This is a genomic window from Psychrobacter urativorans, assembly GCF_904846695.1.
In the GTDB taxonomy this organism is placed as follows: domain Bacteria; phylum Pseudomonadota; class Gammaproteobacteria; order Pseudomonadales; family Moraxellaceae; genus Psychrobacter; species Psychrobacter urativorans.
This window is the reverse complement of record NZ_CAJHBR010000009.1, coordinates 1-57,671: the sequence shown is the minus strand read 5'-3', so window position 1 is coordinate 57,671 and position 57,671 is coordinate 1. Positions and strand designations below refer to the sequence as shown.

General features: G+C 42.5%; 58 protein-coding genes, 2 tRNA genes and 2 pseudogenes (1 of these 62 running past the window's edge). 10 read left to right on the top strand and 52 right to left on the bottom strand.

Going from position 1 to position 57,671, the window contains the following annotated elements:
• Positions 1–3,191 (bottom strand): annotated as a pseudogene (locus tag JMY09_RS14910) (ESPR-type extended signal peptide-containing protein) (its annotated part extends 1,258 nt beyond the left edge of the window); the annotation flags it as partial.
• A gap of 1,253 nt (positions 3,192–4,444) precedes the next feature.
• Between JMY09_RS14910 and JMY09_RS07755 the strand changes: the two are divergent.
• On the top strand, positions 4,445–5,065 hold the full coding sequence (locus JMY09_RS07755; RefSeq protein WP_201623025.1) for an L-threonylcarbamoyladenylate synthase: 621 nt from the start codon (positions 4,445–4,447) through the stop codon (positions 5,063–5,065).
• A gap of 143 nt (positions 5,066–5,208) precedes the next feature.
• Here the strand turns inward: JMY09_RS07755 and rplQ are convergent, their stop codons facing one another.
• From rplQ to JMY09_RS07590, 33 genes and pseudogenes are all read right to left on the bottom strand, one after another.
• The gene (rplQ, locus tag JMY09_RS07750; protein ID WP_201623024.1) at positions 5,209–5,568 is read right to left on the bottom strand and encodes a 50S ribosomal protein L17; all 360 of its coding nucleotides are present in this window, start codon (positions 5,566–5,568) and stop codon (positions 5,209–5,211) included.
• Between the two features lie 19 nt (positions 5,569–5,587).
• Positions 5,588–6,595 (bottom strand): DNA-directed RNA polymerase subunit alpha, encoded by a 1,008-nt coding sequence (locus JMY09_RS07745; protein ID WP_201623023.1) that lies wholly within the window; start codon positions 6,593–6,595, stop codon positions 5,588–5,590.
• Positions 6,596–6,683: 88 nt separating this feature from the next.
• Positions 6,684–7,325 (bottom strand): 30S ribosomal protein S4, encoded by a 642-nt coding sequence (rpsD, locus tag JMY09_RS07740; protein WP_201623022.1) that lies wholly within the window; start codon positions 7,323–7,325, stop codon positions 6,684–6,686.
• 48 nt (positions 7,326–7,373) lie between these two features.
• Positions 7,374–7,763: a 30S ribosomal protein S11 gene (rpsK, locus tag JMY09_RS07735; protein WP_201623021.1), complete on the bottom strand. Its 390-nt coding sequence runs from the start codon at positions 7,761–7,763 to the stop codon at positions 7,374–7,376.
• Between the two features lie 20 nt (positions 7,764–7,783).
• Positions 7,784–8,140, bottom strand: coding sequence for a 30S ribosomal protein S13 (gene rpsM, locus JMY09_RS07730; protein WP_201623020.1), 357 nt, complete (start codon positions 8,138–8,140; stop codon positions 7,784–7,786).
• A gap of 257 nt (positions 8,141–8,397) precedes the next feature.
• Complete coding sequence (gene rpmJ / locus JMY09_RS07725; protein WP_025644371.1) at positions 8,398–8,514, bottom strand: 50S ribosomal protein L36; 117 nt, start codon at positions 8,512–8,514, stop codon at positions 8,398–8,400.
• A gap of 71 nt (positions 8,515–8,585) precedes the next feature.
• Positions 8,586–9,848, bottom strand: coding sequence for a preprotein translocase subunit SecY (secY, locus tag JMY09_RS07720; protein WP_227677230.1), 1,263 nt, complete (start codon positions 9,846–9,848; stop codon positions 8,586–8,588).
• Between the two features lie 88 nt (positions 9,849–9,936).
• On the bottom strand, positions 9,937–10,377 hold the full coding sequence (gene rplO, locus JMY09_RS07715) for a 50S ribosomal protein L15 (RefSeq protein WP_201623018.1): 441 nt from the start codon (positions 10,375–10,377) through the stop codon (positions 9,937–9,939).
• The gene (rpmD, locus tag JMY09_RS07710; protein WP_201623017.1) at positions 10,377–10,556 is read right to left on the bottom strand and encodes a 50S ribosomal protein L30; all 180 of its coding nucleotides are present in this window, start codon (positions 10,554–10,556) and stop codon (positions 10,377–10,379) included. The genes rplO and rpmD overlap by 1 nt, the downstream gene beginning before the upstream one ends.
• Positions 10,557–10,576: 20 nt before the next feature.
• Entirely contained in the window at positions 10,577–11,092 is a 516-nt protein-coding gene (gene rpsE / locus JMY09_RS07705) for a 30S ribosomal protein S5 (protein ID WP_057758716.1), read from the bottom strand.
• Positions 11,093–11,094: 2 nt separating this feature from the next.
• On the bottom strand, positions 11,095–11,445 hold the full coding sequence (rplR, locus tag JMY09_RS07700; protein ID WP_201623016.1) for a 50S ribosomal protein L18: 351 nt from the start codon (positions 11,443–11,445) through the stop codon (positions 11,095–11,097).
• Positions 11,446–11,456: 11 nt separating this feature from the next.
• Entirely contained in the window at positions 11,457–11,990 is a 534-nt protein-coding gene (gene rplF / locus JMY09_RS07695) for a 50S ribosomal protein L6 (RefSeq protein ID WP_201623015.1), read from the bottom strand.
• A 259-nt stretch (positions 11,991–12,249) separates the two neighbouring features.
• Positions 12,250–12,648 (bottom strand): 30S ribosomal protein S8, encoded by a 399-nt coding sequence (rpsH, locus tag JMY09_RS07690; protein WP_201623014.1) that lies wholly within the window; start codon positions 12,646–12,648, stop codon positions 12,250–12,252.
• A gap of 11 nt (positions 12,649–12,659) precedes the next feature.
• Positions 12,660–12,965, bottom strand: coding sequence for a 30S ribosomal protein S14 (rpsN, locus tag JMY09_RS07685; RefSeq protein ID WP_201623013.1), 306 nt, complete (start codon positions 12,963–12,965; stop codon positions 12,660–12,662).
• A gap of 12 nt (positions 12,966–12,977) precedes the next feature.
• Positions 12,978–13,514 carry a 50S ribosomal protein L5 gene (gene rplE / locus JMY09_RS07680; RefSeq protein WP_201623012.1) on the bottom strand — a complete coding sequence of 179 codons (537 nt, stop codon included), beginning with the start codon at positions 13,512–13,514 and terminating at the stop codon, positions 12,978–12,980.
• 21 nt (positions 13,515–13,535) lie between these two features.
• Positions 13,536–13,853, bottom strand: coding sequence for a 50S ribosomal protein L24 (gene rplX / locus JMY09_RS07675; protein WP_201623011.1), 318 nt, complete (start codon positions 13,851–13,853; stop codon positions 13,536–13,538).
• A gap of 8 nt (positions 13,854–13,861) precedes the next feature.
• Positions 13,862–14,230, bottom strand: coding sequence for a 50S ribosomal protein L14 (gene rplN / locus JMY09_RS07670; RefSeq protein WP_201572055.1), 369 nt, complete (start codon positions 14,228–14,230; stop codon positions 13,862–13,864).
• 182 nt (positions 14,231–14,412) lie between these two features.
• Positions 14,413–14,688, bottom strand: coding sequence for a 30S ribosomal protein S17 (gene rpsQ / locus JMY09_RS07665; protein ID WP_201623010.1), 276 nt, complete (start codon positions 14,686–14,688; stop codon positions 14,413–14,415).
• The gene (gene rpmC, locus JMY09_RS07660) at positions 14,685–14,882 is read right to left on the bottom strand and encodes a 50S ribosomal protein L29 (protein ID WP_201623009.1); all 198 of its coding nucleotides are present in this window, start codon (positions 14,880–14,882) and stop codon (positions 14,685–14,687) included. The genes rpsQ and rpmC overlap by 4 nt, the downstream gene beginning before the upstream one ends.
• Complete coding sequence (gene rplP / locus JMY09_RS07655; protein WP_201623008.1) at positions 14,882–15,295, bottom strand: 50S ribosomal protein L16; 414 nt, start codon at positions 15,293–15,295, stop codon at positions 14,882–14,884. Before rplP ends, rpmC begins: the two co-directional genes overlap by 1 nt.
• A gap of 3 nt (positions 15,296–15,298) precedes the next feature.
• Positions 15,299–16,024: a 30S ribosomal protein S3 gene (gene rpsC / locus JMY09_RS07650; RefSeq protein WP_201623007.1), complete on the bottom strand. Its 726-nt coding sequence runs from the start codon at positions 16,022–16,024 to the stop codon at positions 15,299–15,301.
• Between the two features lie 3 nt (positions 16,025–16,027).
• On the bottom strand, positions 16,028–16,357 hold the full coding sequence (gene rplV / locus JMY09_RS07645; RefSeq protein WP_192523466.1) for a 50S ribosomal protein L22: 330 nt from the start codon (positions 16,355–16,357) through the stop codon (positions 16,028–16,030).
• Positions 16,358–16,367: 10 nt separating this feature from the next.
• A complete protein-coding gene (gene rpsS / locus JMY09_RS07640) occupies positions 16,368–16,643 on the bottom strand; it encodes a 30S ribosomal protein S19 (RefSeq protein WP_201623006.1) in 276 nt (91 codons plus the stop codon).
• A gap of 12 nt (positions 16,644–16,655) precedes the next feature.
• Positions 16,656–17,480: a 50S ribosomal protein L2 gene (gene rplB / locus JMY09_RS07635; RefSeq protein ID WP_201623005.1), complete on the bottom strand. Its 825-nt coding sequence runs from the start codon at positions 17,478–17,480 to the stop codon at positions 16,656–16,658.
• A gap of 11 nt (positions 17,481–17,491) precedes the next feature.
• Positions 17,492–17,842 (bottom strand): 50S ribosomal protein L23, encoded by a 351-nt coding sequence (gene rplW, locus JMY09_RS07630; protein ID WP_201623004.1) that lies wholly within the window; start codon positions 17,840–17,842, stop codon positions 17,492–17,494.
• On the bottom strand, positions 17,839–18,441 hold the full coding sequence (gene rplD / locus JMY09_RS07625; protein WP_201623003.1) for a 50S ribosomal protein L4: 603 nt from the start codon (positions 18,439–18,441) through the stop codon (positions 17,839–17,841). Before rplD ends, rplW begins: the two co-directional genes overlap by 4 nt.
• 14 nt (positions 18,442–18,455) lie before the next feature.
• Entirely contained in the window at positions 18,456–19,094 is a 639-nt protein-coding gene (gene rplC, locus JMY09_RS07620; protein ID WP_201623002.1) for a 50S ribosomal protein L3, read from the bottom strand.
• A gap of 49 nt (positions 19,095–19,143) precedes the next feature.
• Positions 19,144–19,455: a 30S ribosomal protein S10 gene (rpsJ, locus tag JMY09_RS07615; protein ID WP_025644420.1), complete on the bottom strand. Its 312-nt coding sequence runs from the start codon at positions 19,453–19,455 to the stop codon at positions 19,144–19,146.
• Between the two features lie 388 nt (positions 19,456–19,843).
• Positions 19,844–21,508 carry an Rne/Rng family ribonuclease gene (locus JMY09_RS07610; protein ID WP_201623001.1) on the bottom strand — a complete coding sequence of 555 codons (1,665 nt, stop codon included), beginning with the start codon at positions 21,506–21,508 and terminating at the stop codon, positions 19,844–19,846.
• 394 nt (positions 21,509–21,902) lie between these two features.
• Positions 21,903–22,589, bottom strand: a complete 687-nt coding sequence (locus tag JMY09_RS07605; RefSeq protein WP_201623000.1) for a Maf family protein — start codon at positions 22,587–22,589, stop codon at positions 21,903–21,905.
• A 419-nt stretch (positions 22,590–23,008) separates the two neighbouring features.
• Positions 23,009–23,494 (bottom strand): rod shape-determining protein MreD, encoded by a 486-nt coding sequence (gene mreD / locus JMY09_RS07600; RefSeq protein ID WP_201622999.1) that lies wholly within the window; start codon positions 23,492–23,494, stop codon positions 23,009–23,011.
• A 189-nt stretch (positions 23,495–23,683) separates the two neighbouring features.
• Positions 23,684–24,505, bottom strand: a pseudogene (gene mreC / locus JMY09_RS07595) (rod shape-determining protein MreC); the annotation flags it as partial.
• Between the two features lie 220 nt (positions 24,506–24,725).
• Positions 24,726–25,754, bottom strand: a complete 1,029-nt coding sequence (locus JMY09_RS07590; protein WP_201622997.1) for a rod shape-determining protein — start codon at positions 25,752–25,754, stop codon at positions 24,726–24,728.
• A gap of 868 nt (positions 25,755–26,622) precedes the next feature.
• Here JMY09_RS07590 and gatC point away from each other — a divergent pair.
• From gatC to JMY09_RS07565, 5 genes are all read left to right on the top strand, one after another.
• Positions 26,623–26,937, top strand: a complete 315-nt coding sequence (gatC, locus tag JMY09_RS07585; RefSeq protein ID WP_201622996.1) for an Asp-tRNA(Asn)/Glu-tRNA(Gln) amidotransferase subunit GatC — start codon at positions 26,623–26,625, stop codon at positions 26,935–26,937.
• A gap of 130 nt (positions 26,938–27,067) precedes the next feature.
• Complete coding sequence (gatA, locus tag JMY09_RS07580) at positions 27,068–28,564, top strand: Asp-tRNA(Asn)/Glu-tRNA(Gln) amidotransferase subunit GatA (RefSeq protein ID WP_201622995.1); 1,497 nt, start codon at positions 27,068–27,070, stop codon at positions 28,562–28,564.
• Positions 28,564–30,084: an Asp-tRNA(Asn)/Glu-tRNA(Gln) amidotransferase subunit GatB gene (gene gatB / locus JMY09_RS07575; protein ID WP_201622994.1), complete on the top strand. Its 1,521-nt coding sequence runs from the start codon at positions 28,564–28,566 to the stop codon at positions 30,082–30,084. The genes gatA and gatB overlap by 1 nt, the downstream gene beginning before the upstream one ends.
• 113 nt (positions 30,085–30,197) lie before the next feature.
• Positions 30,198–30,274, top strand: a tRNA-Pro gene (locus tag JMY09_RS07570).
• Positions 30,275–30,786: 512 nt separating this feature from the next.
• The gene (locus JMY09_RS07565; RefSeq protein WP_201622993.1) at positions 30,787–31,737 is read left to right on the top strand and encodes a DUF1853 family protein; all 951 of its coding nucleotides are present in this window, start codon (positions 30,787–30,789) and stop codon (positions 31,735–31,737) included.
• 79 nt (positions 31,738–31,816) lie between these two features.
• Here the strand turns inward: JMY09_RS07565 and JMY09_RS07560 are convergent, their stop codons facing one another.
• The 7 genes from JMY09_RS07560 to JMY09_RS07530 all read right to left on the bottom strand — a co-directional run bounded on the left by JMY09_RS07560 (position 31,817) and on the right by JMY09_RS07530 (position 40,160).
• Entirely contained in the window at positions 31,817–32,353 is a 537-nt protein-coding gene (locus JMY09_RS07560) for a DUF2726 domain-containing protein (protein ID WP_201622992.1), read from the bottom strand.
• Positions 32,354–32,623: 270 nt separating this feature from the next.
• Positions 32,624–33,961, bottom strand: coding sequence for a LysM peptidoglycan-binding domain-containing protein (locus JMY09_RS07555; protein ID WP_201622991.1), 1,338 nt, complete (start codon positions 33,959–33,961; stop codon positions 32,624–32,626).
• Between the two features lie 188 nt (positions 33,962–34,149).
• Positions 34,150–35,517 (bottom strand): bifunctional tetrahydrofolate synthase/dihydrofolate synthase, encoded by a 1,368-nt coding sequence (gene folC, locus JMY09_RS07550; protein ID WP_201622990.1) that lies wholly within the window; start codon positions 35,515–35,517, stop codon positions 34,150–34,152.
• Between the two features lie 272 nt (positions 35,518–35,789).
• Positions 35,790–36,734, bottom strand: coding sequence for an acetyl-CoA carboxylase, carboxyltransferase subunit beta (gene accD / locus JMY09_RS07545; protein WP_201623074.1), 945 nt, complete (start codon positions 36,732–36,734; stop codon positions 35,790–35,792).
• Between the two features lie 224 nt (positions 36,735–36,958).
• Positions 36,959–37,786: a tryptophan synthase subunit alpha gene (gene trpA / locus JMY09_RS07540; RefSeq protein ID WP_201622989.1), complete on the bottom strand. Its 828-nt coding sequence runs from the start codon at positions 37,784–37,786 to the stop codon at positions 36,959–36,961.
• A 96-nt stretch (positions 37,787–37,882) separates the two neighbouring features.
• Positions 37,883–39,169, bottom strand: a complete 1,287-nt coding sequence (gene trpB, locus JMY09_RS07535) for a tryptophan synthase subunit beta (protein WP_227677227.1) — start codon at positions 39,167–39,169, stop codon at positions 37,883–37,885.
• Between the two features lie 313 nt (positions 39,170–39,482).
• Entirely contained in the window at positions 39,483–40,160 is a 678-nt protein-coding gene (locus JMY09_RS07530; RefSeq protein WP_201622988.1) for a phosphoribosylanthranilate isomerase, read from the bottom strand.
• Positions 40,161–40,339: 179 nt separating this feature from the next.
• On the opposite strand from JMY09_RS07530, the gene JMY09_RS07525 reads away from it, so the two are divergent.
• Entirely contained in the window at positions 40,340–42,019 is a 1,680-nt protein-coding gene (locus tag JMY09_RS07525; RefSeq protein WP_201622987.1) for a cryptochrome/photolyase family protein, read from the top strand.
• Positions 42,020–42,195: 176 nt separating this feature from the next.
• Here JMY09_RS07525 and JMY09_RS07520 read toward each other — a convergent pair whose 3' ends face one another.
• On the bottom strand, positions 42,196–42,966 hold the full coding sequence (locus JMY09_RS07520) for a DUF4230 domain-containing protein (RefSeq protein WP_201622986.1): 771 nt from the start codon (positions 42,964–42,966) through the stop codon (positions 42,196–42,198).
• 516 nt (positions 42,967–43,482) lie between these two features.
• Here JMY09_RS07520 and JMY09_RS07515 point away from each other — a divergent pair.
• Entirely contained in the window at positions 43,483–45,201 is a 1,719-nt protein-coding gene (locus JMY09_RS07515; protein ID WP_201622985.1) for a proline--tRNA ligase, read from the top strand.
• Positions 45,202–45,389: 188 nt separating this feature from the next.
• Here the strand turns inward: JMY09_RS07515 and queF are convergent, their stop codons facing one another.
• The 4 genes from queF to JMY09_RS07495 all read right to left on the bottom strand — a co-directional run bounded on the left by queF (position 45,390) and on the right by JMY09_RS07495 (position 49,647).
• Positions 45,390–46,256, bottom strand: a complete 867-nt coding sequence (gene queF, locus JMY09_RS07510; RefSeq protein WP_201622984.1) for an NADPH-dependent 7-cyano-7-deazaguanine reductase QueF — start codon at positions 46,254–46,256, stop codon at positions 45,390–45,392.
• Positions 46,257–46,958: 702 nt separating this feature from the next.
• Positions 46,959–47,732: an ABC transporter permease gene (locus tag JMY09_RS07505; RefSeq protein ID WP_201623072.1), complete on the bottom strand. Its 774-nt coding sequence runs from the start codon at positions 47,730–47,732 to the stop codon at positions 46,959–46,961.
• 32 nt (positions 47,733–47,764) lie between these two features.
• The gene (locus JMY09_RS07500; protein WP_201622983.1) at positions 47,765–48,727 is read right to left on the bottom strand and encodes an ABC transporter ATP-binding protein; all 963 of its coding nucleotides are present in this window, start codon (positions 48,725–48,727) and stop codon (positions 47,765–47,767) included.
• 257 nt (positions 48,728–48,984) lie between these two features.
• Positions 48,985–49,647 (bottom strand): c-type cytochrome, encoded by a 663-nt coding sequence (locus JMY09_RS07495; protein WP_201622982.1) that lies wholly within the window; start codon positions 49,645–49,647, stop codon positions 48,985–48,987.
• Between the two features lie 263 nt (positions 49,648–49,910).
• Between JMY09_RS07495 and JMY09_RS07490 the strand changes: the two genes are divergently transcribed.
• Positions 49,911–49,987, top strand: a tRNA-Arg gene (locus JMY09_RS07490).
• A 46-nt stretch (positions 49,988–50,033) separates the two neighbouring features.
• Here the strand turns inward: JMY09_RS07490 and JMY09_RS07485 are convergent.
• Both JMY09_RS07485 and JMY09_RS07480 read right to left on the bottom strand, forming a co-directional pair.
• A complete protein-coding gene (locus JMY09_RS07485) occupies positions 50,034–51,065 on the bottom strand; it encodes an SEL1-like repeat protein (RefSeq protein ID WP_201622981.1) in 1,032 nt (343 codons plus the stop codon).
• A 1,110-nt stretch (positions 51,066–52,175) separates the two neighbouring features.
• Complete coding sequence (locus tag JMY09_RS07480; RefSeq protein WP_201622980.1) at positions 52,176–52,550, bottom strand: hypothetical protein; 375 nt, start codon at positions 52,548–52,550, stop codon at positions 52,176–52,178.
• Positions 52,551–52,583: 33 nt separating this feature from the next.
• Here JMY09_RS07480 and JMY09_RS07475 point away from each other — a divergent pair, with 33 nt between their 5' ends.
• The gene (locus JMY09_RS07475; protein WP_201622979.1) at positions 52,584–53,405 is read left to right on the top strand and encodes an SIR2 family NAD-dependent protein deacylase; all 822 of its coding nucleotides are present in this window, start codon (positions 52,584–52,586) and stop codon (positions 53,403–53,405) included.
• A 32-nt stretch (positions 53,406–53,437) separates the two neighbouring features.
• On the opposite strand, the gene JMY09_RS07470 is transcribed toward JMY09_RS07475, so the two are convergent.
• The 4 genes from JMY09_RS07470 to JMY09_RS07455 form a co-directional block, all read right to left on the bottom strand.
• Positions 53,438–54,433: an adenosine deaminase gene (locus JMY09_RS07470; RefSeq protein ID WP_201622978.1), complete on the bottom strand. Its 996-nt coding sequence runs from the start codon at positions 54,431–54,433 to the stop codon at positions 53,438–53,440.
• Between the two features lie 115 nt (positions 54,434–54,548).
• Positions 54,549–55,079 carry a TPM domain-containing protein gene (locus JMY09_RS07465; protein ID WP_201622977.1) on the bottom strand — a complete coding sequence of 177 codons (531 nt, stop codon included), beginning with the start codon at positions 55,077–55,079 and terminating at the stop codon, positions 54,549–54,551.
• 51 nt (positions 55,080–55,130) lie between these two features.
• Positions 55,131–56,345 (bottom strand): TPM domain-containing protein, encoded by a 1,215-nt coding sequence (locus JMY09_RS07460; protein ID WP_201622976.1) that lies wholly within the window; start codon positions 56,343–56,345, stop codon positions 55,131–55,133.
• 201 nt (positions 56,346–56,546) lie between these two features.
• On the bottom strand, positions 56,547–57,158 hold the full coding sequence (locus JMY09_RS07455) for a LemA family protein (RefSeq protein WP_201622975.1): 612 nt from the start codon (positions 57,156–57,158) through the stop codon (positions 56,547–56,549).
• Positions 57,159–57,671: the final 513 nt, after the last annotated feature.

Sequence of the window (57,671 nt, the reverse complement as noted above, 5' to 3'; positions counted from 1 at the left end):
CCGCCGCTGATGTTAAGCGTGCTGCCAAGCTTCTGTGCTGTCGTGCCACTATTACCCGTAAAGGTCAGTGGCGTATCAGCCAGATTCCCTAAGCTATTTGCCACATCTGATACTTGACCTTCTGTTGCCGCACGGTTACGTACTACTTGAGCTTCATCATAGCTGGTGTTGGTTAGACCAGTGATATTACCATTTTTACCACTTATAACGACTGGATTGGCGCCACCAACAGTTATATTATCAGCTGCAACATTAGTAGTATTAGTACCATCCGTAACACTAGAACCTGCTGCGCCATAACTACTAGTGTTAATGCCGTCAGTGACCGTTGTCCCTGTCGCTGTTAGAGCCGTTACGTTACCATTACGATCATTTGCGGTGACTGTCTTAACACTGATATCGTCAGCTAAATCGTAATTGATACCATTGTCAGAGACTGTCGCTACTAAGTTTTTGTCAGTATTACTGTATTTAACAGTGTCACCTAGCTGCACATTATCTGTAGTACCATTATCTGCACTAATATTAAAGCCTTTATTCGCTTGACCTTGAGCATTGGCGATAGCTTGATTAGTCTCAAACAACTGATTACCGTTAATAGCATCTGTGCTGTCTTTTGCGACAGTGCCTGCTGCGACATTTTTAATGACCGTGTTGCCAGCGTTGATACCTGCTCTGGTGATGCTTGGAGCATTGGTAATAATATCGCCATTAGTATCAACGAAGTTAAAGCCTTCAGAGCCATAGCGAGTGCCTGCCCCTGTCTGATCACTGACCGTGATGCCATTCGCCGCAGTGGTAGAGGTGTTCGTACCATCGGTAACGGTGCTGCCTGCTGCGCCATAGTTACTGGTGTTGGTGCCATCAGTGACGTTAGTGCCGGCAGCCGTCATTTGAGTCACGTTGCCCGCTTTGTCATCAATAGTCACACCCGCATTGTTAGTGACGGTGTTGCCCGTGGTGACGCTGCCCGTCTCGCCTAAATCTAAGTTCTTCTTCAGGCTGTACTTGATGGTGTTGTTGGTTTTAACCACTTCTAAGTTGTTCTCAGCATCCGCTGTACCGATATCTACGGTATCGCCCGCTTTGATAGCGGCGCCATTAGCACCATTGGTCTGTAGCGTGAAGCCTTGATCTAAGGCACTGATAGCGGCGCCAACATTGTTGCTGTCAGTACAATTGACACTGTAAGTCGGGGCACTAACAGTACCCGTTGTTGCATCATAAGTAGCACCGCCGCCAAGGTTAGTGGCTGTGCTGTTGCCTAAGGCATCGGTGTTGGCTTTGCCTGCCGTTGCTAAAGCATCTAATTGACCTCTGTTCACCGCATCTTTCGCCGCTGTGCCATCTTGGACATTAACAATCTTGTTGTTGTTAGCATCAAAGCCATTGGCTTTAACTTGGCCGGCGAACGTTGGGGCGTCAGCAAAGTCAAACGCGACATTATTGCCAGTCTTGACTGCAGTTAAGTTAGCGTCATTAGAGCTGACTGTCTGTATCGCTGTATCTGCTTTACCTAAACTGGTCTTAGTGGCAGCGCTTAAGTCCACCGCATAATCCGTCACGTTGCTGGCATTTTTAGTACCAGGTGCAACCGTAACTGCGGTCGATCCTGCTGAAACTGTCGATTTGTCAGCATTCACCGTGTAGATGCTTTCGCCATTACCACCCGTAGTTTCTGCTACGCTAGTGACATTAGTACCTGCTGCTACTTTAGTCTTCGCTGCTTTGACTTGGCCAAAGTTTGCCGCATCAGTATTATTCGTACCGGCTAAAACATTAATAATCTTAGCACCACTAGCATCAAAGCCATTGGCCTTAACTTGGCCGGCGAACGTTGGGGCATCTAACAATTGGACATCAACTTTGCCGTCAGTGACGACCGTCTTCACGTTGCTATTACTTGAGGCTGCTGTAGCACCGCCGCTAATGTTAAGCGTACTGCCAAGCTTCTGCGCACTTGTGCCTGAATTGCCTGCCACAGTAATGCTACGATTCACTGCCGTATCTAAAGTACTTAAAGCGCTACCGACATTATTACTAGTCGTAGTGCTCCCAGCCCCACCATTTGGATTATTGGTTAATGTATAAGAAGGTGCTGTGTAAACACCAGTAGCAGGATTAGTCACTGCACCGCCGCCTAAAGCATCTTGAGTAGCTTTTGCCGCTTCGTTTAAAGCAGTACTAGTGATAAACAGCTGACTGCCATTTACCGCATCAGTACTAGTTGCATTGATATTAGCAGCCGCTACATTGGTAATTCTGCGCTCATTGCCAGCCGATCCTACTGACACCACGGACTTTGGAGTAATAGCAGCTGCTGTATTTGCCCCTATAGTAGAGTTAACTCGGTAAGTGCCAGAATTATTAACGGCAGCGGTTGAAGAGCTCTGACCCAAGGCAACATCACCCGCTTGACCTTCAGCACTAGCAGAAGATCCTATTACAGTAGTATTGGCCAAACTGGCTTTAGTACCACTACCAATTACTACAGCTTGAGTTGCAGTTGATGATGCTGTTGCTGAGTTACCTACTACCGTGGAGAATGCGCCATTGGCTTTGACAAAAAAGCCTAACGCCACCGCTCTATTAGCGTCAGCTACGTTACCACGCCCTACCGCGACGGTTTGATCACCTGTAGCTTGTGAAGCCGAGCCTATGGCCGTGGCTTGATTACCAGTCGCCCTTGCACCATTACCAAAAGCAGTGGTCTGTTCATTCGATGCGGTGGCGCCTTGACCTACTGCCGTTGAATTGATTCCTGTTACTTGCGCGCCAAATCCTATAGCAGTGCCATTACTATTATTTGCAGTTGATCCTGCACCTATAGAAATATTACCTTCGTTACCTACTGCCTGAGAACCCTTACCAATAGCTATAGCATTAGTCCCTGTAGCAGTTGCTCCCTCGCCACACGCTACTTCGCTATCATTACCACCGGTATTTTGAGTCGCCGGACCAGTACAAGTAGCATCGACAGCAAAAACTGTAGAATTCAATCCTAATGATAAGAGTATGGCGGCTGAGAGTTTTGTCAGTCCACTTAACCCCATCGCATATCGGCTTACTGAACCCGCCTCTGAAGTAGCGCTTACCGCCCCTACTGTACCACTGCCTTTCTTACCATTTGCACGAGCAAACTCAGCTACTGCGACGAATGTGCCGGTAGCTTTGCAAAAGATCACTTTATAAATATGGTTCATACTTTTTCCTATAAGCAAGGATTTAAAAACAGTGTTGACTGAGTTTCCCCAAGCACCGTAAATAAAAGAAGCCATTTTCATGACTATACTTTTATGAACATCAATAAACTCAGCTTCTTAATCCATGATTTTGACTATGAGTCTGCTTGTACCAATTCAAATGCAACATAACTAGATTGTTTGCTATGTCATTAACACCATAAACGTTTCAGATTTTATGGTGAGCACCCTAAACGGTCAACTATTAACAGACAGAAGTCTATAAGATGGCGATAAAGTGATTTTTACCTCCTTTTTTCCTATGCATAACGGTAAAACCTTGATCAATAAATTTAATTACATTATTTCCTATATTTTATAGATAAAATATCACTGTTAAGTTAAAATAAATTCAATAATAAACATAGGCTTATAATAATAAGATAAATAATATTTGCGTATATTATTTTCAGAAAGGAAAAATAAATTTTTATTATTAATATGAATTAATAACTAGGTATCAGGTCATAATTTCGGCCAATTGGTATTTTGGCTTGTTTGAAGCAATTATAATTAGACGACTTTTGTTCTTTAAAAATTAATAATGTAAGGTTAATAATTTATTTATTATTTCTTTGAAATCTAAATTATTTATGGGCTACCATCAATTAATGATTCATTTATATAATTCAATTATTTTTTAAATAAATATTAAAGTAGTATTAAATAAAATCTTATCAATGCTAACAAGGCTTTACTTTGTATTCTTATTTTAGATAATAATTGAGAATTTACGTTATTATCTTGTAATGGTTATTTAGGATATAGGCATTGAGATTAGCCTAGGAAAAGCTGGTCTCTAAGTTCTACTGCAATAATTCTAGCCGTAGAACTATAAGAATAGTCTACAAATAGCAAGAGCAGCCCAATATAAGAGTGATAGCTACTTTAGTTATTAATGACTAATTTATCACCTTGATAAACCGTGGAATTTGCTACTTAATACTGAACTATTACTATCAAAACTATGAGGACTGTAAAGCTTTGCTAATTAAAATTAGTTATTCAATGCAAACCAATTAATACCTGAAGATAAAATCTATTTGATATAACTTACTTAACGCTTTGCTAGTATCATTAATCGAATATCTGTATATGATATAAGCGTTTATAGCTATACTTAACTTAGAATCAAGCACTTTATATTTACCAAGAATAAAATATCATTGAAATTATTGATAACCATAAAATAAGGTTTCATTATGCAAACATTCTATATTCACCCAGAAGACCCACAGCAACGCCTCATTGAACAAGTAGCCGAGATGCTGCGCAATGATAAGTTGATCATTTACCCTACTGATACTAGCTATGCTTTTGGTTGTCGTTTAGGCGCAAAAGATGCGCTAGAGAAGCTTAAGCAAATTCGTGAATTAGATGATAAGCATCAATTCACTTTGTTGTGTCGTGATTTAAGTGAAATTGCTAACTATGCAGCAGTAGATAACACCCAATTCAAGCAGCTAAAAGCACATACACCAGCTCCCATTACTTTTATTTTAAATGCCACTAAAGATGTTCCCAAAAAACTGGCCCATACTAAGAAAAAAACCATTGGTATTCGGGTACCAAGTAATGCTATTGCTCAGGCAATATTAGCGGCAATGGATGAGCCTATCTTAACTAGCTCACTAATATTACCTACTCACGATGGTGTACTCGATGATCCCTATGACATCGAAGAGTTGCTAGGCAATCAGATAGACGGGCTAATCAATGTGGGTATAAAAACCACTAAATTGACTACTATTGTAGATATGACTAGTGGTGAAGTGGCAATCATTAGGCAAGGTGCCGCTGACGTCAGCGCATTAATGCTCTAACTGTTTGCCAATTAAGGCATTGTGGTTAGCCTTAGAGAAAATTGCTAATAAAAACTATAAATTTTAGCCAAAAAAAAAGCTCCAATAAATTGGGGCTTTTTTTATAACAAAGATACTATTAATATTGCATTTAGCATATAGAATTAGTCACGATCAACTAGCTCTACATAAGCCATAGGTGCATTGTCACCATCACGGAAACCGCATTTTACAATACGTAAATATCCGCCTGGACGCGTTTGGTAACGAGGACCCAAGGTGCCAAATAGTTTGCCAACCATAGCTTTGCTACGCATACGGCTAAAAGCCAAACGACGGTTAGCAACGCTATCTTCTTTAGCCATAGTGATCAATGGCTCAGCAACACGGCGTAATTCTTTAGCTTTTGGCAATGTAGTTTTGATCAGTTCATGCTCAAATAATGAGTTTGTCATGTTCTGGAACATTGCTTTACGATGACTGCCGGTACGACCCAGCTTGACTCCACTCTTACGATGGCGCATAGTCAAAAATCCTTAAAGTTTAACGGCTACGATAAGAGAAGCGATCATCAACACGTAAGTCAGCGGGTGGCCAGTTATCTAGGCGCATACCGAGCTCTAAATCTTTAGACGCTAGTACGTCCTTGATTTCGGTTAATGATTTCTTACCAAGATTTGGGGTTTTTAGTAGTTCAGTCTCTGAACGCTGTACCAAATCACCGATATAGTAAATGTTTTCAGCTTTTAAGCAGTTGGCTGAGCGAACCGTTAGTTCAAGGTCATCCACAGGGCGTAATAGCACTGGGTCAACCTCTTCTTTTTCTTTCACAGGCTCAGGCGCTTCTTCAGCTTCTAGGTCAACAAAGATAGAAATCTGTTGTTGTAAAATAGTAGCAGCTTTACGAATTGCTTCTTCTGGATCGATAGTGCCGTTAGTTTCAAGTTCGACGATAAGACGATCAAGATCGGTACGCTGTTCTACACGTGCGTTCTCAACCTGATAAGCAACACGTAACACTGGGCTAAAGCTTGCATCAAGCTTCAAGCGGCCAATTGCTTTAGTGTCACCATCTTCACGGCGCTGATTTGCTGGCTCATATCCACGACCCATAACCACACGCAAACGCATCTTTAGATGACCGCGAGCGCTTAATGTTCCCAATACCAATTCTGGATTGATAATGTCGACATTATGCGGCAAAGCGATGTCTGCGGCAGTGATAATGCCTGGACCTTGTTTGTCTAAGGTCAAAAATACTTCATTTTGGTCATGAAGAGTAATTGCTAAGCCCTTTAAATTCAAAAGCAAATCAAGCACATCTTCTTGCAATCCTTCGAGCGTAGAGTATTCATGGTCAACACCATCAATCTCAGCTTCGATAACTGCAGCACCAGGTAATGAAGATAACAAGATGCGACGTAAGGCATTCCCTAAGGTATGCCCAAAGCCGCGTTCTAACGGTTCGAGCGTGACTTTCGCAATCGATTCATTAACCGTATCCACGTTAATGGCATTTGGTGTTAGAAACTCAGTTGCATTTAGCATCATGATGTCACCTCGATTTATTTAACTGGTTTAATTAACTTCATTAAATCGACGTTACCCACATAAGTGATAACGTCAATCATAATTTCAGTTACTTAGAGTATAGCTCAACGATCAAGCTTTCGTTGATTTCAGCTGGTAAATCAATGCGATCAGGTGCATGTTTGAATGTACCTTGAAGCTTGCTGTTATCAACATCTAGCCATTCTGGAATACCACGTTGTGAAGCTAATTCGATAGCATTCTGAATACGTAGTTGTTCGCGAGACTTCTCTTGGACAGCGATGACATCACCATCTTGCAGCTGAATTGATGGAATGTTCACACGAACAAACTCATCACGGCCGGCTTTTTTTACCATGATAGAACGATGGCTAACTAGCTGACGTGCTTCAGCGCGAGTTGAGCCAAAGCCCATGCGATAAACCACATTGTCTAAACGACTCTCAAGCATAGCTAATAGGTTCTCACCAGTAGCACCACGTTTGCGAGCAGCTTCTTTATAATAGTTAGCAAACTGACGTTCTAATACACCGTAGATACGCTTAACTTTTTGTTTTTCGCGTAACTGTAGTGCATATTCCGAGGTCTTATTACGGCTAACGCCATGTTGACCTGGTGGACGACCAGCTTTTTTCGTTTTTACGTCGTAGGGCTTTACGCCAGACTTAAGACCTAGATCCGTGCCTTCACGACGTGATAATTTCAGTTTTGGTCCAATATAGCGGGCCATCTTTATGTCTCCTATAAGCTTTTGTTATAAAAAGCTTCGTCTTAAATATTAGACGCGGCGCTTTTTCGGCGCACGGCAACCATTGTGTGGGATTGGGGTTACATCAGAGATGCTATTAATTTTATAACCCAATGCACCTAGTGCTCTTACCGCAGACTCACGACCCGGTCCTGGTCCTTTGACCAAAACATCGACATTCTTAACACCATATTCTTGAGCCGCTTTACCAGCGACCTCAGCTGCAACCTGTGCTGCAAATGGTGTAGATTTACGTGAACCACGGAAGCCTTGTCCACCTGAAGTGGCCCAAGCCAATGCATTACCTTGACGATCGGTAATCGTAACAATGGTGTTATTAAAAGACGCATGGATGTGGGCTATGCCCTCCGATACTGAACGACGAGTCACCTTTTTGCGACTGCGAGTGTCTTTTGCCATCTTTTAGCTTCCTAAGTTAATTATCTTTTGATTGCTCTACGTGGACCCTTACGAGTACGCGCATTCGTTTTCGTACGTTGACCATTAACAGGCAAGTTACGACGATGACGAATGCCACGATAACAGCCTAAATCAACCAAACGCTTAATGTTCATTGACACTTCACGACGAAGATCACCTTCGGTCATGTAGTTTGCAATCTGTGCACGGATAGCATCTAACTGCGTATCATCTAACTGACTGATTTTAGTAGTAGTATCAATACCGACTGCTTCTAAGATTTTCTGAGCAGTGGTACGACCTACACCAAAGATGTAAGTTAGTGAAATAACAGCATGCTTATTATCCGGAATGTTAACACCGGCAATACGAGCCATTGCTTTCTCTCCATTGAAGAAAAACAAAATTTATTCATAATAAATAGTGTATTGTTTTTCAGATTTATTGCTGTTAATACTCATGGCCGTATTATCTTAACTATTACAGTAACTCGCTAAGAGAAACTAATCATTGTTAATATAATAAAGTATGAGTAAGAACTACGGCAAGTGGCGGATGATATCGCATCCGCCATTGTTTTTCAAGTATTAATTCAATTAATAGCTTAGGTAAAATACCATATTCTATCTATTGACTAGCCTTGACGTTGCTTGTGGCGAGGTTCTGCTGTACATATAACGTGTACACGGCCTTTACGGCGTACAATCTTGCAGCTACCACAAATCTTTTTAACTGATGCTTGAACTTTCATTGCATGCTCCTTGAGATATCATCCTACTCATCCATTGTTAGATTATTAATAACAAAAGTTACTAACAACTATTAAGGCTGAGTTGGCGACTGAATTAACGTCTGATCATTATATTGATGGGTCATCAAATGCGCTTGAATTTGCGAGATGAAGTCCATTACCACAACCACCATAATTAGTAGCGACGTACCACCGAGTTGAAACGGCACACCAAATCCTGATTGAACTAGCATTGGCATTAAACAAATGGCCGTCATATACATCGCGCCAATAAAGGTCAACCGGTTTAATACATGATCAAGATAACGCTGAGTTTGTTGTCCGGGGCGAATACCAGGGATATACGCACCACTACGTTTAAGGTTCTCAGCAACTTCGCGTGGACTAAAGACTAATGCCGTATAGAAGTAGCAAAAGAAAATAATCATCGCACCGAACAGAACTAAATAGAGCGGTTGTCCTGGGGACAATACCAAAGCCATATTTTGCAATATCTTCTGTACAAAGGTAGGATCAGTTGATTGACCAACCCACTGCCCTAAACTAGCTGGAAACAATAACAAAGAACTGGCAAAAATAGCTGGAATAACCCCTGCCATATTAATTTTCAGCGGCAGATGGGACTGCTGTTGAGCATATATTTTGCGACCTTGCTGCTGTTTTTGCGCGTAATTTACAGGCACACGACGCTGGGCACGTTCAATATAGACGATACCCGCGGTAACCGCGACACCTAGTATCACAAAGATAAAGAGTACAATCAAGTTCATCTGACCTTGATTGACTTGTTCGATAGATTGCGAAATCATACCTGGCGTACCAGCCACAATGCTGGCAAAAATCAGCATTGAGATACCATTACCCACACCACGCTCTGTAATCTGCTCACCAAGCCACATTAAGAACATAGCCCCTGCCACTAACGAAGTTACTGCAGGGATATAGAAGGTAAGGCCGCTGGATAAAGTCAGGTTCTGACTAATCAGACCAGCACACATTCCTAAAGACTGTACTAAAGCTAATGCAAGTGTCCCTTGACGGGTATACTTGTTAAGCTTACGTCTACCCGCTTCACCTTCTTTTTTGATGGCTTCAAGCGAGGGTAGTACAGCTGACATCATCTGTACAATGATAGATGCTGAAATATATGGCATGATACCAAGCGCCATAATTGACATTCTTTCCAGCGCACCACCTGAAAACATGTTAAACATGCTTAAGATAGTGTTTTCATTGCGTGAGAACAAATCGGCTAAATTCACCGGATTAATGCCAGGTACAGGAATATGTGACCCTAAACGATAAACAATCAATGCGCCGATCAAAAACAACATGCGTGACCAAAGCTCATCATACTTACGTATAAAAGCAAAAGGATTTAGCGGAATGCCAGACGATGACACTGATTGTTTTGACACGTTACTACTCCTCGATGCTACCACCAGCAGCTTCGATTGCTTGCTTGGCGCCTTTAGTCACTTTTACACCTTGGAAGGTATAAGCTTTAGTGACATCACCAGACAAGATAATACGTGCACGCTTCATATCATGACGAATAATGTTAGCCGTTTTAAGAGTAGCAACGTTAACGATATCGCCTTCAACTTTATTCAATTCAGACAGACGAACTTCAGCAGTTGTCATTGCCATTTTACTGGTAAAGCCGAATTTAGGTAGACGACGGAATAATGGCATTTGGCCACCTTCAAACCCTCTACGGATACCAGAACCTGAACGTGATTTCTGACCTTTTACACCACGGCCACCAGTTTTGCCTAAGCCTGAACCGATACCACGACCACGACGTTGGGCAGTTTTCTTGGCGCCAACACCTGGTGATAATTCATTTAATCTAAGACCCATTACGCTTCCTCCACTTTTACCATGTAGTTAACGCGATTGACCATACCACGGGTTGAAGGAGTATCTTCTACTTCAACAGTATGATTAATGCGGCGTAAACCCAATCCTTTCAAGCTAGCTTTGTGGCTCTTGAGGCGATGGGCACCTGATTTTACTTGAGTGACTTTCATTGTTTTCATCGTAACTCACCTAGTCTAAGTTAGCCCAAAATTTCGTCTACAGATTTACCACGTTTTGCTGCCATCTTTTCTGGAGTTGACATATCACGTAAACCGTTAAATGTAGCGCGAACTACGTTAGCAGTATTGGTAGAACCATAACATTTAGTCAAAACATCTTTGACGCCAGCAACTTCTAATACAGCACGCATTGCGCCACCAGCGATAACGCCAGTACCTTCAGATGCAGGTTGCATATAGACTTTACTTGCACCATGACGTGCTTTGATCGGATGATGCAAAGTTGCATCATTAAGCTCAACAGTAATCATATTACGTTTGGCAGCTTCTAGAGCTTTTTGAATAGCAGCTGGTACTTCACGAGCTTTACCGCGACCGAAACCAACGCGACCATTACCATCGCCTACTACGGTTAACGCAGTAAAAGAGAAGATACGACCACCTTTAACTACTTTCGCAACGCGATCAACGGTAACTAAGCGTTCTACTAAACCGTCAGTCTGCTCATTCTTATCATTTTTATCATTTCTAGCCATGATTAAAACTCCAATCCGTTTGCGCGAGCGGCTTCAGCTAAAGCTTTAACTCGACCATGATATTTGAAACCACTACGGTCAAACGCAACTTTAGTGATACCAGCTGCTTTTGCGCGTTCTGCGATCATTTGGCCTACAGACGTAGCTGCATCAACGTTACCAGTTGCGCCTGAGCGTAAACTGCCGTCTAATGTAGATGCCTGTGCAATCACTTCACCACCGTTAGGAGAGATAATTTGGGCATAGATATGCTTTGGCGTGCGATTAACCGTTAGGCGATTAACACCTAAAAAACGGATATGCGCGCGGGTTTTCTTAGCTCGACGCAGACGAGCTGCTTTTTTATCAAACATTTCAACTCACCTTATTTTTTCTTGGCTTCTTTGCGAATCACATGCTCGTCACTATAACGAATACCTTTACCTTTATAAGGCTCTGGTGGGCGGAAACCGCGGATATTAGCCGCTGCTTGACCAAGCTGCTGTTTATTGTTTGATTTCAAAACAATTTCAGTTTGCGTTGGGGTTTCAGCTGACACGCTTTCAGGCAATGTATATTCTACTGGATGTGAATAACCGACGTTTAAGGTTATTTTATCGCCATTAGCTTGAGCACGATAACCAACACCGATCAACTGTAAGCGTTTTTCAAAGCCTTCAGTTACACCTTTAACATGGTTGTTAAGGATAGCGCGGATGGTGCCAGTGTGCATCATGGCTTCTTTTGAATCGACTGTAGGTGAGAGAATGATAGCATCATCTTCCTGTTTCAGCTCGACCAATTCGTGCAGGCGTAAAGACAAAGTACCGTTCTTGCCTTTCACTTCGACCTGCCGATCGTTCAAAGTAACACTTACGCCATTAGGCAGTATTACTGGGGCTTTAGCCACACGAGACATAGGAATATTCCTTAAAAAATTAATATCTTCTGTTAGCAAACTATTAGCAAAATAAATAGCGAAAAAACTAACAGGCTAAAAAGCGTGCTAGTTTAGCATAATCGATTCTATTATACACTCATCAATTCAATAGAATTATTATTCTATAATTTATCTGAGGTCTGATAACTATAATTAATATAGATATCAGGTTTATGAGATATTGTTTAAATAAACCATAAACCTAATAAAATACAAATAGACTTTGTCGTGGCGCAGCTTACGCTACAAATGCAACGACTTCACCACCGATACCTGCAGCGCGTGCAGCACGATCACTCATGATGCCTTTACTAGTAGATACGATAGCAACACCCATACCTTGCTTAACAGTAGGGATAGCGTCTTTACCGCGATGCTGGCGTAAACCAGGACGGCTAAAACGTTGGATAGTTTCGATGACAGCTTTGCCTTCGAAGTATTTTAGTTCAATAGTTAGCGTTGCTTTGTTGTTGTCTTCAGCTTTTACAACAGCACTGGCTACATAACCTTCGTTGACCAATAGGTCAGCGATTGATTTACGTAGCTTTGAGCTTGGCATAGCTACAGAAACTTTATTAGCCATTTGTGCGTTACGAATACGGGTTAGCATATCCCCAACAGTATCTTGCATACTCATGTAATTACTCCTTACCAGCTTGCTTTACGAACACCAGGTACATCACCTTGCATGACACGTTCACGCAGCATATTGCGTGATAAGCCAAACTTGCGGAAGTAACCATGAGGACGACCTGTGATAGCACAACGATTGCGCAGACGTACTGGCGATGAGTTGCGTGGTAAAGCTTGAAGCTCTAACATCGCGTCCATACGCTCTTCGTCACTTGCATTCATATCACCGATAGTTTCTTTTAGCTTAATACGCTTTTCAGCATACTTTGCAACCATTTTTTCGCGCTTTAATTCGCGGTTAATCATGCTCTTCTTTGCCATAACGTCTTTACCTTATTTAAATGGGAAGCCGAATGCTTTAAGCAGCGCACGACCTTCATCATCAGTAGTAGCTGACGTAGTGATTGTAATATCCATACCGCGGATACGATCAATCTTGTCAAAATCTACTTCTGGGAATACGATTTGCTCTTTGATACCCAGTGAATAGTTACCACGTCCATCAAAGGCTTTAGGTGAAAAACCACGAAAGTCACGAACACGAGGAATTGCAACGGCAATGAGACGATCTAAAAATTCGTACATTTGCTCACCGCGTAGCGTTACTTTACAACCAATTGGCCATTCTTCACGAATCTTGAAGCCAGCGATTGATTTACGCGCTTTGGTGACTACAGGTTTTTGACCAGCAATTACAGTCATATCAGCAACAGCACCTTCAAGCAATTTCTTGTCTTGAGACGCGCCACCTACACCCATGTTTAATGTGATTTTGGTGATTTTAGGCACCTGCATCACGTTTTCTAAAGCAAGTTCTTCTTTGATCTTTTGCTTTAGTTCATTATTATATAAAACTTTTAATCTTGCCATTACCATTACACCCTTAGTGTCTTACGCAGTCGCCACAACTTCACCATTTGAACGGTAAACACGGTTTTTAACGCCGTCTTCGCCAGTCTGGTAAGAAATACGGTCTGCTTTTTGGGTTTGCGCATTTAAAATCGCAACGTTTGAGATATGTAGAAAAGCTTCTTGCTTAAGAATGCCGCCTTCAACGCCAGTTGCCTGATTTGGCTTCTGATGTTTAGTGACAATGTTAATGCCTTCAACTTTAATACGATCGTTTTTAACAGCTTGAACAGTACCTTGCTTGCCTTTGTCTTTACCAGCAATCACAACGACTGTATCGCCTTTTCGTAATTTAGCCATGGGTTACCTCACAATACTTCTGGTGCTAGGGATACAATTTTCATAAACTGATCACCACGTAGTTCACGAGTTACCGGTCCAAAAATACGAGTTGCAATCGGTGCTTTGTTTTGGTTCAACAATACCGCAGCATTGTCGTCAAAACGAATGACCGAACCATCTGGGCGACGAACGCCTTTTTTGGTACGTACAACTACCGCATTCATCACGTCGCCTTTTTTAACACGACCGCGAGGAATGGCTTCTTTAACCGTTACTTTGATGATATCGCCGACTGATGCATAACGACGATGAGAACCACCCAGTACTTTAATGCACTGAACTCGTCTTGCACCGCTATTGTCTGCAACTTCCAGCATTGACTCAACCTGAATCATAGCGTTACTCCACACGTATGAGCAATAAAAACCAGTTGCTGCCGCTAGCACAGTATGAGTTGACGGCATTTTAATATAAATAACCGCACCTTACTCTCAATGCTAGTGATACACGCTAGGTGCAATCAGCATCCTTAAAAAGGCGGCTATTTTAACAGCTTCTGGCTTTTAATGCAATTTACTTAGATTTTTTCTACTGTTTCAATCACTTCTACTAAAGTCCATGCTTTAGTTTTTGAGATTGGACGCGTTTCTTTAATACGTACAAGGTCGCCTTGTTGGCAAACGTTGTTTTCATCATGAGCTTTAATTTTAGTTGAACGACGAAGTTGCTTGCCATACAAAGGATGACGCACAAGACGCTCAATCAAAACAGTGATGGACTTGTCCATCTTGTCGCTCACAACTCGTCCGGTCAATAAGCTAGCATTGGTAGCTGGTTGATTGTTATCGCTCATGAGTCGCCTCGTTGTTTCTGGTTAATCAAAGTCTGAAGTTGAGCAATCGTGCGACGATTGCCACGAACTTCATGGGTACTCCCCAACTGACCTGTTGCTTTAGCCATACGAATACGGAAAGCATCAAGTTGCTTTTCATCAAGTAACTGAGTCAGTTCTTCTAATGATTTATCACGTAATTCACTGATCTTCATTACATTATCGTCCGCTTAACAATGGTAGTTTTAAAGGGCAGTTTTGCTGCAGCAAGCGTTAAAGCTTCGCGAGCAAGTTCTTCTGAAACCCCTTCGATTTCATATAGCACTTTACCAGGTTTGACTTCGCATACCCAATATTCTACAGGACCTTTACCTTTACCCATACGTACTTCTAATGGCTTTTTGGTAATAGGTTTGTCAGGGAATACACGAATCCAAATTTTACCACCACGTTTGATCTTACGAGTAATGGTACGACGTGCTGCTTCAATTTGACGGGCAGTCATACGACCGCGAGTCAAAGATTTTAGACCAATTTGTCCGAATGCAACGGTGCTTCCACGATGAGCAAGCCCAGTGTTACGACCTTTATGCATTTTACGAAACTTGGTACGTTTTGGCTGTAACATAGTTTAACCTCTGTCTGAGTTTCGACGGTTTCCACCACGACCACGGCGTTTTGGCGCGCGAGTCTGCTCTTCTTTAACGGGATTATAAACACTGTTCATACCGTCAAGGATTTCGCCACGGAAAATCCAAACTTTTACACCGATAGTGCCGTAAGTAGTTTCTGCACGTACTGACGCATAGTCAATATCAGCGCGAAGAGTATGTAAAGGTACACGACCTTCACGATACCATTCAGTACGAGCAATCTCAGCACCGCCTAGACGGCCAGACAACTCAACTTTGATACCTTTAGCACCAGAACGCATGCTGTTCTGTACCGCACGCTTCATAGCACGACGGAACATAACACGACGCTCAAGCTGACTTGCAATACCTTCAGCTACTAAACGGGCATCTAGATCAGGTGAGGTGATTTCTTCAATATTGACCTGAGCAGGTACGCCCATAATTTTAGTCAATTCTTTCTGAAGTCTCTCAATGTCTTCGCCTTTTTTACCGATAACAATACCAGGACGCGCAGTGGCGATGGTAATCTTAGCAGCACCAGTAGGACGCTCGATCATGATGTTGCTGATCATAGCGTTATCTAGTTTTTTGCGTAGATAATCACGAACTTGAATGTCGTTAATTAGGTATTCTGAGTATTGTTTAGGGCTAGCATACCAGTTTGCGTTATGCTTTTTTACAACACCAAGACGGATTCCGATTGGATGTACTTTTTGTCCCATAACTTATTCCCCTACCTTTATAGTGATGTGACAGGTACGCTTGCTGATACGATCAGCGCGACCTTTCGCACGTGGTAGGATACGTTTTAGCGTAATGCCTTCATCGACGTAGATAGTAGATACTTTAAGCGTATCAATATCTAATCCGTCGTTGTGTTCAGCATTGGCGATGGCTGAGTTAAGACATTTCTTAACAAACACAGCGCCTTTTTTATTGCTATACGTTAGGATATCCAAAGCACGTTCAATAGATTTGCCACGAACTTCATCAGCAACGAGTCTAACTTTTTGTGCCGAGATGGCGGCACCGCGTAATTTTGCAGTTACTTCCATGGTAAGCACCTTATTTCTTAGCTTTTCTGTCAATGCCATGACCACGATACGTACGAGTCGGAGCAAATTCACCTAGTTTATGACCAACCATCTGTTCGCTTATAATAACGGGTACATGAGTACGACCGTTGTGAACAGATAAAGTTAGGCCAACCATTTGTGGCAGAATCATCGAGCGGCGCGACCAAGTTTTGATCGGTTTGCGTGAGTTGGCTGCAATAGCAGTTTCAACTTTGGCAAACAAATGCGCATCAATGAATGGACCTTTTTTCAATGAACGAGGCATGAAATTCTTCCTTTATTTCTTCTTGGCGCGACGGATGATCATTTTATCAGTACGCTTATTGTGACGCGTCTTAAGTCCTTTAGACTTCTGACCCCAAGGGCTAGTAGGATGGCGACCTTTGTTACGACCTTCACCACCACCATGTGGGTGATCAACCGGGTTCATTGCGACACCACGAACTGAAGGACGAATACCGCGCCAACGTGAGGCACCGGCTTTACCAAGTGATTTCAAGTTGTTTTCAGTATTAGATACTTCACCGATAACTGCACGACAATTGATATGCACACGACGAGTTTCGCCTGAACGCATACGTAGAATTGCGTAGATACCGTCACGACCTAGTAGCTGAACGCTTGCACCCGCTGAACGAGCCATCTGTGCGCCTTTACCGATTTTAAGTTCGATATTATGGATCACAGTACCCAAAGGGATGTTTTTAAGCGGTAAACAGTTACCTGGACGAATTGGAGATGCTTCACCTGACAATACTGTATCACCAACTGCTTGCTTTTTAGCGGCGATGATATAGCGACGCTCACCATCAGCATACTTCAATAACGCAATATGGGCAGTACGGTTAGGATCATATTCAATACGCTCTACAGTCGCTGGAATATTATCTTTAGTACGTTTAAAGTCAATTATACGATAATGTTGCTTATGACCGCCACCAATATGACGAGAAGTTATGCGACCATTATTGTTACGACCACCTGACTTACTTTTTGATTCGAGAAGCGCTGCATATGGACGACCTTTATAAAGGTGTGGATGCACCACTTTTTCAACAAAACGACGGCCTGGTGATGTTGGCTTTGCTTTTACGATAGGCATGAGTGTTATCCTTATTCGTTGTTCGCTGTTTCACTAGCAGGGGCAGCAGTAATAGCTACGTCCTCACCAGCATCAGCCATTTGTACATCTTGACCAGCTTTTAAGGTAACATAGGCTTTTTTATAGTCATTACGACGGCCGATGCTCTTACCAAAACGCTTTGTCTTACCTTTAACATTCAAAGTGTTTACTTTAGTAACTTCAACACCTTCAAACATCAGCTCAACTGCTTTCTTGACTTCAAGCTTAGTCGCTTTAGAATCAATTTTGAATACTTGTACACCAAGTGAGTCGCCAAGCATTTGAGATTTTTCTGAGAAGACAGGTCCTCTTAAGACCTCATAAAGTCTTGCGTTATTCATGCTAATGCTTCCTCAAATTGTTTCGCAGCTTCAACTGACATGATTACTTTATCAAAAGCAATCAAGCTCACTGGATCCACTTCACTTGTACCTAGTACATTGACGTGTGGAATGTTGCGGGCGGCTAAGTACAAGTTTTCATCAACTTCTTTAGTGATGATCAATGCACGTGGTGCATTCAATTCACTCAATTTAGCGATTAAGTCTTTAGTTCTAGGTGCAGACATAGTGATGTCTTCAACTAAAATCAAACGATCTTGGCGTATTAACTCGGCTAAGATGCACTGCATAGCACCGCGATACATTTTGCGGTTAACTTTTTGTGACCAATCTTGTGGTTTGGCTGCAAATGCACGTCCGCCCCCACGCCAGATTGGGCTACGAATAGAACCGGCGCGAGCGCGACCAGTACCTTTTTGACGCCATGGCTTAATACCACCGCCAGAAACTTCGGCACGGGTCTTTTGTGCGCGTGTACCTTGGCGAGCACCGGCTAAATAAGCGGTGACGACTTGATGCACTAGTGCTTCGTTGAATTCACGACCGAAAGCCGTATCAGAAAGCTCAACCGCCGCACCTGTAACTGTTTTTAAATCCACGTTAATCCCCTTGCTTAGGCTTTGACTGACGGACGTACGATAACATCGCCACCGGTGGCACCTGGGATAGCACCCTTGATGACAAGTAACCCTTTTTCGGCATCAACCGAAATCACTTCTAGGCCTTGAACAGTAACACGCTTGTTACCCATCTGACCCGCCATCTTTTTGCCTTTGAATACTTTACCTGGTGACTGGTTTTGACCAGTTGAACCATGTGCACGATGAGATACTGAGTTACCATGAGTAGCATCTTGCATGCTAAAGTTATGACGCTTTACAGGACCTTGAAAGCCTTTACCTTTACTATTTCCTGTAACGTCAACCATCTGACCTTCTGCAAACAAGTCAGCTAGAATTTCGCCACCAATAACGCGTCCTTCAAGATCGCTTTCATTGGCACGGAATTCCCAAACACCACGACCGGCTTTTACGCCAGCTTTCGCGAAGTGACCTTTTTGAGCAGCAGTTACGCGGCTGTCACGACGAGTTCCAGTAGTGATTTGAATGGCTTGATAACCATCTGTATCAGTAGTTTTTACTTGAGTAATGCGGTTTGCATCGACCTCAATCACAGTTACAGGGATAGACGCACCTGCTTCAGTGAAGACACGGGTCATGCCGCATTTTTTACCGACTAAACCGATCGCCATTTTGAACCTCTTTATATCTTCTATTAATGGATTGGGCAATTAATGTGCATTAACCCAAAGCAATTTGAACGTCAACACCCGCAGCTAAATCTAACTTCATTAGCGCGTCCACAGTTTTGTCAGTAGGCTGAACAATGTCAACCATACGCTTATGAGTACGGATTTCGTACTGATCACGAGCGTCTTTGTTAACGTGTGGCGAGGTTAAAACGTCGAAGCGCTCAATACGAGTCGGCAACGGTACAGGACCACAAACTTGCGCACCGGTGCGCTTTGCTGTATCAACGATCTCTTGTGCTGATTGATCAATCAAACGATGATCAAAAGACTTAAGACGGATACGGATTCTCTGGTTAGCCATGCCAGCAAGCTCCTAATATATGTTTTCGTCATTCTTGCAACGCAAGGTGATGACCAAAAGCCGTTTAAATAAATATTTACTCTAAGTCGTTGGTGATTCTTAGTAGAACTACTAACAGGCTAAAAGTAAAATAGTTTAAAGCCCCGCCGACTCTCCTATTAATTGGAAAGTAGCAAAGGCATATGAAATAGTGCTAGAAACGATGCTCTAGCTGTCATAGCGCCAGCGTTTTACTTGGCTGCGCTCTTATAATTCAGTAGTGGATATTATACAGAGTATTTGACTCAATGCAAGGGTAATGTTTAATGCCATAAAGAGTAATAATTAGCAGTATTAATTTTTAGTAAGGTTAGCTACTGCTAGTAAAAGCACAGATAAGATGGTTTTATCAATCCAAAACGATATCATATTGCTCTTGAGTATATAGATTCTCTACTTCAAAAGTAATAACTCGCCCTAGTAAATACTCTAAATCAGCAACGGTATCTGCCTCTGAGGTTAGCAGTAAATCAATGACTGCGGCATGCGCAACAACCGTAAACTTCTTAGGAGAGTTATAAGTACGCGCACAGCGCATAATCTCGCGAAATATCTCAAAGCATACGGTTTCGGCCGTTTTTACAAAGCCACGACCCTGACAAGTTAGACAAGGCTCACAAAGCAGCTGACCAAGCGATTCACGAGTACGTTTACGAGTCATCTCTACTAGACCCAACTCACTGACTTGAGTAATGTTAGTTTTGGCATAGTCTTGAGTAAGCTGTTCTCTTAAACTAGTAAGCACATCATCTTTATGCTCTTGTTCGAGCATGTCAATAAAGTCTAAAATGATAATACCACCTAAGTTGCGTAGGCGTAGCTGACTGGCAATAGCATGAGTGGCCTCTAGATTGGTTTTATAAACAGTATCCTCTAATGAGCGGCCACCTACATAAGAGCCTGTATTAACATCGATAGTGGTCATGGCTTCGGTCTGATCAATAATCAAATAGCCACCAGACTTGAGATCTACCCGACGCTTTAGCGCATCACGCAAATCTTCTTCAACGCGGTGTACATCGAATAGCGCAGGCTCAGCAGTATAATGCACAATGTGCGCTTCAATAAAAGGCACAAACTCTTTAGCAAAACGACAAACTTGCTCATAGATCTGGGCATTATCGACAATAACTTTTTCAGTGCCGGCATGTACTAGATCACGGATAGACCTTAGCGGTAACGACAGCTCCTGATAGATCAACTCTGAGCTTTGATGCTGTTTCATTTCTTGTTTACGGGCGCAAATAGTACGCCAAAGTTGCAGCAAGTAATAAATATCTTCTTCTAGCTTATCTACTGGTACCCGTTCAGCTGCCGTACGAGCGATTAAACCCCCTTGTAGATTAACGGTTTGCATCAAGCTACCCAGTTCTGTCTTTAGCCGAGTACGCTCTTCTTCATTGTCGATGCGTTGCGAGATACCTATATGATCACTCGATGGTAGATATACCAAATAACGTGATGGCAGTGAAACATTAGTGGTCAACCGCGCGCCTTTGCTGCCTAATTGATCTTTAGTCACTTGTACTAACACGCGCTGGCCTTCGTGCAAGCGGTGTTGTATAAGGCTTTTACTAGCTACTGTGGCATTATCACTATCTTTTGAGCTGACTACTGGCAGGGTAACCGCTGATATATCAGGGATCTGATTACCATTCGTCTGATCACTATTAGACTGAGCACTATTGGCTGTGTCACTAAGGCTTTTATCACTATCTGATTGATCATCAGTCAAGTCTTTATTAGCTTTGTCCAAAGCCTTGTTAGTAGTAGGCAGTACGCGCGGCTCTCGTTGCATATCATTGACATGTAAAAAGGCGGTACGTGATTGGCCAATTTCGACAAAAGCGGCTTGCATGCCAGGCAGTACTCGTACTACTGTCCCTAAATAAATATTGCCTACTAAGCCAAGCTTATGATGACGCTCGATATAAATTTCACTAAGCACCCCATTATCTAAGACAGCTACTCGCGATTCTACTGGACTGACGTTAATTAGTAGCTCTTCCGACATAATATTTTCTCTTATCGCTAGTGGGGCTTATTAAGGGGTATTCTATAATCTATAGGTAGGTGTAATTTATAGCTAATATAGTGCACAAATAAGCAGTACTGATAGTGGATCAAAGCGCTGTGATTACAAAATTATAAAGCGTAGGCAGTGCCTTAGCTAAATTTGCCACCTACTGCGGTTAAATATCGAGGAGCAATTTTAACATCAGTCTTATACGGTATAGTTTTTTATTAGTAAATAAACTTCTCGCATCTAGTGTAACAAATGCGCCCTGCCCCTGCCTATCGTTGCCGTATCATTATGTGTCTTAACACCTTGGCAGCACAAGCAACTCTCGAACTAGATGATAGATTAATTAAAGCACTAGCCAGCAGATTAGCTATAGCTAATAATATCAGTATTGACTACTTGCTTCTTCGATCAGCGCTAAGGTCTGCGCCAAAGGCAATCCCACGACATTAGTATAGCTACCGTTGATAGCCGTCACCCAAGCGGCTGCTAAGCCTTGAATACCATAAGCACCCGCCTTGTCAGCTGGTTCACCACTGTCCCAATAATCAGCCATCATCGCTGGCGTTAAAGGTACAAAACTAACTTGGGTACGCTCGATAATTTGGCGCTGCCACAGCACTTGTAATGACAGCTCACTCTCAGCGTTATTTTGATCTCCTGAATCTGTCGATAAACTGGGTAATAAGGATATTTTTGTTGCTTGTACAGCGGTCCATACTTGATGAGTATTGGCAGACATCTGTTGCCACATCTGATAAGCGTGCGCACGATCTATCGGCTTTACTAATACCGTTTTGCCATCGGGCAATACCCCAATGGTATCAGCAGTAAGCATAATAAAAGGGTCAGATATACTAGCAAACAAACTGTTATTAGCTCGATAATCAGCGTTTAATTGCTCAACAGCAGCCGTTGCTTTGCTGGCTACCATACGCTGAATATAGTCTATTGGTGATTCATTACTTAAAGTACTTTCGTCGATATCTACACTAGTAATGTGCAAGTCGAGTTTGGCATTTGCCAATAGCTCACGCCGACGTGGTGAGCCAGAAGCCAATAAAATATGCATTATTTATCTCTTATTTGGTATTTTTGAATAATTAGCAAGTATTGAGCCTTCACAAATAGATACTGCTGATAGACGCTAGTGAATCAAAACGGCGCTGTAGACAAGACACCTATCGAAGCTAGTGCACATGGCTGTGTATCAGCATCAGTACTTATTAATATCATTACTTATTAACATCAGTATTTGTTAATGTAGCCAGCGAGAGTAGTCAGCCTTTAGCTAATAACCTCAAGTGCTGGTTTTGGCATCAGCTGCAACCGGTAGAGCTATTTTTTATCGCTACTATGCTGAGACTATAAGCTTAAAACAGAAGCTAGATATTTTTATTTATGCCATTATCTTAGGATTAGCATTTAATAAACACTGCCGATGGTTACAATGGTCGATGATCGAAAATCGAAGGTTTAAGGTCTGGGTAGTTATCGTGCGAATCTACGCAGGGCAAATAGCACTAAAGGCCAACTGAGAATGCTCATCAAGATAGATAACCCTGACTGGACGACAAATACATCTTGAGTAATAAGCTGCAATATCCAAAGACTTAACTGAAAAGCTATCAAGGCTAAAGTGGCAATCAACCAAGCGCTCGCTGTATTGAGCTGTTTGACATAGATACTGCTAATTTTGACTACTAAAGCTACAACTACTCCAGCGAAGGCTTGTTGTCCTAAGCGCGTATCTAACAATAAATCGGCAATAAGTCCGATAGTAAAAGCGGTGACCACCCCCACGTAACGTGGTTGGAATAATAGCCAAAAAATAAGTACCATCATCATCACCATCGGCCGTAAACTCGCCATAGCATGACTCAGCGGATAGACGTTTAGTGAGGAAGACAGTACAAAGCTCAAGGCAATGACTAACAGTAAAAGACCGGTTGCGTGCTCAGATTCTGGATATAGCATGACTGCCTACCTTAATGATGGATTGGTAGCCGTTACTAAGGTTTGGACGGGCCGATTACTTAATGACTGATTAGGGTGAGGACTAGAGGATTGTTGGTTAGCAGCTTGGCTTAAATTAGCGGTAATAGTACTATCGGTAGAGTCAGTGATCGCTGAAAATTCGGGCAGTTCACTGTCAGCAGCGATGCTTTTATCTTGTAAGATTAGCACATAGGCATTGTCAATGAAGTTAGCGGCTGGGGCGACTTGAATACTTCTAAAGTTATCTGCTGCCGTATCTTTAATAAGCTCTATACGCCCTACACTGTAGCCTGCCGGAATACGACCACCTAAGCCTGAAGAGATAAGCTCATCACCAACACGCACATCTGAAGTCTTAAATATATAATTTAGACCCAATGATGAAGGTATGCCTTTGCCAGTCACTATGCCACGCTGACCTGTACGCTTGACAGTAACAGCCACCGACTGCTGCTCATCCGTAATCAATAGAAGCCGGCTAGTATTAGGATAGACATTGATGATCTGGCCCAAAACCCCCTTTTCATCGATAACTGTCTGACCAACTTGTACCCCATCTTGTACGCCTTTGTTAAGCACTACGATTTGCTTCAATAGATTAGTATCAGTGCCAATCACTTGCGCCAGATTAAGATCAAACTGTTCCGGCTTAGTAGTCGATAGAATACCTTGCAAGCGTGCGTTTTGTGCCAATATATAGTCTTGCTGTTGCAGCTTAGCTTGGGCATGAATCAATTGTGATTTTAATTGTACGTTTTCGCGGCGTAGTGATTCCTTTGACTGACTCATACCTCTTACCCAATGACCAGCGTAACTAGGCAATAACGACATCTCGTAGATAGGTTGCATAGCGACATGGCTCATATTACGGACTGGCTTAAACCATTCTGGATTTTTGCTATCAAACCACATAAGTATCAGCGCCGCTATTAATACAATAGCAGCTATACGTAGAGACAGGGGCTGGCGAGCAAAAATACTTGGAGTCATAAGGGTTCTAATTTAATCCGTAACCGGCGCTAAATATTAAAAAACGTTAACCAGCCCCATTTAGCATAGTGCCACTATCGCAAAAGGCAGCCTTTACGACTGCCTTTATTATTGGCTACTCTAACCTTATCGATAGTAACGAGAGTAATTTGAGCTTTCAACGTTAAACTTGCAGTCATTTATTTTAAGTGACAGGCTTTAAGCGACAGACTTTAACTGTTTATACAAAAATCATATTAAGACTTTTGTTATTAATGAAGTCTAGTGCCATACCGCCACCACGACTAACACAAGTTAAAGGATCTTCAGCGACAGAAACTGGTAGTCCAGTCTCTCTAGAGATTAGTTTATCCAAATCACGCAGTAAGGCACCACCGCCTGTGAGTATTATGCCACGCTCAGCAATATCTGATGACAGCTCTGGTGGTGTTTGCTCAAGCGCTGCTTTTACTGCGCTGACAATACCGCTTAAAGGATCGCTGAGCGCTTTTTGTACTTCTTCAGAATTGACAGTAAAAGTCTTAGGAACGCCTTCGGCCATACTACGACCACGGACTTCCACTTGTAATTGCTCGCTCTCATTAAGGGCAGAGCCTACTTCTTGTTTAATACGTTCAGCCGTTGTCTCACCGATAACACAGCCGTGAGTGCGACGTACATGAGTGATGATAGCTTCATCAAAGATGTCACCACCGATACGAATAGACTCAGCATAAACGCAACCAGACAAAGCGATGACTGCAATCTCAGTAGTACCGCCACCGATATCGACAACCATAGAGCCGCTAGCCTCATGTACCGGCAAGCCTGCTCCTATTGCAGCGGCCATTGGCTCTTCTAGCAGCAGCACTCTACTAGCCCCTGCTGAAGAAACCGCTTCACGAATAGCCTTACGTTCAACTAAAGTTGACTTACAAGGTACGCAAACTACTACGTTGGGCTGTGCCATAAAGCGTTTGGCTTTTACTTTAGCTATAAAGTGCTTCAGCATCTTTTGGGTGACTTCAAAGTCAGCGATCACACCGTCTTTTAATGGCCGAATAGCAGTGATGTTAGATGGAGTACGCCCAAGCATCTGCTTAGCATCGATTCCTACCGCTGCTACCGTTGGGTTTTGTGTGCGATTACTACGTAGGGCTACTACCGTAGGTTCATCGAGCACCACGCCTTTATTAGGAATAAAGATTAGGGTGTTCGCAGTACCAAGATCGATAGCGATATTATTTGACAAAAATCCAAACAGGTTCATGACTAGTTTATCCAGCGCTTTACAAATAAGGCAATTGAGGCGAATGAGATGGCTAAGACGTACTTATTGTCAACAAATAGGTTAATGGTAGTCGCCTATAGTAGCGAAAGCTTACCCACACAACAAGTCGAACCTAAACAACAAAAATGAAATTGAAATAAATTATACCGATTTAGCTTGGAAAAAACACAGCTATTATGGCATTAGTAAGATAATGATTTTATTCTAAAATGCTAGAATTTGTTTCCGACAGCGCAATGATATAAATTATGGTTAGTGCTATTAAGCACAAAGGCTGCAATTTTTTACAGTAAGGTTTACCTTCTACCCTTTATTCACTGTAACGCATTTAGAGTACCAATATCTGAGCTATTATTAATAACTAGATGAGGTATAGCGAGTATCGCCAATCAGATATCATTATCAAATAATCAAAGCAGCTGCTCTGTAAAATCAAGCTAGATGCTTTATAATAGCTCGTTTGTAATAGACTATTGCTAAAAACTATAACTATAACTATAACTAACTATAGGCTGTGTTGCTAGAATAAACAATTGTCACTAGGATAGAACGTACCATTTTAGGTCTATAAGGAAAAAACTGAATAGTAAAACAATTTTTGCCCTAAAGCTCACCAATTAGGCCCTAAAATATACGTTGGTCCCTAAATCTAAAGTTTTTATCCGTAAAAGTGCTATAAGTTCAGTTTTTTTAAGTGAATATTTGTCGGTTATTTTTATAGGGCTGTTTATATAAGGGTCTATTAGCCAACAGTAACTCTATGTGAACTAGCGTAGTGATTCACATTTATTATTATCAAGGCGTGTAAAATACTTATCTTTTAACATCGCTCTAAATCGGAGAAATTATGTCACAGCAAACGTCAACTAATGATAGTAGCGTCAGTCGTCAAGAAATCTTAGAAGTGGCCAGTTTGGCTCGGTTGGGTGTCGATGCAAATACCGCTGACAGTTATGCTAATGAGATCAGCAAAGTATTAGGTTTGATGCATACTTTAGCAGGCGTAAACACTGACGATCTTGCCCCTTTGGCTAATATTCATGAAGCTTGCCAAGACCTGCGCGCTGATATTGCCAAACACGATATCAACCGTGAACGCAATCAATCGGTTGCACCAGCAGTTGAAGAAGGCTTATACCTAGTACCGCAGGTTATTGAGTAGCCAATCGCTATAACTTTTTAACTACAGGTATTCTTATTTAGTGGCCCTGAGTATTATTATTCCTCTTAACTGCCATTATCTTATTCAGTGCTATGACTAGTGCTATCAACATTATGACGGACGACCCCTTATGTCTGAGATTCATCATTTAAGTACCCAGCAACTGATTGCTGGTTTACAAGACAAACAATTTAGCAGCCTTGAGCTGACCGAGCACTATATCAAGCGTATCAACGCTTTAGACAGCAAGATTAATAGCTTTATTACTCATACTTCTGAGACGGCCCTTGCCCAAGCAAAAGCGGCTGATGAGATGCGTGCGCAAGGTGATCAGCGTTTGCTACTCGGCATCCCTATGGCCAATAAAGATATTTTTTGTACTCAAGGGGTATTGACCACTTGCGGTTCAAAAATGCTGCACAACTTCATTTCACCTTATAACGCTACTATCGTCTCTAATATTGAAAAAGCGGGCATGATCAGCCTTGGTAAGCTCAATATGGATGAGTTCGCTATGGGCTCAGATAATGGTAGCTCGTACTACGGTGCTGTCCACAATCCTTGGGATCTAGAGCGTGTACCTGGTGGCTCATCAGGCGGTAGTGCAGCAGCAGTAGCAGCAGGGTTTGTGCCACTAGCTACTGGCAGTGATACCGGTGGCTCTATTCGTCAGCCAGCATCATTCTGTGGCTTAACGGGTATCAAGCCCACTTATGGACGAGTATCACGCTTTGGCATGATTGCTTATGCTTCAAGCTTAGATCAAGCTGGTAGTATGGGGCGTAGCGCTAGAGACTGTGCTTATCTATTGCAGCCAATGATAGGTCACGATCCACGCGATGCTACCTCTATCAAACACGATATGCCTAACTACGTTCATGACCTCGATGAAGCTGCTGCAAAAGCGGGAGATAAGCCATTTGCAGGACTGCGTATTGGAGTTGCCAAAGAGTACTTCGGTGCGGGTCTCGACCCTGAAGTTGAAACAGCAGTACGAGCAGCATTGAAAAAGTATGAAGAGTTAGGTGCTACGATTGTAGAAGTGACTATTACTGATCCTGAGATTACCTTAGCCACTTACTATATGATCGCTACCGCTGAAGCCTCCTCTAACTTGTCACGTTTCGATGGGGTGCGCTTTGGTTATCGTTGTGCAGATCCAAAAGATCTTATTGACCTTTATACTCGCTCACGCTCAGAAGGCTTTGGCCCTGAAGTGCAGCGCCGTATCTTGATGGGTACCTATGCGCTATCGGCTGGTTACTTTGATGCCTATTATACTAAGGCACAAAAAATACGCCGGATCATCGTTAAAGACTTCGCAGACGCTTTTGCTCATTGTGATGTGATTGCTAGCCCTACGGCTCCAATGGCTGCTTATAAGCTTAGTGAAGACTTGGATTCAGCCACTATGTATTTAGGTGACGTCTATACTATTGGGGTTAACTTAGCAGGCCTACCGTCAATCAGTCAGCCAGTAGGGCTCACTTCTGAGGGCTTACCTGTAGGGCTGCAACTTATTGGTCAGCATTGGCAGGAGAGTAAGCTACTGACTACCGCGCATCTGTTCCAACAGCATACCGATCATCATCTACAACATTCTGCTATCGCTAAGGAGACAGTATAATGACTACCGCAACAGCGACTACTGCTACTACCCCTACTGTCCGTAAAGAATTACTAGTTGATGGCTATGAAGTGGTCATCGGTATTGAGATCCATTGCCAGCTCAATACTGACAGCAAGATATTCTCTAGTGCTCCTACTGACTTCGGTCATGAGGCCAATACTCAAGCCAGCATCGTTGACTTAGGTTTACCCGGTGTACTACCAGTGCTCAATAGCGGCGTAGTTGAGCGGGCGCTAAAATTCGGTATTGGCGTCGATGCAGAGCTGGGTTTATTTAACACCTTTGATCGCAAGAACTACTTTTACCCTGATCTGCCAAAAGGCTATCAAATCACTCAAATGGCCAATCCAATCGTCGGTCGTGGTCATATCGATGTGCTAGTCAATGAAGGTGAAAAAAACGAATATCCTAAACGTATGGGTATCACTCGTGCGCATCTAGAAGAAGATGCTGGTAAATCAGTACATGATGCTGTTGAAGGTATGACTGGTGTCGATCTTAACCGTGCTGGTACACCATTGATCGAAATCGTCTCTGAGCCTGATATGCGCTCCGCTTCTGAAGCTTTGGCTTATATCAAAGCCATTCATCAGCTGGTCACTTGGCTTGGAATATCTGACGCTATTATGGCTGAAGGCTCTTTCCGCTGCGATTGTAACGTCTCTATACGTGAGCCTGGCGCTGAACTAGGCACGCGTACTGAACTGAAAAACCTTAACTCCTTTAGAAATATCGAACGTGCTATCCACCGTGAAATAGAGCGCCAAATCGATATCATTGAAGATGGTGGCCAAGTAGTGCAAGCTACTATGCTTTATGATCCTGATAAAGATGAAACCCGAGTTATGCGTACTAAAGAAGACGCTAACGACTATCGTTACTTCCCCGATCCTGATCTGCTACCTGTACGTATTGAACAGCATACTGTGGATAGTATCAAAGCCGCCATGCCTGAGTTGCCAGTTGCTCGTCGTGCGCGCTTAGAGCATGACTTAGACTTATCAGAATATGACGCCCGTATCTTAACGGGTAGCCGCCAGCTAGCCGATTACTATGAAGCGGTAGTAGAAGCAACGGGTCAATCGCACGCTAAGATTGCCGCTAACTGGGTAATGGGTGATTTACTTGGTGCCCTAAATAAAGACGACAAACAGATTACTGAGTCTCCAATAAGTGCTAAACAGCTGGCTGGCATGTTGGAACGTATCTTCGATGATACTTTATCTGGCAAAATGGCCAAGAAGGTATTTAGTGCTTTATATGAACGCGCTGGTGGCGATAGTGATGATGCTGCTGATCAAATCATCGAAGCTCAAGGCTTAAAGCAAGAAACGGATACTGGTGCTATTAAAGCTATTGTCGAAGAAGTGATTGCTAACAATGCAACGATGGTAGAAGAATACCGTGGTGGTAAGCAAAAAGCCTTTAATGGTCTGGTCGGTCAAGTCATGAAAGCTAGTCGTGGTAGTGCTAATCCGCAACAAGTTAATGAGATATTAAAGGTTTTGTTGGATTAAGAAGTTATAACCAATAGCATGTACTGGCTACTGAGCGCAGAAACTTAGTAATAACTGCAAGCAATAATTAACCCTTGCAATATATAAGATTTTGCGTAAAATAGTCAGTCATTCGGGGCGTAGCGCAGTCTGGTAGCGCACTACACTGGGGGTGTAGTGGTCGCAGGTTCAAATCCTGCCGTTCCGACCAAACATAGATATAGGGTAGACCGTCATTGACTGTCTGCCCTTTATTTTGGGCGTTTTTTAGGTTTTCACTACTCTATAGGTGTATAGCGTTGTATATAAACTATTAGTGCAGAAAAACTATAGCTTAAAACACCTCAGTATATTGGCGAATATAACTGTTATTAATAAAAGCATTAAGTCGCTATTAAATAACGTGGCTCACCCTTAAAATCGCCGCTAGTATTATCAATACTGCGCCTATAGCTATCAGAACTCGTAACACTGTAGAACTACCCCTATTCATATTACTGCTGCTTATAGTCTGATGTGTAAATACCTAATTAAAACCAACATTCAATTATAAATCAAGTATATAAATATAGTTTTAAGTGGTCTTTATTTGCTATTACTTTGCTTAAATAGCATATTAGAATAATAAGTTTGCAACTACCAGTGACAGATACTCACCCTACCTAGACTTTTATATGCCGAGCCGTTAGGGTGAATTCTTTACCAATCATTATGGTTCACCCTATGACCGAGCCTACCCCTACTCCTGATAATGCCAGCACTTATGCGCCTTGGGAACAGTTTCGCCGTCCTTATGTCCGTGATCTAGCTTACGTACTGGCCTGCCCTAATGTTTTGACTAAATGGCTCAACTTAGCACCGCCTCAAAACACTGCCGCTATTACCGTACATAGTGCCAGCTTCTGGCAAGCGCAGTTTGACAGTTATCTCACACGCTTACAGGAACTCGATACTACTCTTGACTATCAACAGTTGACCCGTTACCTATTGACAAGACCGAGTCCGAATCGTTTAGGGTTTCACTTTGAAGGATTATTATCGTTTTGGTTGACTGATGGTTATGCACATGGCCTGCATCCCTATGAAATAATAGCGAGCAACGTGCAGCTATATCAAGGTAAGCAGACTATTGGTGAGCTGGATTTGGTTTTATATAATCATCATCACAAGCTCACTGAGCACTGGGAATTGGCGATTAAATTCTTTATGGGCTCAGCACCCTTTGCGCCTGAGAATTGGGTCGGTATCAACTCCAATGATAATTTGCAGCGTAAGATGGTCCACATGCAAACTAAGCAATTTTGTACCCTATGGATAGATACTAAGGATCATGGACGAGTAAAAATAGATAAGCGCTATGCGGTGATTAAAGGGCGATTTTTTCTACCTATTAATCATAATGACTTTGTTTATCCTGACTGGTTAGCCATCAGCTTCCCCATGCATAGATGGTACGATAGGCAAGATACAGCTAATCTAGCTGCCTTGGATTTAGCTACACTGCGACCAGCGCATTATGTAGAGTGGTTTACTAAGCGTGACTTTTATGATGACCCTCAACAGCCGCTACTATGGTCACAGAGTGAGCTACCAATGAGCGGCTTGTACTTTGACCATGATAAGCCGCTAGTGATCTACCCTGAGCAAGAAGTGCTAGTAGAAGCTAAACGCTGATCCCTGTTAATAACACCCCTATCAATAGCCGTAATAATAATAATAGTTTTCGATGGTCTCTAATAGCTTGTTATGAGCTTTAGTAACTCTCAATCACCTGCATAATCTCATATCTGAGCATATCAGCACTTGGCATACGCTCAGCATGAAAGCGTACGATAGCAATACCAGCACTGGCTAGCGCCTTATCCTTTTTATCATCAGCTTTTTGTCTAGCTTTACTGCTGTGCGTCCAATCATCTAACTCGATGGCAACTAAGGTCGTTTGGGCATCGATATCTGTAATGACATAATCAACGCTTTGTCGGCAGATACGATTGAACCAGAAGCTGCGTTCTGAGGCCTCCTCACTGTTGGCGGTGATAATCCGAGAAAGCTGAACTTGCACGAAGATATGGTATTCCGGCAGCGCATTTTGTAGCTTATTAAAAAACAGCACTTCAGTCTTAGTCATGATAGGCATAGGCTCAAATGGCCATATAGGTAAATCATCCCCACGTACTGGTTCAGGATCTGCTTCTTTGCTGGCAGAGCTGGGCTTAGTCAATAATTTTGGTAAGGTGATTAGCCCTAGAAACCCTACGGCCAAAAGCAAAAATATAACCCCAAATGACATAGCTTTACCTTATGTAAAGTTTAAGGCGATTGTGGCTGGTGCCAAGCAACCACAATCACAACATGGCAGCCATCATTGATTACCATGGTTATAAAAGAGAGAAAATAAAGTGCGGTTATACTAGCTGAGCTAATATTAATCAGCAATCCATAAATGATAAAACACGACATTTAATGTCGTGTTAGAGGATATAGCAACCAACTGGCTGCTAATAATAGCAGGAAAGACTTATAATATTGTTTATATGATGCTTTATATCAGCAAAGTCGATCAACGCCAGTATAGTACCCAAGCTCCATTGGAATTTACTTTAGGATCACTATCCACTTTATCCTTTAGAGCCAAAGCTGCTATTTTGCCGCGCTCAGGACCAACGATAACTCGTACACCTCGACTGGTATTACTTGTTTTTACTTTATAACCGGCATCTTTAAACTTCTTCACCACTTCATCCGCTGATGCTTGGTTACTTGCTAGTGCTACTTGGACACCAAAACTGCCTTTAGCATCCGTTTCTTTGACTTCTTTTCGAGCTTCAACCAGTTTCTGCTGCGCTTGACGTTTGGTTTCAGCAGACCTTTTTGCTTGGGCCCGTTCATTGGCACGCGCTTTTTCGGCAGCTGCCGCTTCACGCTCTAGACGCTGTACCTGTTTACGTGAAGGAATCACTATATTCTGGCCCAACTTTAAAGGGGCTGAAGTAGAGGTGTTATTTGCCTGCGCTAACGCAGCAACTGGCACATTATATTGTCGTGCTAACTTTATTAAACCGTCACCAGGTTTGACTTTATAATCTAAGGTAGAGGTGGGTGCTTCTGTCTTGGCAGCTTTGGCTGCCTTTTGTTCAGCTCCTGCTTGCTGCTTAGCGGCTTTTTTTTCAGCAGCCAATTTTGCCTCTGCTTCGCGCTTGGTATCTGCTTTTTTCTTGGCACTATCTTCAGCGCGCTTTTTAGCTTCTGCCTGTTTTTTATCTAGTGTCTTTTTTTCAGCTTCTGCCTGTTTTTTATCCTCGGCTTGTTTTTCAGCTGCTAGCTTTTTTTTTGCTTCTGCTTGCTTCTTAGCTTCTGCTTGCTTCTTAGCTTCTGCTTGTTTTTTAGCTTCTGCTTGTTTCTTAGCTTGTGATTGTTGTGCTTCCTTGTTAGCAGGGCTAGTAGCCTTAACTGTAGCAGCGGCTACCGTGTTAGTTGCCGTACTTACTCGTGGTTGAACTTTTGGTGCCACCACTGTAGTCTCAGCACTCTGAGAACTAGTACTAGCCTCCACATCTGGAGTAGTATTCTCAATATAGCGCTCGTTTTCATAACGTGATTTAGCTAATGCTTGGGACTCAGCAGTCTCTTGCTCAATTGAAAATTGCTGGGCACGTTTTTCTTGTTCGGCAACCCGAGCTGTGCGTTCCCTTTGCTTTTGTGCCAAAATACGTTTTTCAGTATCGATATCAGTAGTCAATGGGGCTGGCGTTGCTTGTTGTGTATCCGCCTTTTGGATCATAGCTGACTTATCAGCTGATTTATCGTTAGCGCCAATCTGTTGCACCATAGCAAATAGCATAACGCTACCGCCCATAATCATCCCAACGCCCAATAAGGCTTGTCTCGAAAAATTCATCCGTTCACATCTCTTAGTTGGTAAAAAGGTTGATTGAGCGACACGCTGTTGCCCCACCAGCTAGCCGTTTTTAAAACTCAATGACTGTCTGCCACCTTTTTGATTATAAAACATATTCTCAGCGCTGTCTGCTATAGCAGCACTGCTGTAAATTTTGACGGTTGCAGGCTGACGGTAAACTGTAAGAGTTAAGCCACATCCAAGGCTACTAGCGTCTTGCCAATAGTATGGAAAGATCCGCAAACGACTATTAAGTCTTGTGGCTGAGCCTCAGCTATCACCGCTGCTGTTGCTTGCTGCAAGTCAGCAAAGGCATGAATATTGCTTGCATCAACCTGACTAGCTAGTACAGTTTTTAACTGCTCTATAGAAGCCGCACGTGGATAATCAATCTCCCCAATAAACCAAGCACTAATCGGTAAATTAGCTTGCGTCAAACGTTGTACTACCATTGAGATATCTTTGTCAGCTAACATAGAGAATAGCATTTTAATAGTTGCAGGTTGCTTATTATCACTGCTTTGACTGTTTTGCTTGGCTTGCTTGATTAAGTGCTGCTGCCAAAATGGTAACAGCTGCGCTAGTAAAAACTCAACCCCTTGCTCATTATGGGCAACATCAAACAACCAATAACGGTCTTTTATCTCGCGGTAATCAAAACGTCCTGCCAATTTGACAGTAGTGAGAGCTTTCTCAATGGCGTTAATATCTACTTCCAATGGACTAGCCAACACCGCTGATAGCGCGTTTGCGGTATTCGTTAAAGACAAAGCAGGTCGTGGCAGCTGTAGGGTGACAGCGGCATTGCTATACTGCCAAGTATTTTCATCGACCACACTATAACTAAAGTCTATTCCTACTTGATAGCAGCTGGCGTTATGCTGATTAATCAATTGCTGCACACTATTGGGCATCTCAGTAGCGCCATAAATCAGGCTGATATTATCACGTAAGATACCCGCTTTCTCGCTACCTATAGCCTCAACGTTATCCCCTAACCAATCGACATGATCAATACCTATATTAGTAATAACGGCTAAATCGGCATCGATAATATTGACTACGTCTAAGCGGCCACCAAGCCCTACTTCTAACACCCATACCTGACAGTCGGCTTCTGCAAATATCAACAAAGCCGCTAAAGTAGTCATCTCAAAAAAGGATAAAGTCAATCCGCACTGTAGACGGGCCGACTCCACTTTATCAAAAGCAGCGATGAGGGTCTCATCACTGACCATCTCGCCATTAATACGTACTCGCTCATTGAAATGGCTAAGATGCGGCGACTGATATAATGCAGTCTTATAGCCTGCTGCTTGGCAAAGTGCACTGATAACCGCAGTGGTTGAGCCTTTGCCATTAGTACCGGCGACCGTAAAGACATAAGTGTCCTCTTTGGCAGACTGTACGATGCCTAAATGCTCCGCTACGGGCAACACACGTGATAACCCCATATCTATCGCCGACACATGTATCTGCTGCATATAATCTAGCCATTGGGTCAAGCTAGCATCAGACTTAGGGCTATCAGGATTACTAGGTAAAGAGACGGACATGGACAAAACCTATATATAAAAGTAATAAAAATAAATGACTAGCTGAAATTTTACCCTAGTGTATAACAACAGCACTGAAAACCAAAATCGAAACCGCAGTTAACACAGTACTTAGGCCCTTAGAGTGACGATTACAGCCAATTGCGCTGCTAGTATAAAGCTAAAACCTTAGCCTAAAAGCAAAAATAGCACTTATCGTCAATTGACAATAAGTGCTATAGATAATTACTTAAAGAATCATCTTAACCAACTTTGCGGCTCTAGATTATCAATTAAGCATCCACGTTAGGTTGACTGCACAGCTTAGCCAGTAAGCGATAGGTAGTATCAATGAGCTGATGACGATGAACGACTTCATCGACTACCCCATGCTCTAACAGAAACTCTGCACGCTGGAACGGCTCTTCTAAAGTTTCGCGCACCGTCTGCTCAATAACACGTTTACCGGCAAAGCCGATCATTGCTTTTGGCTCTGCTAAATGAATATCACCAAGCATAGCTAATGAGGCTGTTACCCCACCATAGACAGGATTAGTCAATACTACGATATAAGGAATACCTGCCAGCCTGAGACGCTCGATAGAGGCTGCTGTACGTGCCATTTGCATCAATGACAAGATACCTTCTTGCATACGTGCCCCACCTGACGCTGCAAAACAAATCAATGGCTTACGTTCCGCCAAAGATTTTTCAGCGGCTTGTACGAATCGATCGCCAACTACTGAGCCCATAGAACCGCCCATAAAGCGGAAGTCAAAGGCACAAGCAACTACTTCTATATTACGTAGTTTACCGTATAGCACTATTAGTGCTTCGCTCTCGCCAGTTTTGCTCTGTGCCTCAAGCATACGCTCTGGATAAGGCTTGCTATCGACAAAGCCTAAAGGATCTTTGGCAGTGAATTCCTGCCCAAGCTCGCCTTGGACTTCATCTAAAAACCATTGCAAACGCTCACGTGCAGACATCGGTAGATGATGATCACAAAGCGGGCAAACATAGCAGTTGAATATCAGAGCTGTATTGGTAATTACTGAATGACAATTACTACATTTAGTTGATGGTTCAGTCTCAACGGCGGTTAAAGGAGCCGTCAAGTTCTGTTTAACGCCAGGTACCGGGCGATTAAACCAAGAGTTACCAGCTGTATGAGTAGCGGCTACATCGCCATCGTTTTCAGTATTAGGTGCGGTTATAGTATCAGTCATATTATTCGCCATCATTAAAGGCTCATCAGCATTTTAGTTGTTGATTAATCGCTGAGAGTTAAATTGGGAGTTAAAGTCAGTCATAATATAAGCGGTGATGAGACACGCCTATGATAGTTGTAACAATTTATACGTTATATTAGTTTACACACGTAAACTAAATTTAGCAAAGTCATTCGGCTTTGTCATCACTAATATTATAAAAACCAACAGACCATACAATATCTAAACTTTGTTTAAGCTTGCTGTAGGCTATCTAACGCATCGCGTAGCTCGTCCATTTTTAGCATAATATTTTGCTGAGCACTAGCAACAGCATCAACATCATTAGCGTCTATACCAGCGAAATTCTGTACTAAGGCACTACCAACAATGATACCGTCAGCATGTTCACCAATCGCTTTAGCAGAGGCACCATCACGAATACCAAAACCTACGCACACTGGTAAATCAGTTTCTGCTTTAATGGCTTGTACTTGCTTCGCCACATCATCAGTGTCTAAAGTCGCTGAACCGGTGACACCTTTTAGTGATACGTAATAGATGTAGCCGCCACAATGAGCCAATACTTGCTGGCGACGCTCAGCTACCGTAGTAGGTGACAATAAGAAAATCTCATTCATCGAATTATCGGTTAGATGCTGAGTAAAGCTACCAGCTTCTGCTGGTGGCAAGTCGACCATTAAGATACCATCGACCCCTGACTGCTCACATAGCGCCACAAAATTATCATAACCAATGATCTCTACTGGGTTGAGATAACCCATCAAAATAATCGGCGTTTGGCTGTCTTGCTCACGGAACTTTGCCACCATCTTTAGCGCATCACGAGTACTAGTACCAGCGGCTAAAGCTCGCTCACCTGCTAAAGACACTGTTGGGCCGTCAGCCATAGGATCTGAGAATGGTAAGCCAAGCTCAATCATATCTGCGCCATGTTTCACTAAGTCATGTAGCAAGCCTACAGTAGTAGTAGGGTTAGGATCACCGGCCATTACGTAAGGAATTAAAGCTTTTTTATTTTGAGCTTTTAAAGTCTCAAAGGTACTTTCAATACGAGTCATAACGATCTCTTTATTATTTTTTAACAAGTTTAATTTTTATTATCAAATCACTCAATATATGTATTGGTGTGATTTGATAGTCATAAAAAATAGCTACTAAAACTCAAGCCCTTCTGCCTTCATGACAGAATGCAAATCTTTGTCTCCACGACCAGACATATTAACCACGATAGTCTGATCAGGGGTCATAGTCTTAGCAAGCTTGAGGGCATAAGCAAGCGCATGGGCAGATTCGAGTGCAGGAATAATCCCTTCTTTGCGCGTCGCTTGATGAAAGCCCTCTAGAGCTTCTTTGTCAGTACAGCCTACGTATTCAACTCGCTTCATGTCTTTTAGGAAGCTATGCTCAGGACCAACACCTGGATAATCAAGGCCAGCTGAGATAGAGTGTGTTTCTTGGATTTGTCCATCATCATCAGCCATTAGGTAAGTCCGGTTGCCATGCAATACCCCGATACGACCTGCAGCTAGTGGCGCAGAATGACGGCCGGTTTCGATACCATCACCAGTGGCTTCAACGCCATACATTTTTACATCAGTATCGTTCAAAAAGTCAAAGAACAGGCCAATAGCGTTAGAGCCACCCCCTACACAAGCTACCAGCGCATCTGGTAATTTGCCGGTTTTTTCTAAATGCTGTACACGCGTCTCTTTACCAATAATTGCCTGAAAGTCGCGCACTAATAACGGATAAGGATGCGGGCCTGCGACAGTACCAATAACATAATAAGTAGTATCAACGTTAGTTACCCAGTCGCGCATTGCTTCGTTCAAAGCGTCTTTTAGAGTACGCGAACCAGAAGTAACTGGCACTACAGTAGCGCCCAATAGCCGCATGCGATAAACGTTCATCTTCTGGCGTTCAACATCGTCAGCACCCATGTAGACTACACACTCTAGCCCTAAACGTGCGGCAATCGTAGCGGTAGCTACACCGTGCTGTCCAGCACCAGTCTCAGCGATAATACGCTTTTTGCCGCACATCTTAGCCAACAAGGCCTGACCGATAGCGTTATTCACTTTATGAGCGCCGGTGTGATTAAGATCTTCACGTTTAAAATAAATCTGTGCCCCACCCATCTCATCACTCAAGCGTTTGGCGTGATATAACGGGGTTGGGCGACCGACATAATTGACTAAATCATCATGGTACTCTTTCCAAAATGCTGGATCGGCCTTGACTTTGTTATATAGCGCTTCTAACTCTTCTAGAGCAGCCATCAGGGTTTCAGAGACAAAACGTCCACCATGTACGCCAAAATGTCCACGGGCATCAGGATATTGATTAAAGTCTTGCACGTTTTCTGGATTGCTAAAACTATTAACTGCTTCTGGGGTAGAAGAAGACTTAGTATTGGGGGTTTGGTTTGCTACAGAACTCATAATAATTCCTACGATAAGGGGTTTTTTATAGTAATAACTCAAAAAGTTAATGACTTAAATGAGTGGTGAACAATTAACTTTGAAAAGTGATGATAAAAATGAGGGGTCAGAAGGTTCAAGGACTTGTCCTAAAACCTTAGCAAGCAAATAAACCATGACTAAGCATTCAAAACTAAGCATTCAAAACCAGGTGTTGAAAACTTGGTATTCAAAACTAAGCATTGAGAAATAAGCGTGAAAAGCTAAGTATTAACTTCTAGCTACTAAAAACTAGGGATAAAGAACCAAGCATTTAACTCTACTTACTTAAGCTTTAGTTGGCTACTGCTGCACTGTGCGCTGCGCTTTGCCATCGATCGTTGTTAATGGCTTTCATAAAGCTACGCATTTTGGCATTGTCTTTTATACCTTTAGCGCTCTCTATACCGCCACTTACATCGACACCGTAGATAGGTAAATCTAGAGTAGCAGCGACATTTTGGTCGTCGAGGCCACCAGCTAGAATAATCGGTAGCACACTATCAGTCGGTATTAAACTCCAATCGAAGCGATCGCCAGTACCACCGTACTTATGCTGATGATAAGCATCGAGTAATATACTGCTAGCACCTGCTGCTGCAAACTGCTCAATCCTAGCACTAACGCTAGCTGGGGTATGTCGCTGAGTATCTATACGCAAAGCTTTTATCCAGCGTTTATTGACTACGCCAGCGAGCTGCTGGCACTGCTCAGGGCTTTCGTCACCATGGAATTGAATAATATCAAAGGCCACTTGCTTAGCCAATTCAATGAGCTCAGCTTCAGCCATATTAACTACTAAAGCTACTACACTGACGAATGCAGGCAGCGCCGCACTTAAAGTTTGCGCTTGTGCCCAACTGACTGCTCGTGGGCTTGGTGGATAAAACACTAAACCTACCGCATCTACCCCTAATAGGGTAGCAGTATTTATATCATCGATTTGGGTGAAACCACAGAACTTTACGCGCATCGTATAACCTTACGAACAGCAAACGTTGATTAGGGATAGAATACCAAGTAAATCATAAAAAATGCTGGTAATAAGTGATGATAATTTGTTATTTAGATAGCAAATGAATTGCATACAAAAACTTATCCTAGCATACTTTTATTCATAGTTTTGTTTATGATTAAAATAAGGATTTCTCAATGTCTATAAAGACAGCGTCAATTAACGATAATACTAACCAAGTTGACCAACAAGCTGATAGTAGCAACCTACCCTCACCCCACTATTTGATGTGGTTTCGCCGTGATTTGCGTATTCACGACAATACAGCTTTGACAGCGCTCTGTGAACGGGCCGTTACTGAACATTCTACTGACGATATAAATGCTGAAAACATAAAAATTTCCGCCGTATATTTTTGTACTCCTGAACAGTGGCTTGAGCACGATAACTCAGTAGCACAAGTCGATCATATTGCGCGCACGCTGCCGATCCTTGCTGGAGACTTGCATAAGCAATTAAATATTACTCTAAGCGTCTACGTTTGCCCTGACTTCGCAGCTTGTGTAGAGGCTATGAATGAGCTATGCATTAGTCAAAATGTCAGTTTTCTCATGGCCAATCACGAATACGAAGGTAATGAAATCGACCGTGATCGACAGCTAACAGAGCGATTAGCAAAGCATGATATTGAGTTTATCCGCTGGCATGACCAATGTGTCTTACCGCCCCTTAGTATCACTACTAACGACGGTGATAGTATGTACAAAGTGTTTACCCCTTTTTATAGAAAATGGCGAGACACCGTAGAAGCCAGTCAAATGCATAGTCATGATGCTCAACAGCTGGCTAGTAATAAAAATAGCACGGAACCAACTGCGCTAAAATCAGTATCTGCTAGCGCTCATAACACTGAGGGCAATAGTAGCGAGATAAGCTCATTAGGCGATCAGCTGGTTAATGACTATCAACAAGCTCTGCTCAGCAACAAAGAGCTTAAAGGATACAGCGATAGCACGGCGCAACTTAAACAGTCACGTGCTGACTACCCTGCTGGAGAAACAGCAGCTAAGGAACAACTGGCGCAGTTTATAGCCGACGATATCGACAATTATAATATCAGTCGCGATGTCCCAAGCTTGCAGGCCACTAGCCATATGTCTGCCTATCTAACTATCGGAGCCATCAGTGCTAGAGAGTGCTATATGCAAGCGGCAACAGCGCAACAACAGTTGGAGGTTCATGACAGTGATAGTGAAGATATCAACCGCTGGATTAGTGAGCTGGCATGGCGTGACTTCTATCGTCATGTGCTAGTGGAGAAGCCTGAACTGATTCGGCATCAAGCTTATAAAAAGGCTACCGATGAAAAGGTTGACTGGTCTTATGATAAGCAGGACTTTGCTGCTTGGTGTACTGGTAAAACTGGGGTGCCATTGGTAGATGCAGCGATGCGCTGTCTCAATGCGACAGGCTTTATGCACAATCGTTTGCGTATGGTGACTGCGATGTTTTTGACCAAGGATTTGTTGATTGATTGGCGGTGGGGCGAGCGTTACTTTATGCAGCAGCTGATAGATGGCGACTTTGCTTCTAACAATGGCGGCTGGCAATGGAGTGCTTCGACTGGCACCGACTCTTCGCCCTACTTCCGCATTATGAATCCCTTTAGCCAAGCTAAGAGCCATGACCCTGATGCGATCTTTATTAAAACTTGGCTGCCTGAGCTAAAAGCGCTTCCTGCCAGCATCTTACATAGCGAAGATAAAATGCGTAAAGCTTTTAGTAGCGGTGGTAAGTTCGTTAATACTGACTATCCTGTGCCGATAGTTGAACATAAACAAGCTCGACTAGCCGCTATTGCTGAATTTAAGAAATAACTGTTAAAAACCAACTGTTAAAAACCAGCTGTTAAAAAGTAACTGTCAAAAAGTGGGCCATTAAAAAGCGGCCTTTAATAGACCGCCTTCAATAATAAACTAGTAAAAAACGCTTATATTACATCAGCAACCTGAAAATAAACGGTGGTAGATTAATAGGTGTAGATAAGCGTATTCTAAGATGCTGTAGCGTTACTCATTGGCATCTGACAAGCGCCAGTACCTTGCGTATTAACCGTAACGGTCGCCCCTGTTAAAGAAAACAGCTGCTGCAACTGAGTTTGAGCGTTTTCGAGAGCGATCGTCATAACATCGCCACGACAAGCGCGCTCTAGTACTTCTTTTTTGGCCATGCTCTGCGCTTGCGCCAAAATAGCAGGGTCTACTTGCATCATGCCGAATACCCCAGTTTGCCAATCATAAATCTCTATATCATCCAAATACACTGCAAATATCTCTGAGGGCGGTATAGTAATAATGATCTGCGGCATAGTAGAGACGGGGTTATTCGCCTCGATAGACTGCGCGCCCTTACCCTCTACATTCAGCGGTTCAGCAGGCTGTACTACTTGTACCATCTCAGGAGTCAAAGCACTCAAATCGATACCCGCTTGCACCCGACCTTTAGCGATAAATAAAGCCTTTTGCTCATCTTGCCACAACTTCATCCAACTGCCCGCGCGTTCGCTAGTAATGACAGTATCCACATTAAAAGCCACAGTCTGTAAACGATTGAGCTGCTGAATCCGAGTGACTACCCCCTCGCGAGTGATAGTATTAATTTTTGCCTCATCTTGAGTGTTTTGAGAAATATAAATAGCCGCTACTAAAGCTGCCAAACCAATAATCAGCAATAACCAAGACATTTTTGCAATGGCTGGTTTCGATTTAGGCTGCTTACTAAGCGAACTATCGCTGTTGACAGGTTTATGGTCAGACGTGGTCATATCAGCTACCTCATAAAAGTTATTAATAATAGATAAAAGCGCTATAAGCCTTAGATACTTTGCTATAAATGCTGCTTGCTAGCTGTCAGTTCAAGTAACCGCTACTATATCTCTACACAATTGCTGGGAGAGCAGGTAGCTATAGTCAGATAGTTATAGTCAGGCCCATTCTGCTATGTTGCTATAAAAATTAGTCGATAGGTCTTTATTAGTAGCGTAACTTTACGGTTTAAGCTTAGTTATAGTTGAAAAGATAAAAAGTCATTGCGTCTTAGGCGAACTTTACCTACCATAGTCCATAGCTGTCTATGCTAGGTTGTCTCTATGCTGTATAAGCACAATTAACTATCAAGCTACTGGCTTGATAAGTATTTATTATAAGTATAGCTATGGACACCCTAACCGTTAGATATACCCCACTAAGAAGGCAAATCGAAGGTGAGATTAAACTATTAATCGAACTCCCAGTGCCTTATTTATTTATTGTTTGATCGTTGATAAGGTTACGCTTTATTTATGAAAGCCAGTCAGTTTTTGTTCGCTACGCTAAAAGAGACCCCGAGTGATGCCGATATCGCCTCAAGCCAGCTAATGGTTCGTGCCGGTCTTATCCGCAAAATCGCTTCTGGATTATATATATGGTTGCCGCTAGGTTTGCGAGTCCTGCAAAAAGTTGAGCGCATTGTTCGTGAAGAGATGCAGAATGTTGGGGCACAAGAAGTGCTAATGCCAATGACTCAGCCTGCTGAGCTTTGGCAAACCACTGGTCGTTTCGACGATTATGGTCCTGAGCTGTTACGCTTCAAAGATCGTCACGATCGCGACTTCGTATTGGGACCTACTCACGAAGAAGTTATTACTAACTTGGCACAAGGTGAACTACGTAGTTATAAGCAACTGCCTATTACCTTTTTCCAAATTCAGAATAAGTTCCGTGATGAAATTCGTCCCCGCTTTGGCATAATGCGCGCTCGTGAATTCACTATGAAAGATGCCTATTCTTTCCATATCGATCAAGCTTCATTAGCCAAGACTTATCAAGAAATGTTCGAAGCTTACGTGCGTATCTTTACTCGCTTAGGCTTAGATTTCCGTGCTGTACAAGCGGACACTGGCTCGATTGGTGGCTTTGCCTCACACGAGTTCCATGTACTGGCCGATAGCGGTGAAGATGATATCGCCTTCTCTGATGCCTCTGATTATGCGGCTAACGTCGAACTTGCTGAGTCAATCAGTACTGCTGAGCGTCAAGCCCCTACTGCTGAACGCCAAGACGTACTCACTGAGAACATGCCTACTTGTGAAGCAGTCGCTGAAGATTTACAGGTTCCATTAGCAACTACCGTTAAGACCCTTATTGTCCACGGTCATACTGTAGAGGGTGATAAGCAGCTTATCGCTTTAGTGTTGCGTGGTGATCATAAGCTCAACACTATTAAAGCGGAAAAAATAGAAGAAGCTGATACGCCTTTAACTATGGCTTCAGAAGAAGAGTTAAAAGCAGCTGGTCTACATAAAGGCTATATTGGCGTTGAGCTAGATATGCCAGTGTTTGTTGATCGTGCGGCAGCAGCGCTTTCCGATTTTGTTTCTGGTGCTAATGAAGTTAATAAACATACTATCGGCATGAACTGGACTCGCGACGCTAACATTACTCGTATTGTCGATATTCGCAACGTCAATGAAGGCGATCCTTCTCCTGATGGCAAAGGTACTTTACAGATCAAACGTGGTATCGAAGTTGGCCATATCTTCCAGTTGGGTGATAAGTACTCACGAGCGATGAACTGTAGCGTATCGGGTGAAGATGGCAAGCCAGTTATCTTGATGATGGGCTGTTACGGTATTGGTGTTAGCCGTATTATTGCCGCTGCTATCGAACAGAACCATGATGAAAACGGGGTGATGTGGCCAGTAACTCCTAACGTTAGTGATTCGCTAGCGCCTTTTGAAGTAGCTATCGTGCCGATGAAGTCTAAAGAAGATACGGTGATGCAAACGGCTACTGCTCTATATGAAGAGCTAAAAGCGGCTGGTATTAATGTATTACTTGATGATCGTAACGAGCGTCCAGGCGTTAAGTTTGCTGATTTAGAACTGATCGGTATTCCGCATCGTATCGTTGTCTCAGATCGTAACCTTGCTGAAGACAAGTACGAGTACGTCAATCGCCGTGACAGTGAAAAGCTCATGCTTAGCCGTGATGAAGTACTAGCAAAAATTAGTGCTAAATAGCGTTATTGTTGGCAAATACTAAGTTAGTAAAAACAACTGTTAACTAGCTCAGTAAGATAATAATCAGTATAGAAAAGCGCCTATCTTATTCAATAAGGTAGGCGCTTTTTTTGCTTATAATCAGCATTGGCTATGAATCGGCCTTATTCACAGACTGGTTTATTTATACCTTATCCTCATCAATAGCCTTATTGACGGATTAGACGACTCGGCTTAGGTAATAAACTTAGATCACTGACTCGGCAAGGATTGATATCGATACCGCCGCGGCGTGTATACCAAGCTCTTACCATTAATTCACTCGGCTGGAAATACTGGCTTAAATCCGCAAATATCTGCTCTACACATTGCTCATGAAAGCCATTATGCTGACGAAAGCTTAATACATAACGCAGCATATCAGCATGAGCAACTGTGTTGGCGCTGGTCATGGTAACGGCTAAGGTACCCCAATCTGGCTGATTGGTCACCGGACAATTACTACGCAACAGGTTGGAGTAAAAACTAACGCTCTGCTGTACTTGCGGTTGTTTATTAACACTATTGTCTGACCCAGCCTTTAATAGAGAAGCGTCAGGATGTAGGGTCAATGCCACCTTGTCTGCACACTCTGCTAAAGCATCATCGATACTAGTCCCTTCTGGCTCAATGATTAGCAATCCCGACTGCATATCATCTAACGCTATTAACTCAACGCTTACCTGTGCTTGGACGCAAGCTGATAGGTCTTTGGCAAGCAAGGTTTGTACTTGCTGCCAGTTAGCGAACTCAGTAAAGTTAAGGCTATTTAAGTACAGCTTTAACGATTTGGACTCAACGATATAGGCTGAAGTCGCTGGAATACTAAAGCGGGCCATTGCTACTTGCGAGATACCTTGCAGATTAAGCCATGACATCTCAAAAGCATGCCACCAGTCCATACCCACTTGCAGCTTGTGCTGTTGCCAGCCGATAACATCACGACCTATGCTACGAGCAATCGGATATAGCGTCTCTGGGCTGTACTGAGTGGGATAGTCAGTAGTTTGCTCACCTAAAATACCGTGAATACTCATAAATTACCTTTGAAATTTGCCATGACTTTAAAAGACAATAGTCATGTATAAAAAGAGAATCATTTTACCTTAATGTAGGGCTTGTTGAAAAACCATTACTGAATCTTACATTTTAAAACCAAGCTATTTTCAAATATGATGTGACGATGTTGAACATGTGGGTTGGGCGCAGCTTACGACCCCAACAGCTTTGCTTGCTACACAATAACCATAATTTGGCAAAATGAGTAAGGTGACACCCCACACAGCATTTTTTAGCAGTAAAAGTTATAGGCATAGAGTCGCTTAACCCAAGCCTAACCCACGATACATTAACTTAAAGTGTCTATAACTCTATAGTCGAAAGCAGCTTGCGATCTCTAACCTTCCATCGCTACTCTTCAATTACTTGACGCTTTTTAGCCTCGACTGTAGCGGTTATCCTTGTCTGATTGCTAGGCTGCGACGGCTTGGCTGGGCTGAGTCTCGCGGCAGCAGGAATCTGCTCAGCCATTAGCCGACGCCCTAGCAGACTGGCAAGATAATAGCGGACGGCGAGATTGGCTAGCAAAAATCAAATAATCGCCAATGCACTCTCATAGAATTAGCTACTAGCTATTCGCGGTTAGAAAGAATGAAAAACTGCCCTTTGTAGCGAGAATAAAAAAAGCCCAACCACGTTGGACTTTTTATAGAGCTCTATTCTAGCTGTCAGCAATCCCTTTACAAGCGAATGCGTGAGCCATTACTAAGCAAACGATAACAGATAACATAGAATATTACGCAGAAGGCAAAAATAGCCGCCATTGAGTACCAAACGTTGACATCAGAATAGCCCAAAATACCATAGCGAAAAGCGTTAACCATATAGACAATTGGGTTCAATAAGGAGATGTTTTGCCAAAAGCTCGATAAATCTTCCATTGAATAAAACACCCCACCTAAGAAGGTTAGAGGCGTTAATACAAAGCTTGGAATGATGGAGATATCATCAAAAGAGCGCGCATATACGGCGTTAATAAAACCGCCCAATGAGAATAAAATTGACGTCCCTAAAACGGTGAATATAGTGACAAATAAATGCTCTATACCCAGCTCAGTAAAAAACAGCGCCACGATTGAAACAATGACAGCGATAGTCAAGCCGCGAAAAATACCGCCACTAACATATCCCATCAAGATTGCATGCTTAGAGACGGGAGAGACTAATAGCTCCTCAATACTAGCGGTAAACTTAGCACTAAAAAAGCTCGATACCACGTTCGAGTAGCTGTTGGTAATGACTGCCATCATAATCAAGCCCGGCACGATGAACTGCATATAAGGCACACCGCCCATTTCGCCAACTCTATCGCCTATCATCGTCCCAAAAATCACAAAATATAGCGCCATAGTAATCACTGGCGGTAGTAATGTCTGCGGCCAAATACGTAAGATTCGGCGAATCTCTTTCATAAATATAGTATTAAAAGCTATCCACTTCTTGTTCCATGACATGGTTTCGTTAGGATCTATTCTTATGTCCTTACTCATAACCCTGCCTCCTTCATACTGTCAGCGCTTTGAATATTCTTATCTACTAAACGCATAAATAGCTCTTCTAAGCGGTTTGATTTGTTACGCATACTGGCCACTGAAATATTTAGGTTAGTGAGTTGCTCAAATACACAGTTAAGACTCTCGCCTTCACTTAAGGTGACTTCTACTGTCAGCTCGTCAGGCTGGGTAATCGCCGTGACTTTATCGATTACTAGCGGCTGATGAAGGGGCTGCTCTAAGTCTAATACAAAGGTCTCAACCGATAGCTGGCCAAGCAAATCTTTCATCTCAGTATTAATACGGATTTCACCATGATCTAAAATAGCGATGCGCTTACACAGCTGTTCAGCTTCCTCTAAATAGTGAGTCGTCAGAATGATAGTGGTGTTCTCTTCGACGTTGATCTGTTGCATAAACTCCCACATTGAACGGCGTAGCTCAATATCCACCCCAGCCGTGGGCTCATCAAGAATCAACAGCTTAGGTTTGTGAATCAGCGCTCGAGCAATCATCAAGCGTCGTTTCATACCGCCAGATAGCTCGCGGGACTTACTGTTGCGCTTGTCCCATAGACCTAAGGCTTTAAGCAGACGCTCAGCACGTGGCTTAGCTTCTTTAGCAGGGATGCCAAAATAACCCGCTTGGGTGATAATAATATCTTCTACTTTTTCAAACATGTTGAAATTGAACTCTTGCGGCACTATACCTAGATACTGCTTGGCAATAGACGGGTTCTCTAACAAGTCGATACCGAATATCTTCACGCTACCGGCAGTCGGCTTAAACAGTGAGCTAATGATACCAATCATCGTTGACTTACCAGCACCATTAGGTCCTAATAAGGCGAAAAACCCACCTTGAGGGACGACTAGGCTCACGTCTTTCAACGCTGAAAAGCCATTATCGTAAGTTTTGGATAAATGCTCGATGGCAAGTGCAGGTACTTCAGACATGAAGGCCTCTTTGTTATATATTTAAGAATGATTAAAAACGTATCTAAGGCCTTAATGTGAGGCTAGTTACAATCGATTTCAACTGCCTACGCCTATAACGATGAGATAAGAGTAACTTATCGACTATTTACAGTCACTAAACAATAGATTGGAGCAATATATTCAAGCAATAGCTTGGAGTAAATCGCACAAATAAAAAAGCACCTACTTTAGCTAATAAAGTAGGTGCTCTATAAACTCAATAGTATTGCTAGCCGTTAGCTGGCTTCACCAACCATATAATCAACAGCGTTTTGTACTTCTTCATCAGGGATATCAGCCCCGCCTTTAGCAGGCATAGCGTTATAACCATTGATTGCATGAGTGTATAGCGTCTCTTTACCTTGTGCTATACGAGGTCCCCAAGCACCAGCATCACCTAGTTTAGGTGAGCCTAACAAACCTGTTGCATGGCAAGTATGACAGACGGCATTATAAACAGCACCACCGTCGCGAGGGCCATCACCAGCCGAGGGGCCAGAAGAACGTGCCGTTACATCACAAATCTCGCCATCTTCAAAACAAACCTGACCTACAGGCTGAATACGGGCAATTAGATTTGGATAAAGAGCAATAAGCTTCTGAACTTGTGGAGTATCTTGAGGAATAGGCTCCTCTTCAACAACCGCAGCAGCCATGGCAGGCTCAGCAGCAGCTGCCGCTGGATCTGCCGCACCATCAGCTGCAGCAGCAGTATCTGTACTAGCAGTATCCGCAGCAGCTTTAACTTCACCACCTACTGCTGCAGGAGCTTCAGCGGCCGTATCTTCTGCTACTGCAGAAATAGCTACAGGCTTATCTACAACTTCTTCAGCTTGGCTCACCGCGATACTAGCGATTCCTAGAATGGCAGCTGCCGATAACATCACTACTTTTCTCATTCGTCACGTTCTCTTATATCTTGTACAAATGGCTAGCACTTATTAAATATATTAATTAATATATATCAATTCTACTAGTACACTCGTAATCGGTGGTCATTAATAGTTATTTCCCCTATCATTATAAGGGAAAAGAGGGGTAAATTGCCATGCCTGTTTGCTGACTATAGTGTTTTTTCTAAAGAAACCTCAATAGCGAACTTTGTTGATTGGCTTTACAGCTTTTATTTGTTAGACTAGGCGGTCTTAATTTCAAGCCTAATGCGCTCGTAGCTCAGTTGGATAGAGTATCGGTCTCCGAAGCCGAGGGTCGTGGGTTCGATTCCCGCCGAGCGCACCAATCTTTGTACTACCCCCTCATTCTTACCTACTATGACTGTAGCGACTTAGCCATTTAACGTCTGGAACTTATCACAGCCATTCTGATTGCCACTATCACACGATTTGCCAAACCATTCTTTGGCCTCAACGTAGCTATGACGAACGCCTAAACCTTTCTCGTAACTTAACCCCAGACTATACTGCGAGTTGGAATGTCCTTGATCGGCAGCTTTTCGATACCATTTTGCGGCTGTAGCCGGATCCTGAACCACCCCTAAGCCTTTCTCGTAACTTAATCCTAAATTATATTGGGAATTAGCATGCCCTTTGTCGGCAGCTTTTTGATACCACTTCGCTGCTGTAACAAAATTTTGTAAAACCCCTCTGCCATTATCATACATTATCCCAAGAGTAGACTGAGAATTGATATGGCCTTGGTCAGCAGCTTTTGTATACCATTTCGCTGCTGTGACGAAATTTTGCAAAACCCCTCTGCCATCATCATACATTACACCTAGACTAGACTGAGAGTTAGCATGGCCTTGCTCAGCAGCTTTCCTATACCACTTCGCGGCCGTAGCGGAATTTTGCAAAACCCCTCTACCATTATCGTACATATACCCGAGATTAGATTGGGAGTCGATATGGCCTTGCTCAGCAGCCTTCCTATACCACTTCGCTGCTGTAACGAAATCTTGTAAAACCCCTCTGCCAGTATCATACATTACTCCAAGACTAGACTGAGAATCAGCATGGCCTTGATCAGCGGCTTTTTTATACCACTTCGCTGCAGTAACAGAATTCCTTACTGTTCCTCTACCCGATTCGTAGATTAATCCAAGATTAGACTGAGAATCGATATGTCCTTGATTAGCCGCTTTTCTATACCACTTCGCTGCCATGGTAGAGCTTCTACGCACCCCTTCACCGCTATCGTACATTAAGCCTAGATTAAACTGAGCGGATATATCCCCATGCTCTGCTGAGCTTTTAATGGCTGCAATATCTATTGCTGACGCCGATACAGGTATTTTTAATAATAACCCCAGCACCATGACTTTATAAATAAGCATCTGTTTTAGTGCTTGTAGCTTCATCTTTCTTCCTTGAGGAAAATAAAAGTAATGATGATTGAACTATCCGGAGAGTCTTGGTAGGGAGATTAGTAACTCAAGCTGCTAATGAGTGTTTTTTGTCACCTTGTTATGATTCAAGAAAGCCTTAAGTTTGTAGTGATATAAATTTTTTTGTTCTTTATGCGTTTTTTAGTTGGTCTTTTCGTTATTTTGTTTCTCTATTGTCGCAGGTTAGTAATAGATCAACAACGCTTAATTAACGTTTTAAATCACTTACAGCTAGGCAGGATATTTATTAAAAATACTAGATGTTTTTTGATGCAACCAGCCGTGCTATAAGGGCTTAGAATAAACTGTTGATTTATAAAGCTTATCGATTTTACCAAATATTACTAATCGCACTTATAGGGCTTAATCGAGTTTATGGCAACTAAAAATAGATTACAAAACTTAACGACTCGAAGACTCTAATATCAGAGCTTTCTACCCTTTGAATAGTGGTAGGCAAGCAATATCATGGAAAACTTGATTAAGTTGTTAGTAATACTGTCTTTGACTAGCTTGAATTAATATCAAAACTGGACAAATTCTAAAGAATATACTGGCTTATATTCTGATAGATACACCTAAGTAGTGAGTGAGTTTTATAGCAGAAAAAAACAGTGCTTACCCTAAATCTAGAGTCAGCAGCCTTTTGATGTTTTGATCCGTTACACCATAGTGGGAGACTTATATGGCAGAATAGCAAGTGCCATTCTGGTGTGCAAAAAATCTAGTAACAGACAGAAATTGAGGGGGTATGCGTTGCTCGCTGTACTATTAATAGATTAATAGGTTAATAAAGCGGTATGGATTGAAAGGATTTTGGCGAGGTAAGGATAAAGTCCCTGCCAAGAGCGCTGTTAATCGACATACGGACTGTGTAGTTTGCGATGACTAGCGTCAAAAACCCATAAGGGTCGTTGCAGTCTAATAATAAATTGACCGTAGCAGGGCTACGTTTTTAATAAAAACTATAGTTTAGGCACTAGCATTAAGATAATAGTAAGCTTTACGCTATTTGCAGTAGTTTTTGTCAGGGATGATTATAGATAACTTTTTAATCTAACTAGCTAGTTAATCCATCCCTATTCAGTCCATATGCTGCAAACTTATAGCGATTTGCGTACGGTTAGGCACTCGATGATAATTCATCACTGGCACCTCACCTAAACGACGCTGACCAACAGCTATCTTTTTATCAATAGTAATCATAGCGATCTTCACCCCCTGCTTACTGATCAATAAATGACTGCCTTTACGAGCTACTCGATAATCAGGGAAGTGCTGCTTGATTAATTTTAAAGTTTTTTGTAGCGCATCATTATTGGGTAAAGTCGCACTCGTGGCCAAATTGCTTGGTTTACTCTTATTATTAGGCTTCTCGTTGCTACGTGACTTTGCTAATAACCATAAAGCCGCAACAACTGCTAATAATATGACAAGCCACCAAATTCCATCTATCATAACTATGCATCCATCATTAGCTAAGGTAATCCTATGTTAGCAGAACTAGCGGTTCAACTACATCAAGCTACTCAATTGTTAGCTCAATCTTCTCGTATCTGTATACTGACAGGAGCTGGAATTTCAGCTGAAAGCGGTATTCCAACTTTCCGTGACAAGCAAACTGGATTATGGGAGCAATATCGTGCCGAAGACTTGGCTAGTCCTAGCGCATTCACCAAAGATCCGCAGCTAGTTTGGTCTTGGTATCAATGGCGTCGTCAGCTAGTACAAGATAAAACGCCAAACCCTGCTCACATAGCCCTTGCTCAATGGCAACAAGCTCAAGCACAGCAACTGACTTTGATTACCCAAAATGTAGATGACTTGCATGAACAAGCGCTTAGTCAGCAACCAGCCAAGCACTCTTATCAATCCAGCACTGCAGTGACTCATTTGCATGGGCACCTTTGGCGCAATCGCTGTAGTCAATGCGCCGCCCCTTATAACCCTCAATCGCAGTCTACTGAAACAGCCAAAAGCCCTAACGCTACTATCAGGTATAGTAACGAGCTACTCACTTGTAGTCATTGTGGTGGTTATATTAGGCCTGATATTGTTTGGTTCGGTGAGTCCTTGCCAGCCGAGTCATGGCGAATAGCAGAACAAGCCGCCGCTAACTGTGAGGTCTTTATTAGCATTGGTACTTCAAGCTTAGTCTACCCTGCCGCTGGTCTTGCGCAATTGGCCAAGCAAAACGGTGCTAAAATTATCGAGATAAACCCCAACCCTACCGCCAATACCTTAGTCGATATCACTTTAGCGCAAAAGGCGGGGGTAGTACTACCATTGCTAGTACAAGAGCTCATAAAATAATAAGTCAGCTTAAACTATGTTGATATGAGAACTTATACCGCCTCATCAACTCTAGCTAAATAGGCTTGCTTTAACTCATCATCTATAAAAGCCGATCTAAAAGAGTTTTTTACTAAGGTAATAATATCTGCTGCTGATAGATCAATATTCTCATAAAGGTTGATAAAGTTTTGATTGATATAACCTTTAAAGTAGGCTGGATCATCTGAATTCACGCTGACATTCAAGCCATAATCTAGCAGCTGTTTTATATTATGCTGTTGGTAACTGTCGAATACTTTGAGTTCGATATTAGAGTTCGGGCATACCGTAAGCGGTATTTGCTCTTCTTTTAAACGCTTCAATAGTGCTGGGCTTTTTATAGACTGTACGCCATGATCTATTCTCTCAATTTGTAACAGATCCAACGCTTCATAAATATAAGAAAAATCCGCTTCTTCCCCAGCGTGAGCGACTAATTTAAAACCCTCTTGCTTGGCTCTGCTAAACACTTCTATGAATTTTGATGGAGGGTTATTTAATTCTGATGAATCAAGACCTACACCGACAATATGGTGTTTAAAGGCTAAAGATTGCTCTAGAGTTGCCAAAGCCTCTTCCTGTGATAGATGCCGTAAAAAGCACATGATAATACAAGAGGTAATGCCATACTTTTCTTTAGCATCGGCTAAAGCATTGCTGATTCCAGTGATGACTGTCTCGAAAGCTATGCCTCTGTCAGTATGAGTCTGTGGATCAAAAAATATTTCCGTATGGATAATATTATTTTCAACACACTTCAAGATGTATTCCCAAGTTAAATCATAAAAGTCATCTTCAGTAATTAGCACTTTTGCCCCAGCATAGTAGATATCTAGGAAAGTCTGTAAATTAGTGAAATTATAGGCTTCGCGCACATCTTCAATACTATTATAAGGGATGTCTATATTGTTCTTTTTAGAGAGTCTAAACATCAATTCAGGCTCAAGCGATCCTTCTATATGTAAGTGCAATTCTGCTTTTGGTAGTCTTTTAATGAGCTCAATCATAGGAATCCAGTTTTTATAATCCGTTAAAAATCTTAGTAACAAGTGCGCTATGGCCCAGTAAGGCAAAACTCAGTTAGGAGCAGCTATAAGTAATAGGCGCTATAGAAGATACGCTTTATTTTATAAACAATACCGTATCAGACAGCTCATTACCTGCTGGATCATCTTCTAAATGATAATACTGACGCAGTAACTGTCCCACTTCATCCAACAACTCAGTCAAACTCTCTGCTGTCTTTTGATTAGCGATACCTGCTACTGCTTTGTCAGTCATAGCTTGCCATACCGTCGGGCTCACATGGGAATTAATGCCACGATCAGCGACAATATGCAAATAATGCTCGCAGACATTGACATAGATTAATACCCCAGTATTCTCTTCAGTGTCCCAAACTCGGCAACGACTAAACAACTCAATAGCACGATCATGGCCGCTACTATAATAGGCACTACTAATCGGCAAGTGGTTTTCTATGACTAAGAACACTTCACCTCGATGACCGACCTCAGCTTGAGTAACTTTGGCCGTCAGCATCTGTATAGTTTCAGTATTAATCCACTTACTATGTAGTAGCGGAACGAACAACACTTGACGCCACCAACGTGCAAAACTGGGCTTTGTAAGCTCGGTGTGTAGTGATCCCATTGGGTATTCCTTAAAATAAAAGCAAATTGCTATATTAATCAAAAATTACTATTACCAAGAGCCGCCGGCTCCACCGCCACCAAAGCCGCCGCCACCGCCGCCGAAACCGCCGCCGCCGAAGCCACCACCACCAAAGCCTCCACTAGAACCGCCACCGCCGAAGCCTCCTCCTGGCAGGAATATCATCCCACCACCACCGCGTCCGCCGCGACCACCACCGCCACCGCCGCCACGAGCTATCAAGAATAGCCATAAAAACACTGCCATAATGATAGTCATAAACAAACCACCACCTAAGGCTAAGGAACCGACAAAAAACCCGCCAGCGGTCAAAATGGAGCCCAAAATACGACCAAAGATACTGGTGATAAAGCTACCAAAGACTAGGGCCATAATAAATAAGAATACTGGAGAGGGACTATCACCAATATCGTTTTGACCTTGACTGCGTGCTGCCGCTTGCGCATCTGCTTGCGCCAAAATTGCGGGGTCTGCTTTTAGACGTTCTTCAATAAGGCTAATACCATTACTCAAACCATCGAAATATCTACTACCATTTTCTGGCTTAAAGTAAGGCGTTATATCCTCACGAATAATCCGGTTCAGTGCGCCATCAGGCAATACACCTTCCAAACCATAACCTGACTGAATGTACATATCCCGATCATTAACGGCAACTACTATTAATAGGCCATCATCAGTATCAGCTTCGCCCAATTTCCACTTTTCTGCCGCTTGTAGCGAGTAATCAAATATAGGTATGCCATTAGTGGTAGGCACGATGATTACTGCCGCTTGTGCTAGGCCTTGACGATAGATACCTTGCAGTTGCGCCTCAAGGCGTTGTTTCTGTTGCGGATTGAGTATATTGGCTTGGTCAACGACTGGATTATTAAGAATAAGTTTATCAGCGTCGACACTAGCTGCATTAGAGGTCACTGGTGCTTGCTTAGTCGCTGTGCTGCTATTAGCGCTATTAGTATCGCTAGCACCGTTAGGATTTAGAGCATCGTTACCTAATAAAGCGCCGTTAATGGCCTCATTACCTAGTACTGCATCATTGAGCGCCTCATTATTCTCAGCAGCTTTGGCGATAGCTACTAAGTCCTCAACACTACGATTCTGCTCACTACTGATGCCACTGCTGCTAGAGCGATTATCTGCGGCAGCAACAGCAACATCATTCGGTGCAGCATTTAGCGTAGTGATACTAGTAGCGCTAAGCGTCAACAGTAGGGCCGCTACGATTGCTTTGGAATTAGTCATCTGCTCTCTACCACCTAATATTTTTACTTAAAGTTATATAGCACTGCATTTATTAACACCAATAAACTCATACTAGTGCTTACCATCAATCGCTTAACAGATAGAGCAGACAAAATAGCATCTTGTCTGCTCGTTTACTGCATAAGGCTATAGTCTAAATAGTGCTCTGCACTAACTCAAAACAGTAATGCAGATTAACACCTACTCGCCAAAATCAACGCTTGGCGCTTTAGAAATAGCGTCTTCATTAGCTACTGTAAAGTTAGGCTTAGCACTCATACCGAATACTTTAGCAGTGATATTGGTTGGGAACTGACGCACAGTAGTATTATAGCCTTGCACTTCTTGGATATAACGATTACGTGCCACAGTGATACGGTTCTCTGTACCTTCTAATTGCGCTTGTAAATCTTGGAATAAAGCATCTGACTTTAGTTCAGGATAACGCTCAGATACTGCCATTAAGCGTGATAAAGCACCAGTCATCTGTTGCTGTGCTGCAGCATAGCGTTCCATCGCCTGCGGATCATTCAACAATTCTGGAGTAATAGTAATACCACCAGCTTGCGAACGTGCCGACGCTACTTGAGTAAAGACTTCTTGCTCTTGATCAGCATACTGCTTCACTACTTTAACCAAGTTAGGCACTAGATCATCACGACGCTGATATTGGTTGACCACTTCTGACCAGGAGGCTGTCACCTGCTCATCTTGAGCTTGTAGGTTATTATAACCACAACCCGTTAAGCTAAGCGTTGAGGTTACTAACACTGCTGATAAAAAAATGGGTTTTATAATAGATTTAAGCGTCATATTTACTACTCCTAATAGCTAATAATAACTAATAATAATGATCAACAAGATTTATATTGCTAATAATGGGGGGATAGCGGCATTTTTACAATTCATTTTTACCAAAACACAACCACCCAATTGATTCAGAATATCATTTCTCAGTGAAATAGTTGCATTTTACTGAGTGCAAGTATTGTCCTATTCATAATACTCTATATTTGTCTACAAATTGATATTTCCTTGCTAATCAACACTGAGCAATTAAAAAAATACCTAGTAATTAACACAAAACTATGGCAAATTGCAGTTACGTAGCCGTATGGTTTACATACATTTAACAGTTGATTTGTTACATATTTAATGATTGTCATTATTGGAAGTTTTACAGTGAGAATAACAGCCAATAGACCTCTTGCAAAAGTCATAGGTTAAGCTCAAAATTAACAACACCGGCGAATAGCTTCATTCTAAGATCATAGCGCTGACGACGGTTACGATATCTATGAGCCACGATTTTGAACAATTTAATTA

Coding starts and splice junctions, on each gene's coding strand:
- rplB (WP_201623005.1), bottom strand. CDS start 17,480: ATGCCTATCGTAAAAGCAAAGCCAACATCACCAGGCCGTCGTTTTGTT.
- rplW (WP_201623004.1), bottom strand. CDS start 17,842: ATGAATAACGCAAGACTTTATGAGGTCTTAAGAGGACCTGTCTTCTCA.
- rplR (WP_201623016.1), bottom strand. CDS start 11,445: ATGTTTGATAAAAAAGCAGCTCGTCTGCGTCGAGCTAAGAAAACCCGC.
- JMY09_RS07560 (WP_201622992.1), bottom strand. CDS start 32,353: ATGTCATTTGGGGTTATATTTTTGCTTTTGGCCGTAGGGTTTCTAGGG.
- queF (WP_201622984.1), bottom strand. CDS start 46,256: ATGAGTATTCACGGTATTTTAGGTGAGCAAACTACTGACTATCCCACT.
- JMY09_RS07555 (WP_201622991.1), bottom strand. CDS start 33,961: ATGAATTTTTCGAGACAAGCCTTATTGGGCGTTGGGATGATTATGGGC.
- JMY09_RS07500 (WP_201622983.1), bottom strand. CDS start 48,727: ATGTCTGAAGTACCTGCACTTGCCATCGAGCATTTATCCAAAACTTAC.
- JMY09_RS07755 (WP_201623025.1), top strand. CDS start 4,445: ATGCAAACATTCTATATTCACCCAGAAGACCCACAGCAACGCCTCATT.
- rpsC (WP_201623007.1), bottom strand. CDS start 16,024: ATGGGACAAAAAGTACATCCAATCGGAATCCGTCTTGGTGTTGTAAAA.
- folC (WP_201622990.1), bottom strand. CDS start 35,517: ATGTCCGTCTCTTTACCTAGTAATCCTGATAGCCCTAAGTCTGATGCT.
- gatB (WP_201622994.1), top strand. CDS start 28,564: ATGACTACCGCAACAGCGACTACTGCTACTACCCCTACTGTCCGTAAA.
- JMY09_RS07480 (WP_201622980.1), bottom strand. CDS start 52,550: ATGATAGATGGAATTTGGTGGCTTGTCATATTATTAGCAGTTGTTGCG.
- rpmJ (WP_025644371.1), bottom strand. CDS start 8,514: ATGAAAGTTCAAGCATCAGTTAAAAAGATTTGTGGTAGCTGCAAGATT.
- accD (WP_201623074.1), bottom strand. CDS start 36,734: ATGGCGAATAATATGACTGATACTATAACCGCACCTAATACTGAAAAC.
- rplF (WP_201623015.1), bottom strand. CDS start 11,990: ATGTCTCGTGTGGCTAAAGCCCCAGTAATACTGCCTAATGGCGTAAGT.
- rplP (WP_201623008.1), bottom strand. CDS start 15,295: ATGTTACAGCCAAAACGTACCAAGTTTCGTAAAATGCATAAAGGTCGT.
- rplC (WP_201623002.1), bottom strand. CDS start 19,094: ATGGCGATCGGTTTAGTCGGTAAAAAATGCGGCATGACCCGTGTCTTC.
- rpsH (WP_201623014.1), bottom strand. CDS start 12,648: ATGAGTATGCAAGATACTGTTGGGGATATGCTAACCCGTATTCGTAAC.
- rpsS (WP_201623006.1), bottom strand. CDS start 16,643: ATGCCTCGTTCATTGAAAAAAGGTCCATTCATTGATGCGCATTTGTTT.
- gatC (WP_201622996.1), top strand. CDS start 26,623: ATGTCACAGCAAACGTCAACTAATGATAGTAGCGTCAGTCGTCAAGAA.
- JMY09_RS07475 (WP_201622979.1), top strand. CDS start 52,584: ATGTTAGCAGAACTAGCGGTTCAACTACATCAAGCTACTCAATTGTTA.
- rpsD (WP_201623022.1), bottom strand. CDS start 7,325: ATGGCCCGCTATATTGGACCAAAACTGAAATTATCACGTCGTGAAGGC.
- JMY09_RS07485 (WP_201622981.1), bottom strand. CDS start 51,065: ATGAAGCTACAAGCACTAAAACAGATGCTTATTTATAAAGTCATGGTG.
- rpmD (WP_201623017.1), bottom strand. CDS start 10,556: ATGAAAACAATGAAAGTCACTCAAGTAAAATCAGGTGCCCATCGCCTC.
- JMY09_RS07745 (WP_201623023.1), bottom strand. CDS start 6,595: ATGATGCTAAATGCAACTGAGTTTCTAACACCAAATGCCATTAACGTG.
- JMY09_RS07530 (WP_201622988.1), bottom strand. CDS start 40,160: ATGCGCGTAAAGTTCTGTGGTTTCACCCAAATCGATGATATAAATACT.
- JMY09_RS07590 (WP_201622997.1), bottom strand. CDS start 25,754: ATGAACCTGTTTGGATTTTTGTCAAATAATATCGCTATCGATCTTGGT.
- JMY09_RS07605 (WP_201623000.1), bottom strand. CDS start 22,589: ATGCATATTTTATTGGCTTCTGGCTCACCACGTCGGCGTGAGCTATTG.
- JMY09_RS07470 (WP_201622978.1), bottom strand. CDS start 54,433: ATGATTGAGCTCATTAAAAGACTACCAAAAGCAGAATTGCACTTACAT.
- JMY09_RS07460 (WP_201622976.1), bottom strand. CDS start 56,345: ATGACTAATTCCAAAGCAATCGTAGCGGCCCTACTGTTGACGCTTAGC.
- rpsJ (WP_025644420.1), bottom strand. CDS start 19,455: ATGGCTAACCAGAGAATCCGTATCCGTCTTAAGTCTTTTGATCATCGT.
- JMY09_RS07455 (WP_201622975.1), bottom strand. CDS start 57,158: ATGACGCTTAAATCTATTATAAAACCCATTTTTTTATCAGCAGTGTTA.
- rplX (WP_201623011.1), bottom strand. CDS start 13,853: ATGGCTAAATTACGAAAAGGCGATACAGTCGTTGTGATTGCTGGTAAA.
- JMY09_RS07610 (WP_201623001.1), bottom strand. CDS start 21,508: ATGTCGGAAGAGCTACTAATTAACGTCAGTCCAGTAGAATCGCGAGTA.
- rplN (WP_201572055.1), bottom strand. CDS start 14,230: ATGATTCAGGTTGAGTCAATGCTGGAAGTTGCAGACAATAGCGGTGCA.
- JMY09_RS07515 (WP_201622985.1), top strand. CDS start 43,483: ATGAAAGCCAGTCAGTTTTTGTTCGCTACGCTAAAAGAGACCCCGAGT.
- rpsQ (WP_201623010.1), bottom strand. CDS start 14,688: ATGAGCGATAACAATCAACCAGCTACCAATGCTAGCTTATTGACCGGA.
- rplV (WP_192523466.1), bottom strand. CDS start 16,357: ATGGAAGTAACTGCAAAATTACGCGGTGCCGCCATCTCGGCACAAAAA.
- gatA (WP_201622995.1), top strand. CDS start 27,068: ATGTCTGAGATTCATCATTTAAGTACCCAGCAACTGATTGCTGGTTTA.
- rpsN (WP_201623013.1), bottom strand. CDS start 12,965: ATGGCAAAGAAGAGCATGATTAACCGCGAATTAAAGCGCGAAAAAATG.
- rpsE (WP_057758716.1), bottom strand. CDS start 11,092: ATGGCTAGAAATGATAAAAATGATAAGAATGAGCAGACTGACGGTTTA.
- rplO (WP_201623018.1), bottom strand. CDS start 10,377: ATGGGTCTTAGATTAAATGAATTATCACCAGGTGTTGGCGCCAAGAAA.
- trpA (WP_201622989.1), bottom strand. CDS start 37,786: ATGACTCGTATTGAAAGTACCTTTGAGACTTTAAAAGCTCAAAATAAA.
- JMY09_RS07565 (WP_201622993.1), top strand. CDS start 30,787: ATGACCGAGCCTACCCCTACTCCTGATAATGCCAGCACTTATGCGCCT.
- rpsK (WP_201623021.1), bottom strand. CDS start 7,763: ATGGCAAAAGACACTCGCAGTCGCAAAAAGGTGACTCGTCGTTCAGTA.
- JMY09_RS07520 (WP_201622986.1), bottom strand. CDS start 42,966: ATGACCACGTCTGACCATAAACCTGTCAACAGCGATAGTTCGCTTAGT.
- rplQ (WP_201623024.1), bottom strand. CDS start 5,568: ATGCGCCATCGTAAGAGTGGAGTCAAGCTGGGTCGTACCGGCAGTCAT.
- mreD (WP_201622999.1), bottom strand. CDS start 23,494: ATGCTATATCCAGAATCTGAGCACGCAACCGGTCTTTTACTGTTAGTC.
- JMY09_RS07505 (WP_201623072.1), bottom strand. CDS start 47,732: ATGTCATGGAACAAGAAGTGGATAGCTTTTAATACTATATTTATGAAA.
- JMY09_RS07495 (WP_201622982.1), bottom strand. CDS start 49,647: ATGAGAAAAGTAGTGATGTTATCGGCAGCTGCCATTCTAGGAATCGCT.
- rplE (WP_201623012.1), bottom strand. CDS start 13,514: ATGGCAAGATTAAAAGTTTTATATAATAATGAACTAAAGCAAAAGATC.
- secY (WP_227677230.1), bottom strand. CDS start 9,848: ATGTTGTTTTTGATCGGCGCATTGATTGTTTATCGTTTAGGGTCACAT.
- trpB (WP_227677227.1), bottom strand. CDS start 39,169: ATGAGTTCTGTAGCAAACCAAACCCCCAATACTAAGTCTTCTTCTACC.
- JMY09_RS07525 (WP_201622987.1), top strand. CDS start 40,340: ATGTCTATAAAGACAGCGTCAATTAACGATAATACTAACCAAGTTGAC.
- rpmC (WP_201623009.1), bottom strand. CDS start 14,882: ATGAAGATCAGTGAATTACGTGATAAATCATTAGAAGAACTGACTCAG.
- rpsM (WP_201623020.1), bottom strand. CDS start 8,140: ATGGCTCGTATTGCCGGTGTTAACATTCCGGATAATAAGCATGCTGTT.
- JMY09_RS07465 (WP_201622977.1), bottom strand. CDS start 55,079: ATGGGATCACTACACACCGAGCTTACAAAGCCCAGTTTTGCACGTTGG.